44 protein-coding genes (1 of these 44 cut by a window edge) are annotated in these 48,385 nt (G+C 57.4%); 33 read left to right on the top strand and 11 right to left on the bottom strand.

Going from position 1 to position 48,385, the window contains the following annotated elements; all coding sequences use genetic code 11:
- The coding region (locus ACWPW2_RS13855) for a hypothetical protein (protein ID WP_454123547.1) at nucleotides 1-821 on the top strand (821 nt) is incomplete at its 5' end.
- 35 nt (nucleotides 822-856) lie between these two features.
- On the opposite strand, the gene ACWPW2_RS13850 is transcribed toward ACWPW2_RS13855, so the two are convergent.
- Both ACWPW2_RS13850 and yfcG read right to left on the bottom strand, forming a co-directional pair.
- The gene (locus ACWPW2_RS13850; RefSeq protein ID WP_454123545.1) at nucleotides 857-1,750 is read right to left on the bottom strand and encodes a TIGR01777 family oxidoreductase; all 894 of its coding nucleotides are present in this window, start codon (nucleotides 1,748-1,750) and stop codon (nucleotides 857-859) included.
- 39 nt (nucleotides 1,751-1,789) lie between these two features.
- The gene (gene yfcG / locus ACWPW2_RS13845) at nucleotides 1,790-2,419 is read right to left on the bottom strand and encodes a GSH-dependent disulfide bond oxidoreductase (protein ID WP_023479771.1); all 630 of its coding nucleotides are present in this window, start codon (nucleotides 2,417-2,419) and stop codon (nucleotides 1,790-1,792) included.
- Nucleotides 2,420-2,553: 134 nt separating this feature from the next.
- Between yfcG and yfcF the strand changes: the two genes are divergently transcribed.
- The 3 genes from yfcF to yfcD are packed head-to-tail and all read left to right on the top strand — an operon-like array spanning nucleotide 2,554 to nucleotide 4,407.
- Complete coding sequence (gene yfcF / locus ACWPW2_RS13840) at nucleotides 2,554-3,198, top strand: glutathione transferase (RefSeq protein ID WP_454123543.1); 645 nt, start codon at nucleotides 2,554-2,556, stop codon at nucleotides 3,196-3,198.
- A 54-nt stretch (nucleotides 3,199-3,252) separates the two neighbouring features.
- Nucleotides 3,253-3,804, top strand: a complete 552-nt coding sequence (gene yfcE / locus ACWPW2_RS13835) for a phosphodiesterase (RefSeq protein WP_270221745.1) — start codon at nucleotides 3,253-3,255, stop codon at nucleotides 3,802-3,804.
- A gap of 54 nt (nucleotides 3,805-3,858) precedes the next feature.
- Entirely contained in the window at nucleotides 3,859-4,407 is a 549-nt protein-coding gene (gene yfcD, locus ACWPW2_RS13830; RefSeq protein ID WP_023479717.1) for an NUDIX hydrolase YfcD, read from the top strand.
- 179 nt (nucleotides 4,408-4,586) lie between these two features.
- Here yfcD and pta read toward each other — a convergent pair whose 3' ends face one another.
- Together pta and ackA are read right to left on the bottom strand one after the other, a co-directional pair.
- A complete protein-coding gene (pta, locus tag ACWPW2_RS13825) occupies nucleotides 4,587-6,728 on the bottom strand; it encodes a phosphate acetyltransferase (RefSeq protein WP_023479804.1) in 2,142 nt (713 codons plus the stop codon).
- Between the two features lie 82 nt (nucleotides 6,729-6,810).
- Nucleotides 6,811-8,013: an acetate kinase gene (gene ackA, locus ACWPW2_RS13820; RefSeq protein ID WP_023479643.1), complete on the bottom strand. Its 1,203-nt coding sequence runs from the start codon at nucleotides 8,011-8,013 to the stop codon at nucleotides 6,811-6,813.
- 336 nt (nucleotides 8,014-8,349) lie between these two features.
- Here ackA and yfbV point away from each other — a divergent pair, with 336 nt between their 5' ends.
- The 4 genes from yfbV (at nucleotide 8,350) to ACWPW2_RS13800 (ending at nucleotide 12,035) form a co-directional block, all read left to right on the top strand.
- Entirely contained in the window at nucleotides 8,350-8,805 is a 456-nt protein-coding gene (yfbV, locus tag ACWPW2_RS13815; protein WP_124967756.1) for a terminus macrodomain insulation protein YfbV, read from the top strand.
- A gap of 156 nt (nucleotides 8,806-8,961) precedes the next feature.
- Nucleotides 8,962-9,456 carry a YfbU family protein gene (locus ACWPW2_RS13810; protein WP_054803341.1) on the top strand — a complete coding sequence of 165 codons (495 nt, stop codon included), beginning with the start codon at nucleotides 8,962-8,964 and terminating at the stop codon, nucleotides 9,454-9,456.
- A 10-nt stretch (nucleotides 9,457-9,466) separates the two neighbouring features.
- A complete protein-coding gene (locus tag ACWPW2_RS13805; RefSeq protein ID WP_454123539.1) occupies nucleotides 9,467-10,126 on the top strand; it encodes a sugar phosphatase in 660 nt (219 codons plus the stop codon).
- Between the two features lie 76 nt (nucleotides 10,127-10,202).
- Nucleotides 10,203-12,035, top strand: coding sequence for an SLC13 family permease (locus ACWPW2_RS13800; RefSeq protein WP_454123537.1), 1,833 nt, complete (start codon nucleotides 10,203-10,205; stop codon nucleotides 12,033-12,035).
- A 19-nt stretch (nucleotides 12,036-12,054) separates the two neighbouring features.
- Here the strand turns inward: ACWPW2_RS13800 and yfbR are convergent, their stop codons facing one another.
- Complete coding sequence (gene yfbR, locus ACWPW2_RS13795) at nucleotides 12,055-12,654, bottom strand: 5'-deoxynucleotidase (RefSeq protein WP_124967760.1); 600 nt, start codon at nucleotides 12,652-12,654, stop codon at nucleotides 12,055-12,057.
- A 79-nt stretch (nucleotides 12,655-12,733) separates the two neighbouring features.
- Complete coding sequence (locus ACWPW2_RS13790) at nucleotides 12,734-13,948, bottom strand: pyridoxal phosphate-dependent aminotransferase (RefSeq protein ID WP_023479830.1); 1,215 nt, start codon at nucleotides 13,946-13,948, stop codon at nucleotides 12,734-12,736.
- A 940-nt stretch (nucleotides 13,949-14,888) separates the two neighbouring features.
- On the opposite strand from ACWPW2_RS13790, the gene lrhA reads away from it, so the two are divergent.
- The 14 genes from lrhA to nuoN all read left to right on the top strand — a co-directional run bounded on the left by lrhA (nucleotide 14,889) and on the right by nuoN (nucleotide 31,521).
- Nucleotides 14,889-15,824, top strand: a complete 936-nt coding sequence (lrhA, locus tag ACWPW2_RS13785; RefSeq protein ID WP_023479801.1) for a transcriptional regulator LrhA — start codon at nucleotides 14,889-14,891, stop codon at nucleotides 15,822-15,824.
- Nucleotides 15,825-16,454: 630 nt separating this feature from the next.
- Nucleotides 16,455-16,898 carry an NADH-quinone oxidoreductase subunit NuoA gene (gene nuoA / locus ACWPW2_RS13780; RefSeq protein WP_034812950.1) on the top strand — a complete coding sequence of 148 codons (444 nt, stop codon included), beginning with the start codon at nucleotides 16,455-16,457 and terminating at the stop codon, nucleotides 16,896-16,898.
- A 15-nt stretch (nucleotides 16,899-16,913) separates the two neighbouring features.
- Nucleotides 16,914-17,588, top strand: a complete 675-nt coding sequence (gene nuoB / locus ACWPW2_RS13775; RefSeq protein ID WP_023479723.1) for an NADH-quinone oxidoreductase subunit NuoB — start codon at nucleotides 16,914-16,916, stop codon at nucleotides 17,586-17,588.
- A gap of 90 nt (nucleotides 17,589-17,678) precedes the next feature.
- Nucleotides 17,679-19,481 carry an NADH-quinone oxidoreductase subunit C/D gene (gene nuoC, locus ACWPW2_RS13770; RefSeq protein WP_128482496.1) on the top strand — a complete coding sequence of 601 codons (1,803 nt, stop codon included), beginning with the start codon at nucleotides 17,679-17,681 and terminating at the stop codon, nucleotides 19,479-19,481.
- Between the two features lie 2 nt (nucleotides 19,482-19,483).
- A complete protein-coding gene (gene nuoE, locus ACWPW2_RS13765) occupies nucleotides 19,484-19,984 on the top strand; it encodes an NADH-quinone oxidoreductase subunit NuoE (protein ID WP_023479890.1) in 501 nt (166 codons plus the stop codon).
- Nucleotides 19,984-21,321, top strand: coding sequence for an NADH-quinone oxidoreductase subunit NuoF (gene nuoF, locus ACWPW2_RS13760; protein ID WP_023479635.1), 1,338 nt, complete (start codon nucleotides 19,984-19,986; stop codon nucleotides 21,319-21,321). The genes nuoE and nuoF overlap by 1 nt, the downstream gene beginning before the upstream one ends.
- Nucleotides 21,322-21,410: 89 nt before the next feature.
- Nucleotides 21,411-24,137, top strand: coding sequence for an NADH-quinone oxidoreductase subunit NuoG (gene nuoG / locus ACWPW2_RS13755; protein WP_139965238.1), 2,727 nt, complete (start codon nucleotides 21,411-21,413; stop codon nucleotides 24,135-24,137).
- Entirely contained in the window at nucleotides 24,134-25,108 is a 975-nt protein-coding gene (gene nuoH, locus ACWPW2_RS13750; RefSeq protein WP_023479664.1) for an NADH-quinone oxidoreductase subunit NuoH, read from the top strand. Before nuoG ends, nuoH begins: the two co-directional genes overlap by 4 nt.
- A 14-nt stretch (nucleotides 25,109-25,122) precedes the next feature.
- Complete coding sequence (nuoI, locus tag ACWPW2_RS13745) at nucleotides 25,123-25,665, top strand: NADH-quinone oxidoreductase subunit NuoI (RefSeq protein ID WP_023479728.1); 543 nt, start codon at nucleotides 25,123-25,125, stop codon at nucleotides 25,663-25,665.
- Nucleotides 25,666-25,676: 11 nt separating this feature from the next.
- Nucleotides 25,677-26,231 (top strand): NADH-quinone oxidoreductase subunit J, encoded by a 555-nt coding sequence (gene nuoJ / locus ACWPW2_RS13740; RefSeq protein ID WP_023479675.1) that lies wholly within the window; start codon nucleotides 25,677-25,679, stop codon nucleotides 26,229-26,231.
- On the top strand, nucleotides 26,228-26,530 hold the full coding sequence (nuoK, locus tag ACWPW2_RS13735; RefSeq protein ID WP_023479838.1) for an NADH-quinone oxidoreductase subunit NuoK: 303 nt from the start codon (nucleotides 26,228-26,230) through the stop codon (nucleotides 26,528-26,530). Before nuoJ ends, nuoK begins: the two co-directional genes overlap by 4 nt.
- A complete protein-coding gene (gene nuoL, locus ACWPW2_RS13730; RefSeq protein ID WP_023479646.1) occupies nucleotides 26,527-28,368 on the top strand; it encodes an NADH-quinone oxidoreductase subunit L in 1,842 nt (613 codons plus the stop codon). Before nuoK ends, nuoL begins: the two co-directional genes overlap by 4 nt.
- 162 nt (nucleotides 28,369-28,530) lie before the next feature.
- Nucleotides 28,531-30,057, top strand: a complete 1,527-nt coding sequence (gene nuoM, locus ACWPW2_RS13725; RefSeq protein WP_023479637.1) for an NADH-quinone oxidoreductase subunit M — start codon at nucleotides 28,531-28,533, stop codon at nucleotides 30,055-30,057.
- 6 nt (nucleotides 30,058-30,063) lie between these two features.
- Nucleotides 30,064-31,521, top strand: coding sequence for an NADH-quinone oxidoreductase subunit NuoN (nuoN, locus tag ACWPW2_RS13720; protein ID WP_023479817.1), 1,458 nt, complete (start codon nucleotides 30,064-30,066; stop codon nucleotides 31,519-31,521).
- A 657-nt stretch (nucleotides 31,522-32,178) separates the two neighbouring features.
- On the opposite strand, the gene ACWPW2_RS13715 is transcribed toward nuoN, so the two are convergent.
- Together ACWPW2_RS13715 and rnz are read right to left on the bottom strand one after the other, a co-directional pair.
- A complete protein-coding gene (locus tag ACWPW2_RS13715; RefSeq protein ID WP_023479862.1) occupies nucleotides 32,179-33,204 on the bottom strand; it encodes a chemotaxis protein in 1,026 nt (341 codons plus the stop codon).
- 78 nt (nucleotides 33,205-33,282) lie between these two features.
- Nucleotides 33,283-34,200: a ribonuclease Z gene (rnz, locus tag ACWPW2_RS13710; protein WP_454123529.1), complete on the bottom strand. Its 918-nt coding sequence runs from the start codon at nucleotides 34,198-34,200 to the stop codon at nucleotides 33,283-33,285.
- A gap of 62 nt (nucleotides 34,201-34,262) precedes the next feature.
- Between rnz and ACWPW2_RS13705 the strand changes: the two genes are divergently transcribed.
- The 11 genes from ACWPW2_RS13705 (at nucleotide 34,263) to ACWPW2_RS13655 (ending at nucleotide 45,176) form a co-directional block, all read left to right on the top strand.
- Nucleotides 34,263-34,724: a GNAT family N-acetyltransferase gene (locus ACWPW2_RS13705; RefSeq protein WP_454123527.1), complete on the top strand. Its 462-nt coding sequence runs from the start codon at nucleotides 34,263-34,265 to the stop codon at nucleotides 34,722-34,724.
- A 53-nt stretch (nucleotides 34,725-34,777) separates the two neighbouring features.
- A complete protein-coding gene (elaB, locus tag ACWPW2_RS13700; RefSeq protein WP_023479917.1) occupies nucleotides 34,778-35,080 on the top strand; it encodes a stress response protein ElaB in 303 nt (100 codons plus the stop codon).
- A gap of 101 nt (nucleotides 35,081-35,181) precedes the next feature.
- Nucleotides 35,182-36,477, top strand: coding sequence for an isochorismate synthase MenF (gene menF / locus ACWPW2_RS13695; RefSeq protein WP_454123525.1), 1,296 nt, complete (start codon nucleotides 35,182-35,184; stop codon nucleotides 36,475-36,477).
- Nucleotides 36,478-36,548: 71 nt separating this feature from the next.
- The gene (gene menD, locus ACWPW2_RS13690; protein WP_454123523.1) at nucleotides 36,549-38,219 is read left to right on the top strand and encodes a 2-succinyl-5-enolpyruvyl-6-hydroxy-3-cyclohexene-1-carboxylic-acid synthase; all 1,671 of its coding nucleotides are present in this window, start codon (nucleotides 36,549-36,551) and stop codon (nucleotides 38,217-38,219) included.
- The gene (gene menH / locus ACWPW2_RS13685) at nucleotides 38,216-38,992 is read left to right on the top strand and encodes a 2-succinyl-6-hydroxy-2,4-cyclohexadiene-1-carboxylate synthase (protein WP_454123522.1); all 777 of its coding nucleotides are present in this window, start codon (nucleotides 38,216-38,218) and stop codon (nucleotides 38,990-38,992) included. The genes menD and menH overlap by 4 nt, the downstream gene beginning before the upstream one ends.
- Nucleotides 38,989-39,846, top strand: coding sequence for a 1,4-dihydroxy-2-naphthoyl-CoA synthase (gene menB, locus ACWPW2_RS13680; protein ID WP_042714289.1), 858 nt, complete (start codon nucleotides 38,989-38,991; stop codon nucleotides 39,844-39,846). The genes menH and menB overlap by 4 nt, the downstream gene beginning before the upstream one ends.
- Entirely contained in the window at nucleotides 39,846-40,811 is a 966-nt protein-coding gene (menC, locus tag ACWPW2_RS13675; RefSeq protein ID WP_454123520.1) for an o-succinylbenzoate synthase, read from the top strand. The genes menB and menC overlap by 1 nt, the downstream gene beginning before the upstream one ends.
- On the top strand, nucleotides 40,808-42,172 hold the full coding sequence (gene menE / locus ACWPW2_RS13670; protein WP_454123518.1) for an o-succinylbenzoate--CoA ligase: 1,365 nt from the start codon (nucleotides 40,808-40,810) through the stop codon (nucleotides 42,170-42,172). Before menC ends, menE begins: the two co-directional genes overlap by 4 nt.
- A gap of 105 nt (nucleotides 42,173-42,277) precedes the next feature.
- Nucleotides 42,278-43,198 (top strand): Rpn family recombination-promoting nuclease/putative transposase, encoded by a 921-nt coding sequence (locus tag ACWPW2_RS13665; RefSeq protein WP_454123516.1) that lies wholly within the window; start codon nucleotides 42,278-42,280, stop codon nucleotides 43,196-43,198.
- A 145-nt stretch (nucleotides 43,199-43,343) separates the two neighbouring features.
- Nucleotides 43,344-43,886 carry a YfaZ family outer membrane protein gene (locus ACWPW2_RS13660; RefSeq protein ID WP_023479894.1) on the top strand — a complete coding sequence of 181 codons (543 nt, stop codon included), beginning with the start codon at nucleotides 43,344-43,346 and terminating at the stop codon, nucleotides 43,884-43,886.
- Between the two features lie 90 nt (nucleotides 43,887-43,976).
- A complete protein-coding gene (locus ACWPW2_RS13655; RefSeq protein ID WP_454123513.1) occupies nucleotides 43,977-45,176 on the top strand; it encodes a nicotinamide mononucleotide deamidase-related protein YfaY in 1,200 nt (399 codons plus the stop codon).
- Between the two features lie 22 nt (nucleotides 45,177-45,198).
- Here the strand turns inward: ACWPW2_RS13655 and glpC are convergent, their stop codons facing one another.
- The 3 genes in view from glpC to glpA are tightly spaced (each overlapping or abutting the next) and all read right to left on the bottom strand, a layout consistent with a single transcriptional unit that may run on beyond the window.
- A complete protein-coding gene (gene glpC, locus ACWPW2_RS13650; protein ID WP_454123511.1) occupies nucleotides 45,199-46,389 on the bottom strand; it encodes an anaerobic glycerol-3-phosphate dehydrogenase subunit GlpC in 1,191 nt (396 codons plus the stop codon).
- The gene (glpB, locus tag ACWPW2_RS13645) at nucleotides 46,389-47,645 is read right to left on the bottom strand and encodes a glycerol-3-phosphate dehydrogenase subunit GlpB (RefSeq protein WP_454123665.1); all 1,257 of its coding nucleotides are present in this window, start codon (nucleotides 47,643-47,645) and stop codon (nucleotides 46,389-46,391) included. Before glpB ends, glpC begins: the two co-directional genes overlap by 1 nt.
- Nucleotides 47,635-48,385: the 3' end of an anaerobic glycerol-3-phosphate dehydrogenase subunit A gene (gene glpA / locus ACWPW2_RS13640; protein WP_454123509.1), read on the bottom strand. The gene runs 872 nt beyond the window's last position; the window shows 751 of its 1,623 coding nt (coding positions 873-1,623); its start codon lies off the right edge, out of view; its stop codon occupies nucleotides 47,635-47,637. The genes glpB and glpA overlap by 11 nt, the downstream gene beginning before the upstream one ends.

The following is a 48,385-nucleotide window of genomic DNA, read 5'->3' as shown; positions in this document are numbered from 1 at the left end:
TGACTGGCGAAATAGATATATTCAAAAATAATGCTGGTTATTGGCTTACAATTGATAGAAAAAAAGGTAGAACTGACCGTGAAGATGAATTGTTTGAAATACACAAAAAAATAATTGACAAGCATTCAAATTACTTAAGGGATAATACAATTGATAAAAAACAAGCTGATTTTTTGATCTATGCCTATACAGGTAACTCAATATCAGATGATTGGAAGGATTTTGAAATTGAAGGTATTCCTGTTTCAGGTTTTATTAGTGGTGAAAAAGAATTGTTATGCGCCAATACTAGATACTCTTATTTTAACGACGATGAAATAATAAGTATTGATTCATTGCAGATCAACCTCTTAGCCGAGATAGCTTTGAGGCAAAATGTTAGTTTAGAAATTACTTTAGAGAGCGAGAAAAGAAAAGGTAAATCTAAAGAAAATGATTCCTATTTTTATAAAATCAAGTTTATAAATAACAATTTATCACGTTTCAATTGTGACGTTAATGTCTTAAAGCACGGGATGATATCTGAAAGATCTTTTTCATGGGGGCGGTTATGTGTGCCATGCTACTCAGAAGATTTTTATGATATTTCCATGCTTAAAACGGAACTGCCAAATAATATCATTTATTCTTCACCTTTAAATAAGTGGTCAAAAAAGTTCATACTTTCACCAAAGTTAGCTCCCGGTAAAAAAGATATAGACGTTGATAATGATTTGAATATGGTTCTTGATTTTTATGAAACAAATTCATTGTTGCAGATAGATAAGGGAGCGTTTAAGGAAAAATATCGCATGATATGGGAAGCACTGGATATGATTTAATAAATATAGAGCGATATATAATCGCTCTTTTTCATTCAGTTAACAAATCTCGTCAGCGCCTCTTCGAGATCGTGCCAGCGAAACGCAAACCCGGCCTCTTCCAGGCGTTTAGGCAGCGCGCGCTGGCCGCCGAGCACCAGCACCGAGGATTCGCCCATCATCAGGCGCACCGCCGTTGCAGGTGCTCGCATGAAAGCCGGGCGGTGCAGGGCATGACCGAGCGCGTGAGCGAACTGCTCGTTGCGCACCGGGTAGGGCGCAACCATATTAAACGGCCCGCGCAGATCGTTATCCAGCAGCCAGAGAATCGCGTTGACCATATCGTCGATATGGATCCACGCCATATATTGCCGACCGGTGCCAATCGGCCCGCCGAGACCGAGGCGGAAGAGCGGCAGCAGTTTGCCGAGAATGCCGCCTTTCGGCGTTAACACCACGCCAGTGCGCAGCAGGCAGACGCGGGTGCGGTCGCTTTGCGCTTCGCAGGCGATCTGCTCCCAGCGCGCGCAGAGCTTATGGGTAAACTCGTTATGCGGCGGCTCCTCTTCTGTCACCACCACTTCGCCGAGATCGCCGTAATAGCCGCAGGCGGAACCGGAGATCAGCACCTGCGGCGGATTGTCGCTGGCTTTAATCAGATCCGCCAGCCGTTGCGTAATCTGCCAGCGGCTGTTGCATAAGCGCTGTTTCTGCTCCTCCGTCCAGCGCTTATCAGCAATCGGCTCGCCCGCAAGATTGATCACCGCATCAAAGTTGTTGAGATCCGTAAGATCGTTAAGCCCCTTCAGCAGGCTGACGCGGGCATCAAGCTTTTGCTGCGCTTTGGCCGGATTTCGCGTGACCACCGTTACGCTGTGGTGTAACTCCAGCAGACGGGGGATCAGATGGTGGCCAATCAGGCCGGTACCGCCAGTAACGAGTATCTTCATGCTTCCCTCCGAAGCGTGATTATCCTTAAAACGCGCAGCTTATGGCAGCTGCGCTTTCTGCAATGCACTCTCGGTGGCCGGGCGCGTACGAATGCGCTCAAACCAGTTAAAGACCGCCGGGTAATCCTCAAGCGAAATACGCTGGCGCGCATGCGCATTAATCCATGGCCAGGCGGCGATATCCGCAATGCTGTAGTGCTGGCCCGCCAGCCAGGGCACCTGCTCAAGGCGTTTATTCATCACCTGGTAGAGCCGCTGCGTCTCGACCTGGTAGCGCTCAATGGCATAGGGTACCGGTTGCGGCGCGAAGTGGTTAAAGTGATGATTCTGCCCGAGCATCGGCCCAAGCCCCGCCACCTGCCAGAATAGCCACTGCAAAGTGACATGACGCTCGCGCAGTTCACCGCTCAGGAGCTGGCCGGATTTTTCTGCCAGATAGAGCAGGATCTCGCCCGACTCGAACAGGCTAAGCGGTGCACCGCCGTCGGCGGGCTCATGATCGACAATCGCCGGGATCTTATTATTCGGTGAGATATCTAAAAACTCCGGGCGAAACTGCTCGCCTTTACTAATATCTACGCGGATCAGACGATACGGCAGCCCGGCCTCTTCGAGAAACAGCGTGATCTTATGGCCGTTCGGTGTCGGGGCGAAATAGAGGTCTATCATCGAAACTCCTGTGAACGGAATGGGCATCGCCTGTTAAGTATAGGTGTTCCGCGTAATGACAGAGTTTTCCGCAAGTGACAGAAGGCAGAAGAGGCTATATTTTGGTCGAAACCTATCCGCTAAACGAGGATGTTATGAGCGAACCGGCAATCACGTTGTGGTCTGACAAAGAGTACTTCTCCCCGTATGTGCTGTCGGCGTACGTTGCCCTGCATGAAAAGGCGCTGCCGTTCACGCTGAAAACCGTCGATCTGGCGAGCGGCGCGCAGCATGGCGCGGGCTGGCCCGGCTTTCGTCTGACGCAGCGCGTTCCCTCCTTAGAGATTGATGGCTTTGTGCTGAGCGAGTCCTCGGCGATTGCCGAATACCTCGATGAGCGTTTTGCGCCGCCGGAGTGGGAGCGTCTCTATCCCCATGACCGTGAGAACCGCGCCCGCGCGCGGCAGGTGCAGGCCTGGCTGCGCAGCGACTTGCTGCCGATCCGTGAAGCGCGCTCAACGGATGTTGTCTTTGCCGGGACGAAAAAAGCGCCGCTCAGCGAAGCAGGCCAGGCGAGTGCCGATAAGCTGTTTACCATCGCGGGTGAATTGCTGGCGCACGGTAAGCCGAACCTGTTTGGCGAGTGGTGTATTGCCGATGTCGATCTCGCTCTGATGCTTAACCGGTTGGTGATGCATGGTGACCCGGTGCCGGAGCGCTTAGCGGAGTACGCTACTTTCCAGTGGCAGCGCTCCTCGGTTCAGCGCTATGTTGCACTTTCCGCTAAGCGAGCGGGCTGATAAGCGGTTCGCGTTCCGGTATCATATGGGCGTTTTTTTCAAAGAGGTGCAGTGATGAAACTGATGTTTGCATCGGATATTCACGGGTCGTTGCCCGCGACGGAACGCATACTGGAACGGTTCGCGCAAAGCGGCGCCCGCTGGCTGGTTCTGCTTGGCGATGTGCTCAATCATGGCCCGCGCAACGCGCTGCCGGAGGGGTATAATCCGGCGCAGGTGGCAGAACGGCTCAATACGCAGGCCAGCAGGATTATCGCCGTGCGCGGCAATTGCGACAGCGAAGTGGATCAGATGCTGCTGCGCTTTCCCATTACCGCGCCCTGGCAGCAGGTTTTATTACCTGCGTGCCGCCTGTTTTTGACCCACGGTCATCTCTTCGGCGCGGAGAATATTCCGCCGCTGGAAGCAGGCGATGTGCTGGTGTACGGGCATACCCATATTCCGGTTGCCGAGAAGCGTGATGAGATTGTGCACTTCAACCCCGGTTCGGTCTCTATCCCGAAAGGTGGATTTGCCGCCAGCTACGGCATGCTGGAAGAGAATATGTTACGTGTTATCGCACTTAATGATCAGCGGGTTATTGCGCAGGTTGCGATTAATCCGTAATTTACCCGTCAACCGAAACGCGCCGTAAGAGCGCCATAAAGAGAAGATGTCCCGATGGTGGAACAGAGTCATTTTGCAGGCATGGAATGGGTAGATATTGTCAACGAAGACAATGAGGTGATCGCACAGGCCAGCCGGGAGCAAATGCGCGCGCAGTGCCTGCGTCATCGCGCAACCTATATTGTGGTGCATGATGGGATGGGCAATATTCTGGTGCAGCGTCGTACCGAGCTAAAAGACTTTATGCCCGGTAAGCTGGACGCCACCGCGGGCGGCGTGGTACAGGCGGGTGAAAACCTGCTGGAATCCGCGCGCCGCGAAGCGGAAGAGGAGCTGGGCATTGCCGGCGTACCGTTTGCCGAACATGGTCAGTTCTACTTTGAAGATGAGCATTGTCGGGTGTGGGGCGGGCTGTTTAGCTGCGTCTCCCACGGGCCGTTTGCCCTGCAGGAAGAGGAGGTGAGTGAAGTCTTCTGGATGACGCCGGAAGAGATCACCGCCCGCTGCGACGAGTTTACCGATGATTCGCTGAAAGCGCTGGCGCTGTGGATGAGCCGTAACGCCAGCAATGATGTTGAAAAGCGCGAGCAGGAGACGGAGTAAGCTTCCTTGCTGAGTAGAAAAAGCGACCTTCAGGGTCGCTTTTTTATTGCCGGTTTGCGGTTGCGGAGGGTGTTTTTTTGCCGGATGGCGCTGCGCTTATCCGGCCTACAATCCTCAATATAAAAAGGCGACCCGAAGGTCGCCTTTTTTGTGCACTGACGCAGCCGCCAGAAGGCATATTACTGCTGCTGGGACGCCTGAATCGCGGTCAGTGCGATGGTGTAGACGATGTCGTCTACCAGCGCGCCACGAGAGAGGTCGTTCACCGGCTTGCGCATACCCTGCAGCATCGGCCCGATGGAGATCAGGTCGGCAGAGCGCTGTACCGCTTTGTAGGTGGTGTTACCGGTGTTCAGATCCGGGAAGATGAACACGGTAGCGCGACCGGCAACCGGCGAGTTCGGCGCTTTAGATTTCGCTACATCCGCCATAACCGCGGCGTCATACTGCAGCGGACCGTCGATAACCAGGTCAGGACGTTTTTCCTGCGCCAGGCGAGTCGCTTCACGCACTTTCTCAACGTCGCTACCCGCGCCGGAGTTGCCGGTGGAGTAGGAGAGCATCGCCACGCGCGGCTCGATGCCGAACGCTGTTGCGGAGTCAGCGGACTGAATCGCGATCTCGGCCAGCTGCTCAGCGGTCGGATCCGGGTTGATTGCACAGTCACCGTAAACATAAACCTGTTCCGGCAGCAGCATAAAGAATACGGAGGAGACCAGCGAGCTGCCTGGCGCAGTTTTAATCAGCTGCAGCGGCGGACGAATGGTGTTCGCAGTAGTGTGAACCGCACCGGAAACCAGGCCGTCAACTTCATCCTGCTCCAGCATCAGCGTGCCGAGCACCACGTTGTCTTCCAGCTGCTCGCGCGCCACGGCTTCGGTCATGCCTTTGCTCTTACGCAGCTCAACCAGGCGAGCGACGTAGCTTTCACGCACCACGTCCGGATCGACGATTTCGATCCCGGCACCCAGCTCAACACCCTGAGCCGCCGCAACGCGGTTAATCTCATCCGGGTTGCCCAGCAGGATACAGGTCGCGATACCGCGTTCAGCACAGATAGCGGCCGCTTTCACGGTACGCGGCTCGTCGCCTTCCGGCAGTACGACGCGTTTGCCCGCTTTACGCGCCAGCTCGGTCAGCTGGTAACGGAAGGCTGGCGGCGAGAGGCGACGGCTGCGCTCGGAGGTGGCAGTCAGGGAGTCGATCCACTGCGCGTTGATGTAACGGGCAACGTACTCCTGCACGTTTTCAATACGCTCGTTATCGTCAACCGGCACTTCCAGGTTGAAGCTCTGCAGGCTCAGGGAGGTTTGCCAGGTGTTGGTGTTCACCATAAATACCGGCAGGCCGGTAGCAAACGCGCGTTCGCACAGCTTGCGCACGCTCTCTTCCATCTCGTAGCCGCCGGTCAGCAGCACGGCACCAATCTCAACGCCGTTCATCGCTGCCAGGCAGGCCGCAACCAGCACGTCAGGACGATCGGCAGAGGTCACCAGCAGTGAGCCCGGACGGAAGTGTTCCAGCATGTGCGGAATGCTGCGCGCACAGAAGGTGACGGACTTCACGCGGCGGGTTTTGATATCGCCTTCGTTGATGATGGTCGCATTCAGGTGGCGCGCCATATCGATCGCACGGGTGGCGATCAGATCAAAGCTCCACGGCACCGCGCCCAGCACGGGCAGAGAGCTGGTCTCTTGCAGCTGCGCCGGATCGATATGCACCACTTTTGCTTTTGAGGAGTCATCAAAGATCTCAGAGAGATCCGGGCGCGTACGGCCCTGCTCATCAACCGGGGCGTTCAGTTTGTTGACGATAACGCCGGTGATGTTGCTGTTTTTCACGCCGCCGAAGCTGTTGCGCGTCAGCTCGATGCGCTCTTTCAGCTGCTCCTGCGTGTCAGTGCCCTGGGACATGACGAAGACGATTTCCGCGTTCAGCGTTTTCGCGATTTCGAAGTTCAGGGACTGGGCGAACTGGTGTTTGCGGGTCGGGACCAGGCCTTCAACCAGCACCACTTCAGCGTCTTTGCTGCTTTCGTGGTAGCGGGCAATGATCTCTTCCATCAGCACATCTTTCTGATTGCTGGAGAGCAGCGACTCGACGTGGCTCATTTTCAGCGGTTCAGCCGCCGGCAGCCCGGAGTTGGCGCGCACGATGGTGGTGGTCTGGTCAGGCGCATCGCCGCCCGCACGTGGCTGGGCGATCGGTTTAAAGACGCTCAGACGAACGCCTTTGCGTTCCATAGCACGGATCACGCCAAGGCTGACGCTGGTCAGGCCGACGCTGGTTCCGGTAGGGATCAGCATAATAATACGGGACACGGTTAATCCTCTTTCGTTACCGTCGAAGCGGACGGGTTACAAAACAGCACCGCCAGCGTTGGCTGGCGGTGTGGGTAAGCTATCAGGCAGTCAGGCGGCTTGCGTCTTGCGCAATCACCAGCTCTTCGTTAGTCGGGATAACGATCGCCGGGCGGGTGCCCTCTTTGTTGATAAAACCAGACTTGCCGAAACGGGCAGCCAGGTTGCGTTCGTGGTCAACTTCGAAGCCGAGCACGCCCAGTTTGCCCAGGGAGAGCTCGCGTACCATCGCCGCGTTTTCACCGATACCGCCGGTGAAGATCACCGCGTCCAGACGACCATCCATCAGCGCAGTGTAAGAGCCGATGTATTTCGCCAGGCGGTGGCAGTAAACGTCCATCGCACGCTTCGCGTCTTCTTTAGTTTCGTAGTTATCTTCTACATAACGGCAGTCGCTGGTGACTTCGGTCAGGCCCAGCAGGCCGGACTCTTTGGTCAGCATTTTGTTGATCGCTTCAACGCTCATGCCCAGGGTGTCATGCAGATGGAAAATGATCGCCGGGTCGATATCACCAGAACGGGTACCCATTACCAGGCCTTCCAGCGGGGTCAGACCCATGGAAGTATCGACGCACTCGCCGTTACGGATAGCGGAAACAGAGCCGCCGTTGCCGAGGTGGCAGGTGATGATGTTCAGTTCAGAAACCGGTTTGTTCAGCACTTTTGCCGCTTCCTGGGTTACATAGAAGTGGCTGGTGCCGTGCGCGCCGTAGCGACGAACGCCGTGCTCTTTGTACAGTTTGTACGGCAGGGCGTAGAGGTAGGACTCTTCCGGCATGGTGGTGTGGAACGCGGTGTCGAACACGGCAACGTTCTTCTCTTTCAGGCTCGGGAAGGATTTCAGCGCTTCGGCGATACCGATCAGGTGAGCCGGGTTGTGCAGCGGGGCGAAAGAGGCCGCGTCTTTAATACCCTGAATCACAGACTCATCGATCACTACGGAACGGGTGTATTTTTCACCGCCGTGGACGATACGGTGACCGATTGCGGTCAGCTGAGCAGACAGTTCTGGTTTTTGTGCCAGAATAGTGTTAACGATAAAGTTAAGCGCTTCGCTGTGAGCGGCACCTGCACCTAAAGCCGCTTCTTGTTTACCGCCATCCATTTTCCACTTGATGCGTGCTTCAGGAAGGTGGAAACATTCGGCTAAACCAGAGAGGTACTCTTCACCGTTTACAGCATCGATAATTGCGAATTTCAGTGAGGAGCTACCGCAGTTCAGAACCAGTACTAACTTACTCGACATGGAAGTACCTATTTATGATACGTGGCTAAAAAAGGTCAGTGAGTCGCACAGCGTAGCGCAGGTTGACGCTGACATTTATGATTAACATCATGTCGAGAGAACTTTCTGACACGATGAAAGAATAGTTAAAATTTTAAGCTATTTTGCGCAATTTTCAGACAGTGGCATAATGAGCTTATTATTTGACGACTCAAACCTATTCGTCTAAGGCCTGGTAAAGGCCGCCACAGAATACCCGATAGCAGGTGGGATTGACAAAAAATTTTAACGTTGTCATTCACAGTTGTTGTTTTGCATAATTTTTTTAATTTTTATACGTGAAGTTGAGGTGAAGCCATGTCAAATCCTGAGATTCGACCCGTCAGTTTCTTCAGTTTATTTCGCCGGGGTCAGCACTATGCGAAGACCTGGCCTATGGAAAAACGCCTCGCTCCCATGTTTGTAGAGAACCGCACTATTCGCGCGACACGCTATGCGATTCGCTTTATGCCGCCAGTGGCGGTCTTCACCCTTTGCTGGCAAATCGCCCTCGGCGGCCAGCTCGGCCCGGCTGTTGCCACCGCGCTGTTTGCGCTGAGCCTGCCGATGCAGGGGCTATGGTGGCTGGGCAAGCGCTCGGTCACGCCGCTGCCGCCCTCGATTCTGAACTGGTTCTATGAAGTGCGCGGTAAGTTGCAGGAGGCGGGCCAGGCGCTGGCTCCGGTGGAAGGCAAGCCCGATTATCAGGCGCTGGCGGATACCCTTAAGCGCGCCTTTAAGCAGCTGGATAAAACCTTTCTCGATGAGCTGTAAAAGTTGTGCGTGATTGATAAGAAGAGAGCATCGTCAGATGCTTTCTTTTTTGGTAGATACGCGTAACACCCCCGGCAAATCAAGAAAGCACCTTTTACTCACAGGTAGACTGAGGCCAACTTATTTTACTGCGCCGAAGTGCCACAGGAGTCGAAGATGGAAATGACCAATGCCCAACGTCTGATCTTATCCAATCAATACAAGATGATGACCATGATGGACCCGGCCAATGCGGAGCGCTATCGTCGTTTGCAAACCATTGTTGAACGGGGATATGGTTTGCAGATGCGCGAGCTGGATCGCGAATTCGGCGAGCTGAAAGAGGAAACGTGCCGCAACATCATTGATATCATGGAGATGTATCACGCACTCCACGTCTCCTGGACCAACATGAAAGATAACGCCACCATTGACGAGCGCCGCGTCACGTTCCTCGGCTTCGACGCCGCGACCGAAGCGCGCTACCTCGGCTATGTGCGCTTTATGGTCAATATAGAAGGGCGCTATACCCACTTTGATGCCGGTACCCACGGCTTTAATGCGCAAACGCCGATGTGGGATAAATACCAGCGCATGCTGAGCGTGTGGCACGCCTGCCCGCGCCAGTACCACTTAAGCAGTAACGAAATTAATCAAATTCTCAACGCCTGAGGAGGTGAACGTGCAGTGCAAAGGCTTTCTGTTTGATCTGGATGGAACCCTGGTGAATTCACTCCCCGCCGTTGAGCGTGCCTGGTGCAGCTGGGCCGATCGCTTTGGCATCAGCCATGACGAGGTGCTCAATTTTATTCACGGCAAACAGGCCATCACCTCGCTGCGTCACTTTATGGCGGGTGCCTCAGAAGCGGAGATTACGGCTGAGTTTACCCGCCTTGAGGAGATTGAAGCGTCAGACACGGACGGCATTACGCCGCTGCCCGGCGCGATTGAACTGCTTCAGCATCTGGATGAATCCGCTATTCCGTGGGCCATTGTCACCTCCGGCTCGGTGCCGGTCGCCCATGCGCGCCATCGCGCCACCGGTCTGCCGATGCCGAAAGTCTTTGTCACCGCCGAACAGGTGAAGCATGGCAAACCTGAACCGGACGCCTATCTGCTCGGTGCCGAGCTGTTAGGGCTGGCACCCGAAACCTGCGTGGTGGTGGAGGATGCGGCTGCGGGCGTGCTCTCCGGTCTCGCGGCCGGGTGTCACGTGATTGCGGTCAATGTGCCGCCGGGTTCACCGGGGCTTGAGAAGGTCGACTTCTCGCTGACCAGCCTCGAGGCGATAAGCGTCACAAAACAGCATGACGGCATCGTCAGCGTCGATCTAAAAGCCTGATTCAATGATGTAACCCCACCCCGGTGGGGTTTTTTTATGGCACTCTTTTACCACCCTCAACAAACAAGGACAGGTTGTGAACGGTGAATTGATTTGGGTTCTCTCTCTGCTGGGCATTGCCGTGCTGCTCTTTGCGACGAGCAAAGTGCGCATGGACGCGGTGGCGCTGTTTGTCATTGTCGCTTTTGTGCTGAGCGGCACCCTGACACTCCCCGAAGCGCTCTCCGGTTTTAGCGATCCAAACGTTATTTTGATTGCCGCGCTGTTTATTATCGGCGACGGTCTGGTGCGCACCGGCGTGGCGGCCAATATGGGCACGTGGCTGGTGACGATGGCGGGCAGTAGCGAAACCAAAATGCTGATCCTACTGATGATCACCGTCGCCGGGCTGGGGGCCTTTATGAGTTCGACCGGCGTAGTGGCGATTTTCATCCCGGTGGTGTTGAGCGTCTCGCTGCGCATGCAGGTCTCGCCATCGCGGTTAATGATGCCGCTCAGCTTTGCCGGGCTCATTAGCGGGATGATGACGCTGGTGGCGACGCCGCCCAACCTGGTGGTGAACAGCGAACTGCTGCGCGAAGGGTTGGAAGGGTTTGGCTTTTTCAGCGTTACGCCGCTTGGCCTGGTTATCCTGCTGCTTGGCATCGTCTATATGCTGTTAATGCGCTTTATGCTGAACGCGGAGGGGAGCGACGCCCAGCGCGAGAGCTGGAAGCGGCGCTCATTTCGCGATCTGATCCGCGAGTATCACCTGGCGGGCCGCGCGCGCCGGTTAGCTATTCGCCCTGGCTCGCCGATGATTGGTCAGCGCCTCGACGATCTGCAACTGCGTGAGCGCTATGGTGCTAACGTCATCGGCGTTGAGCGCTGGCGGCGTTTTCGCCGGGTGATTGTTAACGTCAATGGCGTTTCGGAGTTTCGCGCCCGTGACGTGCTGCTGATTGATATGCCCTCCGCCGATGTCGACCTGCGTCAGTTCTGCGTCGAGCAGCAACTGGAGCCGATGATCCTGCGCGGAGAGTACTTCTCCGACCAGGCGCTGGATGTCGGCATGGCTGAAGTCTCGCTGATCCCTGATTCCGAACTGCTGGGCAAAACAGTGCGCGAAATCGGTTTTCGTACCCGCTACGGCCTGAACGTGGTGGGCCTGAAGCGCAACGGCGTGGCGCTGGAAGGGGCGGTCACTGACGAGCCGCTGCAACTGGGTGATATTTTCCTTGTGGTCGGCAACTGGAAGTTAATCAGCCAGCTTGCCGGACACGCCCGCGACTTTGTGGTGCTGAACCTGCCCGTTGAAGAGAGCGCGGCTTCGCCAGCGCACAGCCAGGCACCGCATGCGATTTTCTGCCTGGTATTGATGGTCGCGCTGATGCTGACCGACGATATTCCCAATCCGATTGCCGCCATTATCGCCTGCATGCTGATGGGGAAATTCCGCTGCATCGACGCCGAAAGCGCCTATAAAGCGATCCACTGGCCGAGCATCATTCTGATTGTCGGTATGATGCCTTTTGCGCTGGCGCTGCAAAAAACCGGCGGCGTCGATCTGGTGGTCAAAGGATTAATGGAGTTGGGCGGCGGCTACGGCCCGCATCTGATGCTGATCTGTCTGTTTGTGATGTGCGCGGCGATTGGGCTGTTTATCTCCAATACCGCCACGGCTGTCTTAATGGCACCCATTGCGCTGGCGGCGGCGAAATCGATGGGCGTCTCGCCTTATCCCTTTGCCATGATGGTGGCGATGGCCGCCTCTGCGGCGTTTATGACGCCGGTCTCATCGCCAGTGAACACACTGGTATTAGGGCCGGGCAACTACCGGTTCAGCGACTTTATCAAACTCGGCGTGCCCTTTACGCTGCTGGTGATGATGGTGTGCGTGGTGATGATCCCGATGCTGTTTCCCTTTTAACCGGGCGTGATCGCCCTTTTTATAAGGGCGAATCCTGGCTGATCTCATCCAGCGACAGCTGGAAGCTCGGCACAAACACCTGCATAAAGTAGTCCATCTCCGGGCTGCGACGGGCATCGAGGGTTTTCTCCAGCCGCGATTTGGCCAGCAGAAACTCATTATTGCCGGCGGAAAGCTCCTCGAGGCACTTCAGGTAGGCGCAGAGCGCGTCTGCCTGTTTAACAATTAATCGCTCCTCCTCGCTGTAGTGATGCTCATCAATCAGCGGGGCGAAAATATCCTGTAGCTCTTCGGGTACCATTTCCACCAGCTTCTGCTGGGCGATCTTCTCAATCGCTTTGTACTCCTGGGCAATCTGCGAGTTGAAGTACTTCACCGGCGTCGGGAGATCGCCGGTAATAACTTCCGAGGCATCGTGATAAATCGCCAGTAGCGCAATGCGCTCTGCATTGAGCGCGCCGCCGAATTTGCGGTTTTTGATCGCCGCCAGCGCGTGCGCGACCATCGCCACTTGCAGGCTATGCTCGGAGACGTTCTCGGTGCGCACGTTGCGCATCAGCGGCCAGCGGTTGATCAGTTTCAGGCGGGAGAGGTGGGCGAAGAAGTGACTCTGACTCATAGTTAACCTTGTCTTGAATGCGACTGGAGCCATTGTGCGCAGAGAGTGGGGGAAGATGCAAACCCTCCCCCGGGGTCAATTACTGATGATAACCGGAGAGGAAACGCCCGAAGCGGGTAATCGCCATCTCCAGATCGTCCTCGCGCGGCAGGGTGACAATACGCACGTGATCCGGCCACGGCCAGTTGAAGGCGGAACCCTGTACCAGCAGCACCTTCTCCTGCAGCAGGAAGTCGAGCACCATCTTCTGATCATCCAGAATATTGAAACGTTTCGCGTCAATTTTCGGGAACATATAGAGCGCACCGCTCGGTTTTACGCAGGAGACGCCGGGGATTTCGTTAATCAACTCCCACGCGCGGTTGCGTTGCTCATAGAGACGCCCGCCGGGCACGATAAATTCGCTGATGCTCTGATAGCCGCCGAGCGCGGTCTGGATCGCGTGCTGTGCCGGCACGTTGGCGCACAGGCGCATCGAGGCGAGCATCTCCAGCCCTTCGATATAGCCCTTGGCGTGCTTTTTCGGCCCGCTCAGCACCATCCAGCCCTGGCGGAAACCGGCTACGCGGTAGGTTTTCGACAGCCCGTTAAAGGTAATGGTGAAGAGATCCGGTGCCAGTGCGGCAATAGAGTGGTGCTGCGCTTCGTCGTAGAGGATCTTGTCGTAGATCTCATCGGCAAAAATAATCAGGTTGTGCTGGCGCGCCAGCTCAACAATCTCCAGCAGCAGCTCTTTCGAGTAGACCGCGCCGGTCGGGTTGTTCGGGTTGATAATCACAATGCCGCGCGTGCGGGGGGTGATTTTGGCGCGGATGTCGTCCAGATCCGGGAACCAGCCGGCGGATTCATCACAAAGATAGTGCACCGCTTTGCCGCCGGAGAGCGACACCGCCGCGGTCCACAGCGGGTAGTCCGGGGCCGGGACCAGCATTTCATCGCCGCTGTTCAGCAGCGCCTGCATCGACTGCACGATCAGCTCAGAGACGCCGTTGCCGATATAGATATCTTCGACGGTGACCTCACGCATGCCGCGCGCCTGGTAGTGCTGCATGATCGCTTTCCGGGCGGAGTAGAGCCCTTTCGAATCGCAGTAGCCCTGGGCACCAGGGAGGTTGCGGATCACATCGACCAGAATCTCATCCGGGGCTTCAAAGCCGAACGGGGCAGGGTTACCGATGTTGAGTTTGAGAACTTTGTTGCCTTCTTCTTCCAGACGCTTTGCTTCTTTAAGAACCGGGCCACGGATGTCATAACAGACGTTATCTAACTTGCTGGATTTTTCGATGGAGGACATGAACCTTTGCCTTTTTACTGGAATCGCCACTCCCTGCCGTGGAAGTGAACACGGAACAATGTACTCCCACGCCCGCCTGTTTTGAAGGGTTAACAGGAGAAGATTTTGCCATTCCGGGCAGTAGCCTTTAACGATCTTTTAACTATTAAATCTTCGCTTTTACTCTTTTACATGCTGACTATTCGCAAACTGATAGTAATAAATGTCAGTTAAATATCTGTTAATGATATTTTTCACCGCGTAGAACCCTTCCCACAGTGCGGGATTTAATTTTTTGCGACGTTCGGCATGACGATAGAGATGAGATCGAGTGTATAAAGAGAAGATATAAAGTAACGGTTAGCATCCCGCTTTGTTGCTGTGAAGATAATGTTAATTTCTATTAAAGAGATCCATTTCCAGAACCGTTCGCTATTTAATATTGAGAATAGTAACTATGACCATCACTAATATTTATATGTCTCATTTTTTCGTACTGACATTTTAAGAATTTAAGATAATTCGTATTAACGCTTATAAATAAAAAGGTTTTGGGGTAAACTCAGACAGCCTGAAAGGGCGCTCAGGGGCAAAGCCCTGACTTCGGTAAGGTTGAATTCTTAATTTTACTTAATTGCTATTACTCTTTTTTTACTTCAGAACCTCTGTTGGGTTCACTTTTATCTGCGACGCGCGATGTTAAATCGGTATTCGCCGCGAAAGACGCGTTTTAAATGCATCAACACAATTTGGCTGGTTTATATATCTCCGCGTGGGATGTTCGCCAAATAAAGACGTTGAGTTCTGCTTGCACCAGGTAGCGAACAAAAACATCACACACGTTGTCTGGCTTCATCGGCAATGGCAGTGCAGGATGCGCTTTTTAAATGGATTTACTTAATCTTATGAACACAGCATAAACCCGGGGCACGCAGCGCGAGCAACCCGTAAGTGAAAAATGATGATAAATGCAAATCGTCCGATACTGAATCTCGACCTCGATCTGCTGAGAACGTTTGTTGCAGTCGCGGATTTAAACACCTTTGCAGCGGCCGCCGCGGCGGTTTGCCGTACGCAATCCGCTGTAAGCCAGCAAATGCAGCGCCTTGAACAGCTAGTGGGAAAAGAGCTGTTCGCCCGTCATGGCCGCAATAAATTGCTGACCGAGCATGGTATCCAGCTATTAGGCTATGCGAGAAAGATCCTGCGCTTCAATGATGAAGCCTGCACCTCTTTAATGTTCAGCAATTTGCAGGGTGTATTAACCATCGGCGCGTCAGATGAATCCGCCGATACCATACTGCCATTCCTGCTTAATCGTATTAGCTCGGTCTATCCAAAGCTCGCGCTCGATGTGCGGGTGAAACGCAATCCGATGAGCAGCGATCAGCTGCAGGAAGATGAAGTTGATCTGGTGGTGACCACGCATCGCGTCCAGCCGTTTGACTATTTAACGCTGCGCACATCACCGACGCTCTGGTATTGTGCGGCGGAGTATGTGCTGCAAAAAGGGGAGGCGGTGCCGCTGGTCCTGCTGGATGAGCCGAGCCCGTTCCGCGATATGGTGCTTAACGCGCTTAATGAAGCCGAAATTCCATGGCGCATGGCCTATGTGGCTTCTACGCTCTCAGCGGTGAAAGCTGCCGTTAAAGCAGGGCTTGGCGTCACGGCGCGACCGGTAGAGATGATGAGCCCCGACCTACGCGTCTTAAGCAGCGCCGAAGGTTTCCCGATTTTACCGGAAACGGAATATCTGCTTTCACGCAATCCAAACAGTGGGAATGAGCTGGCGCAGGTGATTTTCGATGCCATGGAGCACTATCGCGATCCCTGGCACTACAAAGGATCTACCCCGGAAGGGGGAGATGAACAGCTGCTGGTTGATGGCGATTTCTAGCTAAAATTTCGCCGCTAACTAGTAACATTTTGTAAGTGTAAAAATGGCCCGCTGATGAGAGAAACAATCACAGTGGGCCATTTTTTGCATAAATAATAAGCAACTGAATTATTCCCGCTCTAAATCATTATTTCTTTCAATCTGTTAATCCACCTCACAGCACAATCCCCCTTTATCATCTATAGTCTTTCATGCCCTCTGCTCATGTTAAAAATCAAGCAAGATTGTTGCCGAATCATTGTATGAATTAACAAAAGCGTGTCTCAGATCAAAAAAATACCTCCGCAGAGGGGGAGGAATCCTGGGTAAATCCTGTCAAAATAGGAGGGTAATTTTTGTAATCCTCCACAACGGACTCGATTCAACACCGGATTTTGCCGCAGGAAAAGTAGTTGCTGGTCAATAAAACGGCACTAAATGTTAATGGATTGCTGCCGATGTAAACTAATGTGAGGAAACTTTTGTTAAAGTTGACAAAAGGTTATAGAAAGGAGTAAAAACCCACATCATTTAGCTGTTTTTCAGCTTTTTGCACAGTAAGTATGTGGTTTTTTATTCCTCCCCGTGAATCGATGTGGCGTCATCTGCCAACAAGAGCAGAGGTTTTAACGCTACCTTTTGAGTTAAGCAATGCGTATGTCAACATCCACTGAAATCATCGCTCATCACTGGGCATTCGCTGTCTTTCTTATTGTCGCCATCGGCCTCTGTTGCCTGATGCTGGTCGGCGGTCGGTTTTTGGGCGGACGCGCGCGCGCAAGGCACAAAAACGTACCTTTCGAATCTGGTATCGACTCCGTCGGTTCCGCTCGCTTACGTCTCTCCGCCAAGTTCTATCTGGTTGCCATGTTCTTCGTCATCTTCGATGTCGAAGCGCTCTATCTCTACGCATGGTCTACGTCCATTCGTGAGAGTGGCTGGGTGGGATTTGCCGAAGCCGCAATTTTTATCTTAGTGCTGCTGGCTGGTCTGGTTTATCTGGTGCGTATTGGCGCGCTCGATTGGACGCCGGTGCGTTCGCGCCGTGCGCAGGTTAACCCTGAGACCAACAGCTACACTGACAGTCAACGCTAACCGCGAGGCAATAAGATGGATTATACGCTCACCCGCATAGATCCTAACGGTGAGAACGACCGTTACCCCCTGCAAAAACAGGAGATCGTAACTGACCCCCTGGAACAAGAGATCAACCGTAGCGTCTACATGGGCAAGCTCGAAAATGTCCTGCACGATATGGTGAACTGGGGTCGTAAGAACTCAATTTGGCCGTATAACTTCGGCCTTTCCTGCTGCTACGTCGAGATGGTGACCTCGTTTACCGCCGTGCACGACGTGGCGCGCTTTGGCGCAGAAGTACTGCGTGCCTCGCCGCGCCAGGCTGACCTGATGGTCGTTGCCGGTACGCCGTTCACCAAGATGGCGCCGGTTATCCAACGCCTCTATGACCAGATGCTGGAGCCGAAATGGGTGATTTCCATGGGTGCCTGCGCAAACTCTGGCGGTATGTACGACATCTACTCCGTCGTGCAGGGCGTCGACAAATTTATCCCGGTGGATGTTTACATCCCTGGCTGCCCACCGCGTCCTGAAGCCTATATGCAGGCGCTGATGCTGCTGCAGGAGTCGATTGGCAAGGAGCGTCGTCCTCTCTCCTGGGTGGTTGGCGATCAGGGCGTTTACCGCGCCAACATGCAGTCAGAGCGTGAACGTAAACGCGGTGAACGTATTGCCGTCACCAACCTGCGTTCGCCGGACGAGATTTAATTTGCGCCTGTGGGCAAGGGTAAAAAGCGTCGCATTTCAATAATCCAATAACGCGACGCACTGCCCCACAGTCACCACGGACCCTTTGCAATGGTGAAAAATATGACCGATTTAACTGCGCAAGAAGCCCCATGGCAGACCCGGGATCATCTGGATGATCCGGTCATTGGCGAATTGCGCAACCGTTTTGGGCCGGATGCCTTTTCCGTTCAGGCGACCCGCACCGGGGTACCCGTCGTTTGGGTGAAGCGTGAGCAGTTACTGGAAGTGGTCGATTTCTTAAAGAAATTACCGAAGCCTTACGTCATGCTGTTCGATCTTCACGGCATGGACGAGCGTCTACGCACACACCGCGCCGGTCTGCCCGCCGCGGATTTTTCCGTTTTCTACCACTTCCTGTCGATCGATCGTAACAGCGACATCATGCTGAAAGTGGCCCTCGCAGAAAACGATTTGCATGTGCCGACCATTACTAAACTCTTCCCGAACGCCAACTGGTATGAGCGTGAAACCTGGGAGATGTTTGGTATCACTTTTGATGGCCACCCGCATCTGACGCGCATCATGATGCCGCAGACCTGGACCGGCCACCCGCTGCGTAAAGACTACCCGGCGCGCGCCACCGAATTCGATCCGTTTGAGCTGACCAAAGCCAAGCAGGATCTGGAGATGGAAGCGCTGACCTTCAAGCCGGAAGATTGGGGCATGAAGCGCGGCACCGATAACGAGGACTTCATGTTCCTCAACCTCGGTCCGAACCACCCCTCTGCGCACGGTGCGTTCCGCATCATTCTGCAGCTTGATGGCGAAGAGATCGTCGACTGCGTGCCGGATATCGGTTATCACCACCGCGGCGCGGAGAAGATGGGCGAACGCCAGTCATGGCACAGCTACATTCCTTATACCGACCGCGTTGAGTACCTCGGCGGCTGCGTCAACGAGATGCCATACGTACTGGCGGTCGAGAAACTGGCAGGCATTACCGTGCCGGAACGCGTGGAAGTGATTCGCGTGATGCTCTCTGAGCTGTTCCGCATCAACAGCCACCTGCTCTATATCTCTACCTTTATTCAGGACGTCGGCGCGATGACGCCGGTCTTCTTCGCCTTTACCGATCGTCAAAAAATCTACGATCTGGTGGAAGCGATTACCGGTTTCCGTATGCACCCGGCCTGGTTCCGCATCGGCGGCGTCGCGCACGATCTGCCGCGCGGCTGGGATCGCCTGCTGCGCGAGTTCCTCGACTGGATGCCGAAACGTCTGGCTTCCTATGAGAAAGCCGCACTGCGTAACTCCATTCTGAAAGGCCGTGCTCAGGGCGTTGCCGCTTACGGCGCGAAAGAGGCGCTGGAGTGGGGCACTACCGGCGCAGGCCTGCGTGCTACCGGCATCAACTTTGACGTGCGTAAAGCGCGCCCGTACTCCGGCTATCAGAACTTCGACTTCGAAATCCCGGTCGGCGGTGGCGTCAGCGACTGCTACACCCGCGTGATGTTGAAAGTGGAAGAGCTGCGCCAGAGCCTGCGCATTCTTGAGCAGTGCCTCAACAATATGCCGGAAGGGCCGTTCAAAGCGGATCACCCGCTGACCACGCCGCCGCCGAAAGAGCGCACGCTGCAACATATCGAAACCCTGATTACTCACTTCCTGCAGGTATCGTGGGGCCCGGTGATGCCGGCCAACGAATCCTTCCAGATGATTGAAGCAACCAAGGGTATCAACAGTTACTACCTGACCAGTGACGGCAGCACCATGAGCTACCGTACCCGTATCCGTACGCCGAGTTTCCCGCATCTGCAGCAAATTCCGGCGGCAATCCGCGGCAGCCTGGTCTCAGACTTGATTGTCTACCTGGGTAGTATCGATTTTGTTATGTCAGATGTGGACCGCTAATTATGCACGAGAATCAACAACCAGAAACCGGGGCTTTTGAGCTGAGTGCGGCAGAGCGTGAGGCAATTGAGCACGAGAAGCACCACTACGAAGACCCGCGTGCGGCGTCCATTGAAGCGCTGAAGATCGTTCAGAAACAGCGTGGCTGGGTGCCGGACGGCGCAATTTACGCAATCGCCGACGTGCTGGGCATTCCGGCGAGCGATGTCGAAGGCGTGGCAACGTTCTACAGCCAGATCTTCCGCCAGCCGGTCGGCCGCCATGTGATCCGCTACTGCGACAGCGTGGTGTGTCACATCACCGGTTATCAGGGGATCCAGTCGGCGATTGAGAGCCACCTGAAGATCAAGCCGGGCCAGACCACGTTTGATGGCCGCTTTACGCTGCTGCCAACTTGCTGTCTCGGCAACTGCGACAAAGGGCCGACCATGATGATCGATGAGGACACCCACAGTTCTCTGACGCCGGAAACGATCCCTGACTTGCTGGAGCGGTATAAATAATGAAGACCATTATCCGTACTCCCGAAACCCATCCGCTGACCTGGCGTCTGCGCGATGACAAACAGCCGGTCTGGCTTGAAGAGTATCAGAGCAAGAACGGCTATGCCGGTGCGCGTAAGGCCCTGACCGGGCTGGCACCGGACGAAATCGTCAACCAGGTAAAAGACGCTGGCCTGAAAGGGCGCGGCGGCGCGGGCTTCTCCACGGGTCTTAAGTGGAGCCTGATGCCGAAAGACGAATCAATGAACATCCGTTACCTGCTGTGTAACGCCGATGAGATGGAGCCGGGCACCTATAAAGACCGCCTGCTGATGGAGCAGCTGCCGCACCTGCTGGTGGAAGGCATGCTCATCTCCGCCTTTGCGCTGAAGGCCTATCGCGGCTACATCTTCCTGCGCGGAGAGTACATCGAAGCGGCGGTGCATCTGCGCCGCGCCATTGCTGAAGCCACCGAAGCGGGCTTCCTTGGCAAAAATATTCTCGGCAGCGGGTTCGATTTCGAACTTATCGTCCATACCGGCGCGGGTCGTTATATCTGCGGTGAAGAGACGGCGCTGATCAACTCGCTGGAAGGGCGTCGCGCGAACCCGCGCTCGAAACCGCCTTTCCCGGCAAGCTCCGGCGTATGGGGTAAACCGACCTGCGTTAACAACGTCGAAACCCTGTGCAACGTTCCGGCAATCCTCGCCAACGGCGTGGAGTGGTACCAGAACCTGTCGACCAGCAAAGATGCCGGTACCAAACTGATGGGCTTCTCCGGGCGCGTGAAAAACCCGGGTGTCTGGGAGCTGCCGTTTGGCACTACTGCGCGTGAAATCCTTGAAGAGTACGCGGGCGGCATGCGCGACGGGTTGAAATTTAAAGCCTGGCAGCCGGGCGGCGCGGGAACCGACTTCCTTACCGAAGCGCACCTCGATCTGCCGATGGAGTTCGAAAGCATCGGTAAAGCGGGCAGCCGTTTAGGTACCGCGCTGGCGATGGCCGTTGACCATGAAATTGGCATGGTGCCGCTGGTGCGTAACCTTGAAGAGTTCTTCGCCCGCGAGTCCTGCGGCTGGTGTACGCCGTGCCGCGACGGGCTGCCGTGGAGCGTCAAAATCCTGCGTGCGCTGGAGCGTGGCGAAGGCCAGCCTGGCGATATCGAAACCCTGGAGCAACTCTGCCGCCAGCTGGGGCCGGGTAAAACCTTCTGCGCACACGCGCCGGGTGCGGTTGAACCGTTACAGAGCGCCATTAAGTATTTCCGCGAAGAGTTCGAAGCGGGGATCAAGCAGCAGTTCAGCAATACCCATGCGATTGGCGGTATCCAGCCAAACCTGCTGAAAGCGCGCTGGTAATGGTTCCCCCTCATCGTGAGCAGGTGAGGGGACGCGGAACGAATTTTGATTAATTCTCAGCTCCGGCTGAGACAACTGGAAGCATGCTAATGGCTACTATTCACGTAGACGGCAAAGAATACGAGGTAAACGGCGCAGACAACCTGTTAGAGGCTTGTCTCTCGTTGGGCCTTGATATTCCTTATTTTTGCTGGCATCCGGCGCTGGGGAGCGTGGGTGCGTGCCGCCAGTGTGCGGTGAAGCAATATCAAAACGCGGAAGACACGCGTGGCCGCCTGGTTATGTCCTGTATGACACCGGCATCCGACGGCACATTTATCTCTATTGACGATCACGAAGCGAAAGAGTTCCGTGAGAGCGTGGTGGAGTGGTTGATGACCAACCACCCGCACGACTGTCCGGTCTGCGAAGAGGGCGGCAACTGCCACCTGCAGGATATGACCGTTATGACCGGTCACAGCTTCCGTCGCTACCGTTTCACCAAGCGTACGCACCGTAACCAGGATCTCGGCCCGTTCATTTCTCATGAGATGAACCGCTGTATCGCCTGCTACCGCTGTGTGCGCTACTACAAAGATTATGCCGACGGCACCGACCTGGGCGTCTATGGCGCACATGACAACGTCTATTTCGGCCGCCCGGAAGAGGGTACGCTGGAGAGCGAGTTCTCCGGTAACCTGGTTGAAATCTGCCCGACCGGCGTTTTCACCGATAAAACCCACTCCGAGCGCTATAACCGTAAATGGGATATGCAGTTCGCGCCGAGCATCTGCCAGCAGTGCTCCATCGGCTGTAACACCAGCCCGGGCGAGCGTTACGGCGAACTGCGTCGTATCGAGAACCGCTATAACGGCACGGTTAACCACTACTTCCTCTGCGACCGCGGTCGTTTCGGCTATGGCTACGTCAACCTGAAAGATCGTCCGCGCCAGCCGGTACAGCGTCGCGGCGACGATCTCATCACCCTCAACGCCGAACAGGCGATGCAGGGCGCGGCGGATATTCTGCGCCAGTCGAAGAAAGTGATCGGTATTGGTTCTCCGCGCGCAAGCGTTGAGAGCAACTTCGCGCTGCGCGAACTGGTCGGTGCGGAGAACTTCTACACCGGTATCGCCAAAGGCGAGCAGGAGCGACTGACGCTGGCGCTGAAAGTGCTGCGCGAAGGTGGCATCCGTACGCCGGCGCTGCGTGAAATCGAATCTTACGACGCGGTGCTGATCCTCGGCGAAGACGTGACCCAGACCGGCGCGCGCGTCGCGCTGGCGGTACGTCAGGCGGTGAAAGGCAAAGCCCGCGAAATGGCGGCGGCGCAGAAAGTTGCCGACTGGCAGATTGCGGCGATCATGAACATTGGTCAGCGCGCTAAACATCCGCTGTTTGTCACCAACGTCGACAGCACCCGTCTGGACGATATCGCCGCGTGGACCTACCGCGCGCCGGTAGAAGATCAGGCGCGCTTAGGTTTCGCCATCGCCCATGCGCTGGATAACTCCGCACCGGCGGTTGACGGCCTGAGCAGCGATCTGCAGGGCAAAGTGGATGTCATTGTCCAGGCGCTGGCCGGGGCGAAGAAACCGCTGATTATCTCCGGCACCAACGCCGGTAGCACCGACGTGATCCACGCGGCAGCGAACGTGGCGAAAGCGCTGAAAGGGCGCGGTGCCGATGTCGGCATTACCATGATTGCCCGCTCCGTTAACAGCATGGGTCTCGGCCTTATCGGCGGCGGCAGCCTCGATGATGCACTCTCCGAACTGGAGAGCGGCAGCGCCGACGCGGTCGTGGTGCTGGAAAACGATCTGCACCGTCACGCTTCTGCTGCGCGCGTTGACGCTGCGCTGGCGAAAGCGCCGCTGGTGCTGGTGGTCGATCACCAGCGCACGGCGATTATGGATAACGCCCATCTGGTGCTCTCTGCCGCAAGCTTTGCGGAAAGCGACGGCACGGTGATCAACAACGAAGGCCGCGCCCAGCGCTTCTTCCAGGTTTATGACCCGAGCTACTACGACAACAAAGCGCTGATGCTGGAAAGTTGGCGCTGGCTGCACTCGCTGCACAGCACCGTGCTGAACCGCGAAGTGGACTGGACGCAGCTCGATCACGTGATCGACGCCGCCGTCGCCGCGCTGCCGCAGCTGGCGGGCATCAAAAATGCCGCACCGGATGCCAGCTTCCGCATTCGCGGGCAGAAACTGGCGCGTGAGCCGCACCGCTACAGCGGTCGCACCGCCATGCGCGCCAATATCAGCGTCCACGAACCGCGTCAGCCGCAGGATAAAGACACCATGTTCGCCTTCTCAATGGAAGGGAACAACCAGCCTTCAGCTCCGCGCTCGCAAATTCCGTTTGCCTGGGCACCGGGCTGGAACTCCCCGCAGGCCTGGAACAAATTCCAGGACGAAGTGGGCGGCCACCTGCGTCACGGCGATCCGGGCGTACGCCTGATTGAAGCGACGGAGAGCGGGCTGGATTACTTCACTGTCGTTCCGGGCGCTTTCAGCGCACAGGATGGCGAGTGGCGTATCGCGCCTTACTATCACCTGTTCGGCAGTGATGAGCTGTCGCAGCGTTCGCCGGTGTTCCAGAGCCGTATGCCGCAGCCTTACATCACGCTTAACCCGGCTGATGCCGCGAAGCTTGGCGTAAACGCAGGCGCACACGTCTCCTTCACCTACGAAGGGCAGACCCTCAGCCTGCCGCTGCAGGTATCGGAAGGTCTGACGGCGGGGCAGGTCGGTTTGCCGATGGGCATGCCGGGTATTGCACCGGTGCTGGCCGGGGCACGTCTTGAAAATCTGCGGGAGGCGCAAGCATGAGCTGGTTAACACCGGATGTTATCGACATTCTGTTAAGCATTCTGAAAGCGGTGGTCATCCTGCTGGTGGTTGTCACCTGCGGCGCCTTCATGAGCTTTGGCGAACGTCGGCTGCTCGGCCTGTTCCAGAACCGTTATGGGCCGAACCGTGTGGGCTGGGGTGGTTCACTCCAGCTGGTCGCGGACATGATCAAGATGTTCTTTAAAGAGGACTGGATCCCGCGCTTCTCAGATCGCGTGATCTTCACCCTCGCGCCGGTGATCGCCTTCACCTCGCTGCTGTTAGCCTTCGCCATTGTGCCGGTCAGCCCCACCTGGGTGGTGGCCGACCTCAATATCGGGATCCTCTTCTTCCTGATGATGGCGGGTCTGGCGGTCTACGCGGTGCTGTTCGCGGGCTGGTCCAGTAACAACAAATACTCCCTGCTCGGCGCGATGCGTGCCTCTGCGCAAACCCTGAGCTACGAAGTGTTCCTCGGGCTGTCGCTGATGGGCGTGGTGGCGCAGGCCGGTTCATTCAATATGACCGACATCGTCAACAACCAGGCGGGTTTGTGGAACGTCATTCCGCAATTCTTTGGCTTCGTTACCTTCGCTATCGCGGGTGTTGCGGTGTGTCACCGTCACCCGTTTGACCAGCCGGAAGCGGAGCAGGAGCTGGCGGATGGTTACCATATTGAATACTCCGGCATGAAGTTCGGTCTCTTCTTCGTCGGCGAGTATATCGGTATCGTCACCATCTCTGCGCTGATGGTCACCCTCTTCTTTGGTGGCTGGCAGGGTCCGCTGTTACCGCCGTTTATCTGGTTCGCGCTGAAAACCGCGTTCTTTATGATGATGTTCATTTTGATTCGCGCCGCACTGCCGCGTCCTCGCTACGATCAGGTGATGTCTTTCGGCTGGAAAATCTGTCTGCCGCTGACTCTGCTTAACCTGCTGGGTACCGCAGCAGTCATTCTGTGGCAGCAATAAGGGGTGATGAGACCATGACGTTAAAAGAGTTATTCGTGGGCTTTGGCACCCAGGTTCGCAGTATCTGGATGATTGGCCTGCATGCGTTCGCCAAACGCGAAACGCGTATGTACCCGGAAGAGCCGGTTTACCTGGCCCCGCGCTACCGTGGCCGTATTGTGCTGACGCGCGATCCGGACGGCGCAGAGCGCTGCGTAGCCTGTAACCTGTGCGCGGTTGCCTGTCCTGTCGGCTGTATCTCGCTGCAGAAAGCGGAAACCGTTGATGGCCGCTGGTATCCGGAGTTTTTCCGTATCAACTTCTCGCGCTGCATCTTCTGCGGCATGTGCGAAGAGGCGTGCCCGACAACAGCGATTCAGCTGACGCCGGACTTCGAACTCGGTGAGTTCAAGCGCCAGGATCTGGTGTATGAAAAAGAGGATCTGCTGATCTCCGGTCCGGGCAAATACCCGGAATATAACTTCTACCGGATGGCAGGTATGGCAATCGACGGCAAAGATAAGGGCGAAGCGGAAAACGAAGCCAAGCCTATCGACGTCAAAGGCCTGTTACCGTAAGGAGAGGGGCAATGGAGTTCGCTTTTTATATCTGTGGCCTGATCGCCATCCTGACGACGGTACGCGTGATTACGCATACCAATCCGGTGCATGCGCTGCTGTACTTGATCATCTCCCTGCTGGCGATTGCCGGGGTCTTCTTCTCCCTCGGCGCATACTTCGCCGGGGCGCTGGAGATCATCGTCTACGCCGGGGCCATTATGGTGCTGTTCGTCTTCGTGGTGATGATGCTGAACATGGGCAATTCGGTGGTCGAGCAGGAGCGTAACTGGCTCACGCCGCAAATCTGGATTGGTCCTGCGGTGCTCTCTGCGGTGCTGCTGGGCGTCATGATCTACGCCATTATGGGCGTTAACGATCAGGGCATCGAGGGCACGGCGATTGGCGCGAAAGCCGTCGGTATCACGCTGTTTGGTCCTTACGTTCTGGCGGTTGAGCTGGCCTCAATGCTGCTGCTGGCAGGTCTGGTTGTCGCGTTCCACCTTGGACGTGAAGAGAGACCTGGCGAATTGCTGAGCAATCGCACGGATGACCGCGCGAAAAGAAAAACGGAGGAGCACGCATGATCCCGTTACAACATGGATTGATCCTCGCGGCGATTTTGTTTGTGCTGGGTCTGACTGGTCTGGTTATTCGCCGCAATCTGCTGTTTATGCTGATTGGGCTTGAGATCATGATCAACGCCGCCGCGCTGGCCTTTGTGGTCGCCGGTAGCTACTGGGGCCAGACCGACGGTCAGGTAATGTATATTCTCGCCATTAGCCTTGCCGCTGCGGAAGCGAGCATTGGCCTGGCGCTGCTGCTGCAACTGCATCGTCGCCGCCAGAGTCTGAATATCGATTCAGTAAGTGAGATGCGTGGATGAACATGCTCGCCTTAACCATTATTTTTCCTCTTATTGGCTTTGTGTTACTGGCTTTCTCCCGCGGTCGCTGGTCGGAGAATCTCTCCGCCGCCGTTGGCATGGGCTCGATTGGTCTCTCGGCGCTGGTTACGGCGCTGGTTGGTGTTGAGTTCTTCAACAACGGCCAGCAGGCCTTTGTTCAGCCGCTGTGGACGTGGATGGCGGTCGGTGATTTCAATATCGGTTTCAACCTTGTGCTGGACGGCCTGTCGCTGACCATGCTCTCGGTAGTAACCGGCGTTGGCTTCCTGATCCATATGTTCGCCTCCTGGTATATGCGTGGGGAGGAGGGCTACTCCCGCTTCTTCGCCTACACCAACCTCTTTATCGCCAGCATGGTGATTCTGGTGCTGGGCGATAACCTGCTGCTGATGTACCTCGGCTGGGAAGGCGTGGGTCTCTGCTCCTATCTGCTGATCGGTTTCTACTACACCGATCCGAAGAATGGCGCAGCGGCGATGAAAGCGTTTGTCGTCACCCGCGTTGGTGACGTGTTCCTCGCTTTCGCTCTGTTCATCCTTTACAACGAGCTGGGCACGCTGAACTTCCGCGAGATGGTCGAGCTGGCACCGCAGCACTTCGCCAACGGCAACCATATGCTGATGTGGGCGACGCTGATGCTGCTGGGCGGCGCGGTCGGTAAATCGGCGCAGCTGCCGTTGCAGACCTGGCTTGCAGACGCGATGGCTGGCCCGACGCCGGTCTCTGCGCTGATCCACGCCGCAACGATGGTTACCGCCGGTGTCTACCTGATTGCCCGTACCCACGGTCTGTTCCTGATGACGCCGGAAGTGCTGCATCTGGTCGGTATCGTTGGTGCGGTCACGCTACTGATGGCGGGTTTCGCCGCGCTGGTGCAGACCGATATCAAACGCGTACTCGCCTACTCGACGATGAGCCAGATTGGTTACATGTTCCTGGCGCTTGGCGTACAGGCATGGGACGCGGCGATTTTCCACCTGATGACGCACGCCTTCTTTAAAGCGCTGCTGTTCCTCTCCTCCGGTTCGGTGATCCTCGCCTGCCACCACGAGCAGAACATCTTCAAGATGGGCGGCCTGCGTAAGTCGATTCCGCTGGTCTATGCCTGCTTCCTGGTCGGTGGCGCGGCGCTCTCTGCACTGCCGCTGATTACCGCGGGCTTCTTCAGTAAGGATGAGATCCTCGCAGGAGCGGTGGCGAACGGTCACGTTAACCTGATGATTGCGGGTCTGGTCGGGGCATTTATGACCTCGCTCTACACCTTCCGTCTGATTTTCATTGTCTTCCACGGCAAAGAGCAGATTCACGCCCACGCAGGGAAGGGGATTACCCATCACCTGCCGCTGATTGTGCTGCTGATCCTCTCCACCTTCGTTGGCGCAATGATTGTGCCACCGCTGCGCGGCGTCCTGCCGGAAACGGCTGAGCTGGCGCACAGCAGCGTGGTGATGCTGGAAGTGGCCTCTGGCGCGGTGGCAGTGATCGGCATTCTGCTGGCCGCCTGGCTGTGGCTGGGTAAACGCACGCTGGTGACATCGATTGCCAACAGCGCGGCGGGCCGCTTCTTCGGCACCTGGTGGTTCAATGCTTGGGGCTTCGACTGGCTCTACGATCGCATCTTCGTTAAACCGTATCTGGGCGTTGCCTGGCTGCTGAAGAGCGATCCGCTGAATGCGCTGATGAATATTCCGGCGATCCTCTCCCGCTTTGCCGGAAAAGGGCTGCTGTTCAGCGAGAACGGTTATCTGCGCTGGTATGTTGCTTCCATGAGTATCGGTGCCGTTGTGGTGCTCGGTCTGCTGATGGTGTTGCGCTGAGTTCCTGGGCCGGGGAGCAGAGTTGTTCTCCGGCCTGCGAGCAGAATCTGAATTTTGTGAAAATTCGTTGAAAATCAGGTCCGAAAGGACAGGCAGTAACGGTGAAGTCAGATGACGAGCCAGAAAGCCTGAGCTGGACTTAAACAAGGAATATGAATCGCCATGTTATTACCCTGGCTAATATTGATTCCCTTTATCGGTGGTTTCCTGTGTTGGCAAACCGAGCGCTTCGGCGTGAAGGTGCCGCGCTGGATCGCCCTGATCACCATGGGACTGACGCTGGCGCTCTCTCTGCAACTCTGGTTGCAGGGTGGCTACTCTTTATCGCAGGCTGCCGATTTCCCGACGTGGCAGGAGAGCTTTAAACACGACTGGATCCCGCGCTTCGGCATCACTATCCATCTGGCGATGGACGGTCTGTCGCTGCTGATGGTCGTGCTGACCGGTTTTCTTGGCGTGCTGGCGGTTCTCTGCTCCTGGCGTGAAATCGAGAAATATCAGGGCTTCTTCCACCTGAACCTGATGTGGATCCTCGGCGGCGTTATCGGCGTGTTCCTTGCCATCGACATGTTCCTGTTCTTCTTCTTCTGGGAAATGATGCTGGTGCCGATGTACTTCCTGATCGCGCTGTGGGGCCATAAAGCCTCCGACGGGAAGACGCGTATCACCGCGGCGACGAAATTCTTCATCTATACCCAGGCAAGCGGTCTGGTGATGTTGATTGCCATCCTCGGCCTGGTATTTGTGCACTACAACGCCACCGGCGTGTGGACCTTCAACTATGAAGAGCTGCTGAAAACGCCGATGTCCCACAACGTTGAATACCTGCTGATGCTCGGCTTCTTTATCGCCTTTGCGGTGAAAATGCCGGTGGTGCCGCTGCATGGCTGGCTGCCGGATGCGCACTCGCAGGCACCGACCGCCGGTTCCGTTGACCTCGCGGGGATCCTGCTGAAAACCGCCGCTTACGGTCTGCTGCGCTTCTCGCTGCCGCTCTTCCCGAACGCTTCGGCGGAGTTCGCACCGATTGCCATGTGGCTGGGCGTGATTGGTATCTTCTACGGCGCGTGGATGGCTTTCACGCAGACCGATATCAAACGTCTTATCGCTTACACCTCCGTTTCCCACATGGGCTTCGTACTGATTGCCATCTACACCGGCAGCCAGCTGGCCTACCAGGGCGCGGTGATTCAGATGATTGCCCACGGTCTCTCTGCGGCAGGTCTGTTTATTCTCTGCGGTCAGCTTTACGAACGTCTGCATACCCGCGATATGCGCATGATGGGCGGTCTGTGGAGCAAAATTAAGTGGCTGCCGGCGCTGTCGATGTTCTTCGCTGTGGCGACGCTGGGGATGCCGGGTACCGGTAACTTCGTCGGTGAGTTCATGATCCTGTTCGGTAGCTATCAGGTTGTACCGATGATTACCGTGATCTCTACCTTCGGCCTGGTCTTCGCTTCCGTTTACTCGCTGGCGATGCTGCATCGCGCTTACTTCGGTAAAGCGAAGAGCGAAATCGCGAACCAGACGCTGCCGGGTCTGTCACTGCGCGAGCTGTTTATGATCCTTATCCTGGTCGTGCTTCTGGTACTGCTTGGCTTCTATCCGCAGCCGATTCTGGATACCTCGCATGCTGCGATGGGCAATATCCAGCAGTGGTTTGTTAACTCCATTACTACAAGGCCGTAATTCGCCATGACAATAACTCCACAACACCTGATTGCGCTGCTGCCGCTGCTAATCGTCGGATTGACGGTGGTGGTTGTGATGCTCTCCATTGCGTGGCGACGCAACCATTTCTTCAATGCCACGCTGTCGGTCGTTGGTCTGAACGTTGCACTGCTCTCGCTGTGGTTCGTTGGCCACGCCGGAGCAATGGATGTGACGCCGCTGATGCGCGTCGATGGCTACGCCATGCTTTACACCGGGCTGGTGCTGCTGGCGAGCCTCGCCACCTGCACCTTTGCCTATCCGTGGCTTGAAGGCTATAGCGATAACAAGGAAGAGTTCTACCTGCTGGTATTGATTGCCGCGCTGGGTGGCATTCTGCTGGCAAACGCCAATCATATGGCGTCGCTGTTCCTCGGGATTGAGCTGATCTCTTTGCCGCTGTTCGGGCTGGTGGGCTACGCCTTCCGCCAGAAACGCTCGCTGGAAGCCAGCATCAAATACACCATTCTGTCGGCGGCTGCCTCCTCATTCCTGCTGTTCGGGATTGCGCTGGTCTACGCTCAGAGCGGCGATCTGTCGTTTGTCGCCATTGGTAAAAACCTCGGTGAAGGCGTGCTGCACGAGCCGCTGCTGCTGGCGGGTCTCGGCCTGATGATTGTCGGCCTCGGCTTTAAACTGTCGCTGGTGCCGTTCCATCTCTGGACACCGGACGTTTACCAGGGCGCGCCTGCGCCGGTCTCCACCTTCCTGGCGACCGCCAGCAAAATCGCCATCTTTGGCGTGCTGATGCGTCTGTTCCTCTATGCGCCGGTAGGTAACAGCGAAGCCGTACGCGTGGTGCTGGGCGTTATCGCCTTTGTCTCCATTATCTTCGGTAACCTGATGGCGCTGAGCCAGACCAATATCAAACGTCTGCTCGGCTACTCCTCCATCGCTCACCTCGGGTATCTGATGGTGGCGCTGATTGCCCTGCGCGGCGGGCAGATGTCAATGGAGAGCGTTGGCGTTTACCTGGCCGGCTATCTCTTCAGCAGCCTGGGTGCCTTTGGTGTGGTAAGCCTGATGTCCAGCCCGTATCGCGGCCCGGACGCCGAGTCGCTCTACTCCTATCGCGGCCTCTTCTGGCACCGTCCGATCCTCTCGGCGGTAATGACGGTGATGATGCTGTCGCTGGCGGGTATCCCGATGACGCTGGGCTTTATCGGTAAGTTCTACATTCTGGCTGTCGGTGTGCAGGCCAACCTGTGGTGGCTGACCGGCGCGGTGGTAGTCGGTTCCGCAATCGGTCTCTACTACTACCTGCGTGTCGCAGTGAGCCTCTATCTCAACGCGCCGCAGCAGCTGAACCGCGATGCGCCGTCCAACTGGGCTTACAGCGCGGGCGGTATTGTAGTACTCATCTCCGCTCTGCTGGTGCTGGTGCTCGGTATCTATCCGCAGCCGCTGATTAGCATTGTCCAGCTGGCGCTGCCGATGATGTAATCGCGCCTCGCGCAAATGAAAAAACCGCCGGATTTGCAGCCTGGCGGTTTTTTTTGCGCATAAAAAAACCCCAGCGGGGAAGCTGGGGTTTTAACGGTATAGCGCAAACTGGTGAGGGATGCGCCACGCCGTTGTTTACGTTTCCGGCCCGTCAGGGGGGTAAGAGCGTATGCAATACTCAACGCGTTGAAGCTTCCGATATATGCTGTTTTATTTCAAGCGCAAACAGTTGGGTTAGCTGATGTTTAAGAAAAACGCCTGAAAACAGGTCGTTTTTCCTGATGTTTTTTAATTACATTTCAGTTGGTTACATGAAGTGTAAAATCAACTTCGTTGGGGTTACTGCATCTAACTTTCGGGCCGGGCAAAGGATTTCCCCCGCTGTACACGTGGTGGTGACAGGGTTCAGGCCTGGAAGGGGCGTAGGCAATACTCAACATCTGCTCGCCCTGATTCGGGGGAGTTTAAGGGCCAGTCCGGGCGGCTCCTTCCTCGGTTGAGGAAAACGGATGATGTATAACCGTGAATTCGCGAAACGCGTAATCACGATCATCATTGCTGTATTACAGCTGATCTTGTCGTTCTTGTAATGACCTGAAACGTACTTAAGGCGCTACCGTTTGACCAACGGTAGCGCCTTTAATCGTTGTGCCGGCGTTACTTCGCCAGCAGTGGGGTCGGAGCCATCTGGCGGTGGCTGATCAGCGGGCCGCGAACATTGTTTGCTGCGCGATCGAGCACCTCCTGGATCACCGCTGAAAGTTCGTTAATTTCGAACTTCGCGACATAGCCATCGGCCTGCACTTTACGGACGTGATCTTCGTTAGCGCTGCCCGAGAGGGATGAGTGGATCACCACCGGGATATTCTTCAGGCGCGGATCGGTTTTGATCAGGCGTGTCAGGGTGAAGCCGTCCATCTCTGGCATCTCCAGATCGGTCAGCACCATGGAGATCTTGTCGCTTACCGGCACACCCTCTTTTTCCGCCTGCTGCGCAATAAGCTGGATTTTCTCCCACGCATCTTTGCCGGTGATATGCATCATGCTCGGGATCTCCATGGCGTTCAGGCCTTTTTCCAGCATGGCGCGCGCCACTTTGGAGTCTTCAGCCACAATCGCGATAGAACCCGGTTTCAGGTTGAATTTCTTATCCGGCACATGATCGCCGTGAACGTCATGATCCGCCGGCACGATGTCATAGAGGATCTGTTCAACGTCCAGCACCATCGCCAGGTTGTTGGTGTCCTTATCATCATCGAGGCAGGCAATACTGGTGATATAGCGGCCATTGATCGCTTTTTCCGCCGTGTGTACCTGTTTCCAGTCCAGGCGCGTGATGTTCTCGACGGACTCGACGGCAAAAGCCTGCACGCTACGGGCATACTCAGTGATCAGCAGAATGTTTAAGCCGGTCTCCGGTTTGCAACCGGCGACGGCGGAGAGATCAATCACCGGGATCACCTGATCGCGGATATTGACCATCCCCATCAACGGCGGCTTCATTCCCGCAGGGCGAGTAAATGTGGGCATCGGTACGATTTCGCGCAACTTAAACACATTGATGCCAAACAGCTCAGATTTCGTCGCATCTAATGATGTGCCAAGGCGAAACAGCAACAGCTCAAACCGGTTCGACAGAGTAAGATTCGCCCTGTCATCGATGTCTTTCTGGAAATTATCCATCATGCCCTCAAAGAAGAAATGCCTGCGTATAACTTATTATCGGCATGACGGCGAAAAAATAGAGTGCCTAAATTAAAATCAAATGCGAACTACGTCAAAATCTGCTGCTAAGGTCGTCTGCGGGAAGATTTCACGACACTCTTTTAGCAGCGCCTGGCTCCCCTCGGCGTCATAACGCGAACTGATATGGGTAATCACCAGACGTGAAGCGCCAGCCTGCTGAGCCAGTTGAGCCGCCTGGCGCGCTGAACTGTGGCCGCGGCTGTTTGCCTTCTCTTCCATGGCGCTCTCAAGCGTTGCTTCATGCACCACCATATCGACATCTTTCGCCAGCTCAAGTGAGGCGGGGCAGGGTGAGGTATCACCGAAGATTGCCAGCCGTTTACCCGGCTCGGCCGGTGCCAGGTAATCTTTACCCTCGATAACTCGCCCGTCATCCAGCGTTACCGTGCCGCCCGCCTTCAACGTCTGGAACAGCGGCCCGGCGGGAACGCCTGCGGCGACAAGCGCAGCGGCATTCAGCGCGCCGGGTTTATCATGCTCTTCCACGCGATAGCCGTAACACTCCACCGGATGCGCCAGCGGGAAGGCCGTCACTTTGCGCAGCCCATCATCCATCACCAGGCCAGGCTTAACCTCTTCAATGGTCAGCGGATAGTCGGTCCACGAGCCGCTCAGGCGCAGCGCGGTCTCAACAAACTCCTTAATGCCTTGCGGGCCGTAAATGTGCAGCGGCTGCGTATTGCCCGCCATCGACCGGCTGCAGAGCAGGCCAAGCAGGCCAAAAATATGATCGCCATGCAGATGGGTAATAAAAATTTTGTCCAGCTTGCCCGGATTAAACGCGGTGTGCAGCAGCTGATGCTGCGTACCTTCACCACAGTCGAAAAGCCACAGCCCGGCGCTCGTCGGGTGCTGAAGATTGAGCAGAATGGCGGTGACGTTGCGCGCCCGCGTCGGGACGCCTGCTGAAGTACCTAAGAAGATCAGTTCCACATGCTTTGCCTGAAATGAAAAGAATCTAGTATAACCACATGAGTCTATTTGAGGAGATAACGATGATCCGCTGGCAAGACCTGCACCATTCCGAACTGACCGTGCCTGCGCTCTATGCGCTGTTGAAACTGCGCTGCGAAGTATTTGTGGTCGAACAGACCTGCCCTTACCTCGATATTGATGGTGACGATCTGGTGGGAGAGAACCGCCATCTGCTCGGCTGGCAGGGTGATGAGCTGGTGGCGTATGCGAGGATTCTGAAAAGTAACGATGATTTCTCGCCGGTTGCCATCGGCAGGGTGATTGTCAGCGCCAGCGTACGCGGGGAAAAACTGGGTCATCAGCTGATGTCGCGCGCGGTGGCCTCCTGCCTGCAACACTGGCCGCAGCACGCGCTATACCTGAGTGCACAGGCGCATCTGCAACCCTTTTACCAGCAGTTTGGATTCCAGCCGGTCACCGATATCTATGATGAAGATGGCATTCCCCATATCGGCATGGCGCGCGAGGTCGGCCAGGCGTAAACGCCAGCTATTGTCTATAGTTAGCGTACAGGTTCATAACATGGAGAAAAGAGATGACTAATCAATTCGATTCACACATTGACGACGACCTGACCCTGCTGAGCGAAACGCTGGAAGAAGTTCTCCGCTCATCGGGCGATCCCGCTGACCAGAAGTACATTGAGCTGAAAGCACGTGCCGAACAGGCGCTGCATGATGTGAAAAACCGCGTCAGCAGCGCGTCTGATACCTACTACTATCGTGCGAAAAAAGCGGTTTACCGTGCCGATGACTATGTGCACGAAAAACCGTGGCAGGGCGTTGGCGCTGGTGCGGCTGTAGGTCTGGTGCTCGGTCTGCTGTTAGCCCGTCGCTAAACTTTATCTCCCCTCCCTGGAAGGGGGTACTGCTATTCATCGTAGTACCCCGTATACTGTGTGGTTTTTAAAACCGTGCCGTTTTTCCGGGAGGGGTTCGCATGTTTTCTCTGTCCTCTGCGCTTGGCGTTTTACACCAGCGTCTTGCCGACACGTTTCCTGATACCCCTGGTTTTACCCTCTTTGACGTTCCCTTCCCGCTAAACAACGCATTCGACCCCCTGACATGGCTTTGTGCCCAGCATGTTTTCCCGCAATTCTACTGGCAGCAGCGCAGCGGCGATGATGAAGCGGCCGCCCTTGGCGCACTTCGCGCGTTTACCTCTCTCGTTGAGGCGCAGCAGCATTTACAGGCCTGGCCCGATGATGTGCGCGTCTGGGGGCTGAATGCCTTTGAGCCGAGTGAAGGTGCGCTCTTTTTACCCCGTCTCGAATGGCGGCGCGAAGGGGGCAAAGCGATGCTGCGCCTCTATCTCTTTAGCGCCACCTCGCTGCGTGAAGATGCACAGGTTGCTGCCGATTTTCTCAACGCACTTTCGCCTGCTACTCCGCTGGTCATGAGCCCGCCGCACTGCGTTGAGCAGCAGCACTTCCCGACGCGCGAAGGGTGGGAGACGCTGATAAGCCAGGCACTTGAAACCTTACAGCGCGGCGAGCTGGATAAAGTGGTGCTCGCCCGCGCCACCGATTACCGCTTCGATGCGCCAATTAATGCTGGCGCGCTGATGGCCGCCAGCCGCCGTCTCAACCTTCACTGCTTCCACTTTCTCTATCGTTTCAACGACCAGACCGCCTTTCTCGGATCGACCCCTGAACGTCTGTGGCGGCGACGCGGCGTAGCGCTGCGCACCGAAGCGCTGGCCGGGACGGTGGCAAATCATGATGACGATGCACAAGCGCAGCAGCGGGCAGCATGGTTGATGAGTGACGATAAAAACCAGCGTGAAAATATGCTGGTGGTGGAGGATATCTGCCAGCGTTTGCAGCAGCAGACCGGCGCGCTGGATGTGCTGCCGCCGCAGGTGGTGCGGCTGCGTAAAGTGCAGCATTTACGCCGCTGTATCTGGAGCGATCTGCGGGTGGCGGACGATGCCCTCTGTTTAGACCTGCTCCAGCCGACCGCGGCAGTGGCGGGTTTACCGCGCCCTGAAGCCCGGCTTTTTATCGCCCGTCACGAACCCTTTGCCCGCGAGTGGTACGCCGGGTCGGCAGGTTACCTGTCGCGTAAGCAGAGTGAGTTCTGCGTGGCGCTGCGCTCGGCGAAGGTGAGCGGCGAGACGGTGCGGCTCTATGCCGGGGCGGGCATTGTGCCCGGTTCCGACGCTGAGCAGGAGTGGCAGGAGATCGATAATAAAGCCGCCGGGCTGCGATCGTTGTTGCTACAGACGCACCCATAGACGACCTATATCAAAAACTAATCATTTCAGAAAATTTATACTTAGTCCCAATATTGATACCGGACAAATTCATGTCGATTAGCTCATTCAACCGACGCTGGGCCGCGGTGATTCTGGAAGCCTTAACGCGCCACGGCGTCAGGCATATCTGCATTGCGCCAGGCTCCCGTTCGACGCCGCTGACGCTTGCCGCCGCCGAAAACCGCGCATTCATTCATCACACCCATTTTGATGAGCGCGGGCTGGGCCATCTTGCGCTCGGGCTGGCGAAAGCGAGCCATGAACCGGTGGCGGTGATCGTCACCTCCGGTACCGCCGTGGCGAACCTCTATCCGGCGCTGATTGAAGCGGGGCTGACCGGCGAAAAATTGATATTGCTGACGGCGGATCGCCCGCCGGAGCTGATTGATTGCGGTGCTAATCAGGCGATTCGCCAGCCCGGCATCTTTGCTTCCCATCCGACAGAGGCCATCGCCTTACCGCGCCCGTCACAGGATATCCCGGCGCGCTGGCTGGTCTCGACGATTGATAATGTGTTGGGCACATTGCAGGGCGGGGCAGTGCATATTAACTGCCCGTTTGCCGAGCCGCTGTATGGCGAAATGGATGAGACCGGTCTTGGCTGGCAGCAGGCGTTAGGCGACTGGTGGCAGGATGATAAGCCCTGGCTACAGGCGTCCGCGCCGTGCGGCATTAACCGGGAGCGGGACTGGTTCTCCTGGCGGCAAAAACGCGGCGTTGTGATCGCCGGACGCATGAGTGCAACCGAAGGACGCAAGCTGGCGGAGTGGGCGAAAACCCTCGGCTGGCCGCTGATTGGCGATGTGTTATCGCAAACCGGGCAGCCGCTGCCCTGCGCCGATCTCTGGCTTGCTAATAGCCAGGCCGTTGAGGCGCTCAGCGAGGCGCAGATTGTGCTGCAATTTGGCAGCAGCCTGACCGGAAAACGTCTTTTACAGTGGCAGGCGACCTGCGCGCCGCAAGAGTACTGGCTGATTGATAACCTCCCCGGCAGGCTCGATCCGGCGCATCATCGTGGCCGTCGTTTAGTGGCGGATGTGGGCGGCTGGCTGGCGCTGCATCCGGCTGAACCCCGCGCGCCATGGTGCGAAAAGCTTACCTCGCTCGCAGCGCTTGCCTGGGAGCAGGTGCGTCTACAGCGTGAGAATTTCGGCGAAGCGCAGCTCGCACACCGTATTAGCGACTATTTACCGCCTCAGGGTCAGCTTTTTCTCGGCAACAGCCTGGTAGTCCGGCTGGTGGATGCGCTGGCGCAGTTGCCGGCAGGTTATCCGGTCTACAGCAACCGCGGCGCGAGCGGCATTGATGGCCTGCTCTCGACCGCGGCCGGGGTGCAGCGGGCCACCGCGCGCCCGACGCTGGCTATCGTCGGCGATCTCTCTGCGCTCTACGATCTTAACGCTCTCGCACTGCTGCGCCAGGCCTCCGCGCCCTTTGTGCTGCTGGTGGTCAATAACAACGGCGGGCAGATCTTCTCCCTGTTACCGACGCCGCCCGCCGAGCGCGAGCGCTTCTATCTGATGCCGCAAAATGTCCATTTCGATCATGCTGCCGCGATGTTTGAGCTTCCTTATCACCGCCCGGAGAGTTGGGCGCAGCTGGAGCAGGCGCTGAGCGAGGCCTGGCAGAAGCCAGGCGCGACGGTGATTGAAGTGGTGGTAAACGAGACCGACGGCGCACAGACCCTGCAAAACCTTGTCGCGCAGGTCAGCCAGCTATGAGTTTGCATGCAGAGATCCACTCTGGTCGGCAGCCGTTGCCGTGGCTGGTGTTTCTGCACGGTTTTTCCGGTGATGGCCGCGAATGGCAGCCCGTCGGCGCAGCGCTTGCGGATTTCCCGCGTCTCTATCTCGATTTGCCGGGCCACGGCGCGTCAGCCACAACCTCTGTTGACTCCTTTACCGGGATGGATGCGCTGCTGCGATCGACGCTTAGTCGTTACAACATACTGAACTACTGGCTGGTGGGGTACTCCCTCGGCGGCCGCATTGCGATGTTTCACGCTTGCCAGCAGCCAACGGGGCTACAGGGCATCATTATCGAAGGCGGGCACCCAGGACTTGCCGATGAGCAGGCGCGTGCCGCAAGGCTGGAGGCTGATGAAGCGTGGTGTCAGCGCCTGCGCCACCAGCCGCTCAGCGAGGTGTTTGACGCCTGGTATCGTCAGTCGGTATTTGCCGCGCTGACGGAAACCGAACGTGCGATGCTGGTTGCGCTGCGTAGCCACAATGACGGCAACGCGCTGGCGCAGATGCTGGCGGCAACGTCGCTTGGCCGCCAGCCCGATCTGCGTGCGGCGCTGCGTGACGCCACTTTTCCCGTTCACTATTTCTTTGGCGAACATGACCGTAAGTTTCGCGCGCTGGCGAGCGAAGTCGCACGCCACTGTTACGCCATTCCAGCCGCCGGGCACAACGCGCACCGGGAGAATCCCACGGCCGTTGCTGCCCTGCTGGCGCGAATTCTGCCTCTTGAGATTAAGGACCGACCATGATCTACCCTGATGAAAAAGAACTCTACGCCGCCGTTGAGTGGCACGACTGCTCCGAAGGTTTTAGCGATATCCGCTATCAAAAATCCGCTGACGGCATCGCCAAAATCACTATCAACCGCCCGGAAGTGCGCAACGCGTTTCGTCCTGTGACGGTAAAAGAGATGATTCAGGCGCTGGCCGATGCGCGCTATGACGACAATATCGGGGTGATTATCCTGACCGGTGAAGGTGATAAAGCCTTCTGCGCAGGCGGCGATCAGAAGGTGCGCGGCGATTACGGCGGCTACCAGGATGACTCCGGCGTGCATCACCTCAACGTCCTCGATTTTCAGCGCCAGATCCGCACCTGCCCGAAACCGGTGGTGGCGATGGTAGCGGGCTACTCCATCGGCGGCGGCCATGTGCTGCATATGATGTGCGATCTCACTATCGCGGCGGAAAACGCGATTTTCGGCCAGACCGGCCCGAAAGTCGGCTCCTTCGACGGCGGCTGGGGCGCGTCCTACATGGCGCGCATTGTCGGCCAGAAGAAAGCGCGCGAAATCTGGTTCCTTTGCCGCCAGTACGATGCGCAGCAGGCGCTGGATATGGGGCTGGTCAACACCGTGGTGCCGTTAGCGGATCTGGAAAAAGAGACCGTGCGCTGGTGCCGTGAAATGTTGCAGAACAGCCCGATGGCGCTGCGCTGTCTGAAAGCGGCGCTGAACGCCGACTGCGACGGTCAGGCCGGGCTGCAGGAGCTGGCGGGCAACGCCACCATGCTCTTCTATATGACCGAAGAGGGTCAGGAAGGTCGCAACGCCTTCAACCAGAAGCGCCAGCCTGACTTCAGCAAATTTAAACGGAACCCGTAATGCGCCAGGCGCAGATCTACCGCTGGCAGATCCCGCTGGATGCAGGCGTGGTGCTGCGCGAGCGTCGGCTGAAAACCCGGGACGGGCTCTTTATCCGGCTGCAGGAAAACGGCGGCGAAGGGTGGGGCGAGATTACCCCTCTGCCGGGGTTCAGCGTTGAGACGCTTGATGAGGTGCAGCCTGCGGTGATGGCGTGGGTGCAGGCCTGGCGTGACGGCGCGTCACCCGCGCTGCCATCTCAACCCAGCGCGGCCTTTGGCCTGAGCTGTGCGCTGGCTGAACTGGCAGGGGAGTTGCCGCAGCCTGCCGATTACCGTGCGGCGATGCTCTGTACCGGCGATCCCGATGAGCTGTTTGCCGCACTTGGCGCACTGTCCGGCGAGAAGCTGGCGAAGGTGAAAGTAGGCCTTTACGAAGCGGTGCGCGACGGCATGGTGGTTAATCTGCTGCTGGAGTCGATTCCCGATCTGCGCCTGCGTCTGGATGCCAATCGCGCCTGGACGCCGCTGAAAGCTCGCCAGTTCGCTAAATATGTTGCACCTGCCAACCGCCCACGCATCGCTTTTCTGGAAGAGCCGTGCCAGAGCCGCGAAGCATCGCTGGCCTTTGCTGAGGAGACCGGCATCGCCATCGCCTGGGATGAGAGCCTGCGCGAGGCGGATTTCACCTTTACGCCGCAGCCGGGCGTCAGCGCGGTGGTGATCAAGCCGACCCTCACCGGCAGCCTGCAAAAAGTGGCGCAGCAGGTCGCGGCGGCACATGCGCTCGGCTTGACGGCGGTGATCAGCTCCTCTCTGGAGTCGAGCTTCGGGCTAACGCAACTGGCGCGGATTGCCGCCTGGCTGACGCCCGGTACCGTGCCTGGCCTTGATACGTTGCAGTTGATGACCGCGCAGCTGGTTCGCCGCTGGCCCGGCAGCGAACTGCCCTGTATCGCGGCGGCGGAACTGGACGCGTTACTATGATTTTCCCTGACTGGCCGTGGCGATACTGGCGCGAGCAGCGCGGCGATCAACCTGCGCTGCGCTCAGGCCAGCACACCCTCACCTGGCAGCAGCTTTGTGACGAGGTGGATGCGCTGGCAAGCAGCTTTGCCCGCCAGGGCGTTGGCGTGGGTGATGGCGTGATGCTGCGTGCGCGCAACCAGCCGCAGACGGTGCTCGCCTGGCTGGCCCTGTTGCAGTGCGGCGCGCGGGTATTACCGATCAATCCGCAGCTTCCCGTCGCCTTGCTGGATGCGCTGCTGCCCGCCATGACCCTGCGCTTCGCCCTCGATCTCACCCCCGCGCCGCTGGCGCACGATTTTATCCCTCTGCGCTGTGCGCAAGCGCCGGGTGAGCATGCGGTTGCATGGCAGCCGCAGCGGCTGGCGTCGATGACGCTCACCTCCGGCTCAACCGGTTTGCCGAAAGCGGCGGTGCATACCTGCGCCGCCCATCTGGCGAGTGCGCAGGGCGTGCTCGCATTGATCCCCTTTAATAAGGATGATGACTGGCTGCTTTCGCTGCCGCTGTTTCATGTCTCGGGGCAGGGCATTTTGTGGCGCTGGCTGTTGGCGGGCGCGCGCATGACGGTGCGCGACAAGCTGCCGCTCGATCAGGCGCTGCGCGGTTGCAGCCATGCGTCGCTGGTGCCGACGCAGCTTTGGCGCCTGCTCAATGAGAATACCCCGCTGTCGTTGAAAGCGGTGCTGCTCGGCGGCGCAGCCATTCCGGTAGAGCTGACCGAACAGGCGCGCGAGCGCGGCATCCGCTGCTGGTGCGGATATGGTTTGACGGAGTTTGCCTCAACGGTGTGTGCGAAAGAGGCCGACGGCGCGCCGGATGTCGGTTATGCGTTGCCGGGGCGTGAGGTGAAAATTGTCGGCGACGAGGTGTGGTTGCGTGCAGAGAGCCTCGCCACAGGTTACTGGCGCAACGGCGCCTTGCTGCCGCTGCTTAATGATGCAGGCTGGTTTGCCACCCGCGATCGCGGCACGCTGCATGAAGGGCGGCTTACTCTGCACGGGCGGCTGGATAACCTCTTTTTCAGCGGTGGCGAAGGCATTCAGCCTGAAGAGGTAGAGCGCGCCATCGCCCGTCATCCGCAGGTGCAGCAGGTGTTTGTGGTACCGGTTGATGATGTGGAATTTGGTCAGCGCCCTGTCGCGGTAATTGAGTGCGAAAGCGAAGTCAATGTCGCGGCTCTAAGCCACTGGGCGGCGGATAAGCTGGCGCGTTTTCAACAGCCGGTGCGCTGGCTGCCTTTGCCAGAGGAGCTGAAAAACGGCGGCATCAAAATCTCCCGCCGCGCCCTGCAAACATGGGTGAACCAGCAGCAGCGCTAGTGCCGCAACTCTTTTTGCGAGCTGCCTCGACAGAGCGAAAACCGACGGCTGACACGCGCTCAGAGTGTGCTAATTTGCGCCCGACAGGCTAAAGCAGGGAGAGCTATGGGCACATCTTCATCATCTGCACCGCATGATGCGGTGTTTCGCAAATTACTGTCACATGCGGAAACGGCGCGTGACTTTTTCGAAATCCATCTACCGAAGCGTTTACTGGCGCTGTGTGATCTGAATACTTTGCATCTCGAGTCGGGCAGCTTTGTTGAGGAGAATCTGCGTTATTGCTACTCCGATATTCTCTACTCTCTTAAAACCCCCTCTGGCGACGGTTATCTCTATGCATTGGTGGAGCATCAAAGCTCACCAGATAAGAATATGGCCTTTCGCCTGATGCGCTATGCCATAGCGGCTATGCAGCGCCATCTTGATAAAGGACATACCGAACTGCCGCTAGTGATCCCGGTGTTGTTCTATCATGGACGGGTAACCCCCTACCCGTGGTCACTGCGCTGGCTCGACAGATTTCCATTATCTCAACAGGCTGAAGCGCTCTATACGCAGACCTTTCCTCTGATCGATGTCTCGCAGATACCCGACGCTGAAATCGCGCAACATCGGCGGATTGCGATGCTCGAACTCCTGCAAAAACATGTGCGTCAGCGGGATATGCTGGAGCTCAGGGAGCAACTGGTCAGCCTGCTGGCGCTGGGATACACTGGCAACCCGCAGTTGAAAGCGTTGCTGCACTACCTGTTACAGGCCGGGCACACCGCCGATCCGGCAACGCTTTTGACCGCCATGGCCAGCCAGACAGTGGATCAGCAGCAGAAGGAGACGTTAATGAACATTGCACAATATCTTCGTGAGGAGGGGCTGGTTAAAGGTCTGGCTCAGGGGCGAGCCGAAGGCGTTCAGCAGGAGGCGATGCGCATCGCGAAAGTGATGCTGGAAAAGGGGATGGAGCCTGACGTTGTGGCCTCCCTGACCGGTATTCCGGTTGAGATGGTAGAGAAGGCCCGCCACTGAACTCCCCAGCGCCAGGCTTTTATCCCTTAGCCCCGAAAGCGTGTTTGCCTCAGGCCGCGCACGCTATTAGACGTTCTTCTGCCGGGAAAATAAGCGTACAATCAGACGCTTTGGGGCGCTGCCCCGTTTCGTGCGGAACGTGAAAATGAAAAAGTTAGCTCTATTAGGATGTGCTGGCGTGTTGCTGGCCTCCGCCGGTGCGCAGGCGATTAGCCTGAATGGACAGATTGGTAAAGATTACAGCAGCCTCGGTTTCGGTCTGGGAACCGAAACCAGCGGTATCGCGGTCAGCGGTAACTGGGCGCATAGCGAAGATGATGGTGATACCGCAAGCCTTGGGCTTGGTTACAACCTGCCGCTCGGGCCGTTCCTGGCAACCGTTGGTGGTAAAGGCATCTACCTGAACCCGGATGAGGGCAGCGAAGGCTACGCCATTGCTGTCGGCGGCGGTTTGCAGTGGGAGATCGCGCGCAGCTTCAACATTTTCGGCGAGTATTACTACTCTCCGGACTCGCTCTCAAGCGGCGTCAAAGAGTACCAGGAAGCCAAAGCCGGTGCGCGTTATACCATTATGCGCCCGTTCACCGTCGAAGCCGGTTATCGCTACATTGAGATGGCAGGCAAAGATGGCCGCCGCGACAGCATCGTTGCGGATGGTCCTTATCTCGGCGCCAGCGCCAGCTTCTGATCCCCCGGCGCGGCAGCCGCCGCGCCCGTTTCCCCCTCTTTAGTCTGCGCATGCGCTATAGTGTTTCAACCCCGATTGCAGGAGCGAACGATGTTAAATGTGGAGATGTTATCGACCGGCGATGAAGTGCTGCATGGCCAGATTGTCGATACCAATGCGGCCTGGCTGGCCGACGTATTTTTTAACCAGGGGTTGCCGTTAACGCGCCGCCACACCGTTGGCGATAACCTCGACGATTTAATTGCGATTTTGCGCGAGCGCAGCGAACAGGCCGATGTGCTGATCGTCAACGGCGGTCTTGGGCCGACCAGCGATGATTTGAGCGCGCTGGCAGCGGCCACCGCCAAAGGCGAAACGCTGGTGCTGCACGAAGCGTGGCTTAAGCAGATGGAGCGCTTTTTTACCGATCGCGGCCGCGTAATGGCCCCCAGCAACCGCAAGCAGGCGGAGATCCCCGCCAGCGCCGAGCTGGTCGATAACCCGGTTGGCACCGCCTGCGGGTTTGCATTGCAGTTCAACCGCTGCCTGATGTTCTTTACCCCCGGCGTTCCCTCAGAATTTAAAGTGATGGTTGAGCAGGAGATCCTGCCGCGTCTGCGCGAGCGTTTCACTCTGCCGCAGCCGCCGGTCTGCCTGCGTTTGACCACCTTTGGTCGCTCCGAGAGCGATCTGGCAGAAAAACTCCAGCATCTCGATCTGCCGCCCGGCGTGGTGATGGGTTACCGCTCATCGATGCCGATTATCGAACTGAAATTGACCGGCCCGGCGGAGCAGCGTACGGCGATGGAAGCGCTGTGGCCGGAAGTGAAAAAAGTGGCGGGGAAAAGCCTGATTTTTGAAGGTACCGAGGGGTTACCGGCCGCGATTGCCGCCGCGCTGCGCGAGCGCCAGCTGAGCCTGACCCTGAGCGAGCAGTTCACCAGCGGGCTTATCGCCTTGCAACTCTCCCGCGCCGGTGCGCCGCTGCTCGCCAGTGAAGTGCTGCCGTCGCAGGCCGAGGCGCTGGCACAAACCGCGCGCTGGACAACCGAGTCACGCAACCGGCATCTCGCCGGGCTGGCGTTAACCGTCACCGGGCTGGAAGAGGATCATCTCAACTTTGCGCTGGCGACGCCGGAAGGCACCCGCGCGCTGCGGGTGAAGTTCAACAGTAGCCGCCACAGCCTGGCGGTGCGCCAGGAAGTCTGCGCAATGCTGGCACTCAATATCCTGCGCCGCTGGCTGGCGGGCAAAGATATCGCCAGCGATCACGGCTGGATAGCGGTGGTTGAAACTCTCGCCGTGGAATAAGCCAGCAGGAGAGGCGCTGGCGTTAGCCTAGTGCCCGCGCCAGCAACGTAATGGGATGTTCGCAGGGTTTGCCGGTGGACATCTCAATCTGCCATTTGCAGGTCTCACAATCCGTCACCACCAGATCCGCGCCGCTGGCGTCAATTTGTGCAAACAGCGGTGCGCCAATGGCCTGTGAGGTGGCGTAGTTCTCCCGCTTAAAACCGTAGGTGCCCGCGATGCCGCAACAGGCTGAGTCCAGCACCGTCAGCTCCAGCCCCGGAATGCGCCGCAGCAGATCCAGCGTGTAGTGCGTCCAGCCCATCTTCTCCATATGACACGGCGTGTGATAAACCACTTTCAGCGGCATCTCCCTCAGCCGCAGCGTATGCCCCTCATCGAGCTGTCGCCAGATCCAGCGGGTGGCTAAATCGATGTGCGAGCGCAGGTGGCTGTTATCGACCTCCAGCAGATGTGGATACTCGTCGCGCAGGGTGAAGGCGCAGGTGGAGGAGGTGGCGAGCACCTGCATTCCATCCATGCCAATCGCCTGCTCTAATGCGCTGAGGTTGAACTGCGCCTGCTTTTTCGCCTTAGCGAAGTAGCCGTTGGCGATCAGCGGGACGCCGCAACACTTCTCACGCTGCAGTAACTGCACGCCAATGCCCATCTGGTTCAGCACGCGGATCAGGTCTTTCCCTAGCTGCGGATGGTTGTAATTGACATAGCAGCCATGGAAAAACGCCACCTGCTCGCCATAGGCGCGCTGCTGCGCCGCCACGCTGCGATACCAGTGGCGAAACGTGCCGCCGCGGGCGTATTTCGGCAGCGTGCGGTGGTGATCGATTTTTAACGCTTTATCCAGCAACTGGCGCACCGGCTTAAGGGATGTCGCGGCGTTGACCAGCGGCGCGAGAGGCGTCGACAGGGTACCCATCAGATCCGTATGGCTGAGAATGGCGTTACGCACTGAGAGCGGTTTTGCCCCATGCTGCGCGCGGGCGCGCTGGATCAGATCGCCAATTTTCACCCCGGACGGGCAGGCGGTTTCGCAGCGCTTACAGTTGGTGCAATATTTCAGCGCTTCGTCATACAGCGCGGCATCTTTCAGCCGTAGCCGCTCGCCATCCGGCCCGGCCTGTTTCGGCCCGGGATAAGCGGGATTGACCCGGCTTACCGGGCAGGCGGTGGTGCAGGCGGTACATTTAATACAGCTTTCGAAAGAGGTGTGCATTAGGGTTTTCCTCCCTGAGCGAGGATCTGCTGCGCCGCATGCAGCGCCGTCACGGCGCAAACACCGCCGCCGCAGCCCTGGGCGATGGCGTCATAGCCGCCAAGTAGCGAGCCGATCGCATAGAGATTTTCAAGCGCTTGCCCGTCGCGCAGACCGCGCAGTTGTTCATCGGTGCGCACACCGAACTGGTGCCACGGCTGCGGGGCAAAGAGATCGTCGCCATACCACTCCCGGCGGGAGTTGCTTTGCAGGACATCGAGATTGAATACCGCTTCGCGCACGCGATCGCGCCCGGCGACCAGCCCGTTACTGAAAAAGCTGCCGCTGGCCAGCACGATATGGCGGGCGCGCAGCGGCAGATCGTCATGTTTGCGCGTCCAGAGCTGCGTTACCTGGCCGTGATTGATATCGGCGCGCAGTACCTCATCGCCCGGCATCCAGCTGCCGCCGCTGCGCGTAAACCGCTGCTGCAAGGCGTGCTGTAAGCGCATGCCCATCACCGAAGGCGGCAGCGTGGCGATCAGCCGCAGCGGGCAGGCGAGCTCCTCGCTGAGGCGGGCAAAAACGGTACTGTCTGTCAGACCAAAACAGGCGGGAAGCCACAGCATTTCATACCGCGCACTCAGCGGGCGCAGGACGGCGCAGAGATCGGCGTAGTGTTCAGGGCGATCGAGTTGGCGCGCAATGGTCACAGCGCGAAATTCGCTCGGGTTATCGCGAAGCGTGTCGAGAAGCGGTAGCGCAATCTCTTCCGCCCCGGCAGCAATACCGCGCTGGCGCAGTGCTTCCACCGCCAGTTCGGGCTGAAAGTCGAGAAAGCCGCTGATGCCAACGACGCCGACGCGCAGCCCCGGCTGCGGTTTCAACGCAATCTCTTGTGGGCTGAGCCACGCGCGGCGATAAGTGCCCAGCGGTGTGACGCGCAGGTGCGGCGTATCGACATCGCCCTGCATCTGTAGCCCGCAGTCGGCGAGCAGGGTTTGAGTTTGCTGCGCATAGTGGCGCACGCGCTCGACGCTAAGCCGCGCATAAGGGTGTTCGGGGTGGTGGTGTTGCAGGTGCGCAATGGACTCTGTCAGCGTGCCGGCCGGTTTGCCGTCCGGCAGACGGGAGAGCAGATCGAGAGAGCCGGAAGAGAAGCTGAGCGCGCTCTGCCCGCGGCTGACAATCGCGCAGCGCTGGCCGCTCTCGCTCAGACGAATGCCGCACAGCAATCCCGCCAGCCCGCCGCCGATAATCACCGTATCAAATCTCATCATCGTGCTCCTTCTCCAGCCCGCACAGCCCCTGGTAAACCCAGCGGGTAAACTCGCTTTCACGCAGCGCATCGCCCCAGGCGATGGGTTTGATTCCCTTCCAGCGCTCGTTCAGAAACTCCGCCAGCTGCCTGCGCGCCTCGTTGTCGCGCGTGACGTGCAGCCGGTTAAGCTGCCCGGCGGCGCGGCAGGCGCAGAGCTCGCCCTGGCAGGTGCCCATGCCGACGCGGGTGCGGCGGCGCAGATCGAGCAGTGAGGTGACATTGAGGTTTTCCACCGCATACTGCACTTCCCCGGCGGTGACGGCTTCGCACTCGCACACCAGGCTGCGGCTGTGCCGGTCGCTGGCGAGCCACGCCGGGGCGCGATCGCCGTGGCGGTAGACTGCTGAACCGCGCAGCGGCGTTGGCAGGGAGATGATCTTCTTCAGCGCCTCACCCGGGGAACCCAGCGATCCTGGCAATGCTTTTGTCGCCGTGGTGCAGGCTACGTTATGGTTGAGCTTGCGGCAGACGGCATCCGTTGCCCACTCGGCCATCAGGCGGTAGGTCATCAGCTTGCCGCCGGTAATAGTGATAAAACCCTCCAGCCCGTCGCGCGCAGCGTGGTCGAGCAGCACAATGCCGCGGCTGACGTTGCGCCCGCTGGGATCGTCATCGCTCGCCACCAGCGGACGCACGCCAGCATAGGCGCGCAGAATGCGCGTCTGCCCCATTACCGGTGCCAGTTTCTCCCCTTCG

The organism is Kosakonia sp. Marseille-Q7440, from assembly GCF_965119485.1.
The sequence above is the reverse complement of the archived record's forward strand: the minus strand, read 5'-3'. Positions and strand labels throughout refer to the sequence as shown.

Bases quoted from the DNA above. Each gene is read 5' to 3' on its own strand.
- ACWPW2_RS13850 (WP_454123545.1), bottom strand. From the start codon at position 1,750: ATGAAGATACTCGTTACTGGCGGTACCGGCCTGATTGGCCACCATCTG.
- yfcG (WP_023479771.1), bottom strand. From the start codon at position 2,419: ATGATAGACCTCTATTTCGCCCCGACACCGAACGGCCATAAGATCACG.
- yfcF (WP_454123543.1), top strand. From the start codon at position 2,554: ATGAGCGAACCGGCAATCACGTTGTGGTCTGACAAAGAGTACTTCTCC.
- yfcE (WP_270221745.1), top strand. From the start codon at position 3,253: ATGAAACTGATGTTTGCATCGGATATTCACGGGTCGTTGCCCGCGACG.
- yfcD (WP_023479717.1), top strand. From the start codon at position 3,859: ATGGTGGAACAGAGTCATTTTGCAGGCATGGAATGGGTAGATATTGTC.
- ackA (WP_023479643.1), bottom strand. From the start codon at position 8,013: ATGTCGAGTAAGTTAGTACTGGTTCTGAACTGCGGTAGCTCCTCACTG.
- yfbV (WP_124967756.1), top strand. From the start codon at position 8,350: ATGTCAAATCCTGAGATTCGACCCGTCAGTTTCTTCAGTTTATTTCGC.
- ACWPW2_RS13810 (WP_054803341.1), top strand. From the start codon at position 8,962: ATGGAAATGACCAATGCCCAACGTCTGATCTTATCCAATCAATACAAG.
- yfbR (WP_124967760.1), bottom strand. From the start codon at position 12,654: ATGAGTCAGAGTCACTTCTTCGCCCACCTCTCCCGCCTGAAACTGATC.
- ACWPW2_RS13790 (WP_023479830.1), bottom strand. From the start codon at position 13,948: ATGTCCTCCATCGAAAAATCCAGCAAGTTAGATAACGTCTGTTATGAC.
- lrhA (WP_023479801.1), top strand. From the start codon at position 14,889: ATGATAAATGCAAATCGTCCGATACTGAATCTCGACCTCGATCTGCTG.
- nuoA (WP_034812950.1), top strand. From the start codon at position 16,455: ATGCGTATGTCAACATCCACTGAAATCATCGCTCATCACTGGGCATTC.
- nuoB (WP_023479723.1), top strand. From the start codon at position 16,914: ATGGATTATACGCTCACCCGCATAGATCCTAACGGTGAGAACGACCGT.
- nuoC (WP_128482496.1), top strand. From the start codon at position 17,679: ATGGTGAAAAATATGACCGATTTAACTGCGCAAGAAGCCCCATGGCAG.
- nuoE (WP_023479890.1), top strand. From the start codon at position 19,484: ATGCACGAGAATCAACAACCAGAAACCGGGGCTTTTGAGCTGAGTGCG.
- nuoF (WP_023479635.1), top strand. From the start codon at position 19,984: ATGAAGACCATTATCCGTACTCCCGAAACCCATCCGCTGACCTGGCGT.
- nuoG (WP_139965238.1), top strand. From the start codon at position 21,411: ATGGCTACTATTCACGTAGACGGCAAAGAATACGAGGTAAACGGCGCA.
- nuoH (WP_023479664.1), top strand. From the start codon at position 24,134: ATGAGCTGGTTAACACCGGATGTTATCGACATTCTGTTAAGCATTCTG.
- nuoI (WP_023479728.1), top strand. From the start codon at position 25,123: ATGACGTTAAAAGAGTTATTCGTGGGCTTTGGCACCCAGGTTCGCAGT.
- nuoJ (WP_023479675.1), top strand. From the start codon at position 25,677: ATGGAGTTCGCTTTTTATATCTGTGGCCTGATCGCCATCCTGACGACG.
- nuoK (WP_023479838.1), top strand. From the start codon at position 26,228: ATGATCCCGTTACAACATGGATTGATCCTCGCGGCGATTTTGTTTGTG.
- nuoL (WP_023479646.1), top strand. From the start codon at position 26,527: ATGAACATGCTCGCCTTAACCATTATTTTTCCTCTTATTGGCTTTGTG.
- nuoM (WP_023479637.1), top strand. From the start codon at position 28,531: ATGTTATTACCCTGGCTAATATTGATTCCCTTTATCGGTGGTTTCCTG.
- nuoN (WP_023479817.1), top strand. From the start codon at position 30,064: ATGACAATAACTCCACAACACCTGATTGCGCTGCTGCCGCTGCTAATC.
- ACWPW2_RS13715 (WP_023479862.1), bottom strand. From the start codon at position 33,204: ATGGATAATTTCCAGAAAGACATCGATGACAGGGCGAATCTTACTCTG.
- ACWPW2_RS13705 (WP_454123527.1), top strand. From the start codon at position 34,263: ATGATCCGCTGGCAAGACCTGCACCATTCCGAACTGACCGTGCCTGCG.
- elaB (WP_023479917.1), top strand. From the start codon at position 34,778: ATGACTAATCAATTCGATTCACACATTGACGACGACCTGACCCTGCTG.
- menF (WP_454123525.1), top strand. From the start codon at position 35,182: ATGTTTTCTCTGTCCTCTGCGCTTGGCGTTTTACACCAGCGTCTTGCC.
- menD (WP_454123523.1), top strand. From the start codon at position 36,549: ATGTCGATTAGCTCATTCAACCGACGCTGGGCCGCGGTGATTCTGGAA.
- menH (WP_454123522.1), top strand. From the start codon at position 38,216: ATGAGTTTGCATGCAGAGATCCACTCTGGTCGGCAGCCGTTGCCGTGG.
- menB (WP_042714289.1), top strand. From the start codon at position 38,989: ATGATCTACCCTGATGAAAAAGAACTCTACGCCGCCGTTGAGTGGCAC.
- menC (WP_454123520.1), top strand. From the start codon at position 39,846: ATGCGCCAGGCGCAGATCTACCGCTGGCAGATCCCGCTGGATGCAGGC.
- menE (WP_454123518.1), top strand. From the start codon at position 40,808: ATGATTTTCCCTGACTGGCCGTGGCGATACTGGCGCGAGCAGCGCGGC.
- ACWPW2_RS13665 (WP_454123516.1), top strand. From the start codon at position 42,278: ATGGGCACATCTTCATCATCTGCACCGCATGATGCGGTGTTTCGCAAA.
- ACWPW2_RS13660 (WP_023479894.1), top strand. From the start codon at position 43,344: ATGAAAAAGTTAGCTCTATTAGGATGTGCTGGCGTGTTGCTGGCCTCC.
- ACWPW2_RS13655 (WP_454123513.1), top strand. From the start codon at position 43,977: ATGTTAAATGTGGAGATGTTATCGACCGGCGATGAAGTGCTGCATGGC.
- glpC (WP_454123511.1), bottom strand. From the start codon at position 46,389: ATGCACACCTCTTTCGAAAGCTGTATTAAATGTACCGCCTGCACCACC.
- glpB (WP_454123665.1), bottom strand. From the start codon at position 47,645: ATGAGATTTGATACGGTGATTATCGGCGGCGGGCTGGCGGGATTGCTG.